Source organism: Terrabacter carboxydivorans, assembly GCF_039532035.1.
In the GTDB taxonomy this organism is placed as follows: Bacteria; Actinomycetota; Actinomycetes; order Actinomycetales; family Dermatophilaceae; genus Terrabacter; species Terrabacter carboxydivorans.
On the sequence record NZ_BAAARE010000014.1, the window covers coordinates 1 to 56,398 of the forward strand.

Consider the following 56,398-nt stretch of genomic DNA (forward strand, 5'->3'; position numbering starts at 1 on the left):
CCCCGTCCCGTCGTCGACACAACCCGATCACACGCTGCCGAGCACGACCTCGATTAGCTATGCAGGGACCGACGACGAGACACCGGCACCCGCCCAGCCCTTGACGCTAAACACCTCACGCTGATGAGAGGAAATATGCTTCCGCCCTCCACCTGCGCAGGGCGGGCGGCCCGGCTCGCCTGGCCCGTACTTCACGCGATGGCCCCGGCATCCCCGAGCCCGGATGCCCGCGATCGACGCGCCCACCCGCCATGGGAGAAGGCCCCTCCATCGCGGTCGCCCACCGCGTCAAGGTCGGGGTGCTCCAGGAGGCGACCTCCCAGCGGGGGTCGCGGCCTGAAAAGCACCGGGAGGGCACACGGCATCAACACTGAATGCCGAACAGCCGGTCGTGGAGCCGGGGGACGTGAGGTCAGGCGTGGACGACAGCGGTCATGACGACCGAGGCCGTGACGAGCCCGGTCGCCAGGGCGATCTCCAGGGCGGCACCGATGACGTCGCCCGTGATGCCTCCGAGTCGTCGCACGGCGTGGGCTCGGGTCACGACTGCAGCGACCACGCCGGCGAGGACCACGAGCAGCGGGCCCAGCGCCCCCGTCCACGAGGAGATCCCGGCCAGAGGCGCAAGGACGACTCCCGCCGCGGCCGCCACCGCACCCACCGCGACGACGACGCCCAGGAGGCCGACCTCGGCGACGGTCCCCGAGACCCCCCGGCCGAGGCCCTCCCCGCGCGCCGCCGGGATGCCTTCCCGCGCGCACACCGGGCAGGCGAGCCGGCTGGCCACGAGGGCCACGAGGGCCAAGGCGGTGCCGGCTGCCGAACCGAGCAGGACCGCGAGGCACGCCGCGTCGAGGAGCAGGACGAGGACGACGGCCGCGGCGCCCGCGGGCCCCGTGTCACCTCGACGCATCACCTCGAGAGACCGGACCGGGTCGTGGCCCGACGTCAGCCCGTCGGCCAGGTCGGCGAGGCCGTCGAGGTGCAGGGCCCGGGAGAGCAGCGCCGTGACGACGAGCGCGATCACGGCGACGACTCCGGCGGGAGCCCACCCCGAGGAGGCCGCGGCGCCGAGTCCGGCCCACACCAGGGCTGCGGGTGCTGTCGTCAGGGGAGCGAGGAGCATGGCCCGACCGAGCACCGCCCGGTCGGCCTGCACCGGCGGGGAGACCGGCAGCGCCGTGAACGTGCCCACCGCGAGCCGCCACGCGTCACGCATCGAGGGTCCTCGACCTCGGCTCCCAGGGCACGACCGGGGCGTCGCTGAGGTCCACGACGCGTCCGGCGACGACGAGGTGCACCCGCGCGGCGACGCGCGAGACGAGGGCGTTGAGACGACCGAGCTCGTCCTGGAAGAGCCGGCCCGAGGGCGTCGTGGCCACGAGCGACCAGCCCACCTCGTTGGTCACGATCACCACGGGAACCGTTGCGACGCAGAGAGACTCGACGAACCGGTCCACCTCGGACCTGACTGCGGCCGACGCGACGTCCAGGTCGTCCCACCCGGCGGCGTCGACGACGGCGGTGAGCCACGTGCCGAGGCAGTCGACGAGGAGCGGGCCGGTGGCACGCTCGACGGCGCCCGCCACGTCGGTGGTCTCGAGCGTCTCCCACGTCGAGCTTCGGCGCCCGATGTGGGCCCTGACACGACGGCTCCACTCGGGGTCGCCGGGGTCGGCCGGTCGGCCGGTCGCGACGTAGGTGACGTCCGCGTGGTCGCCGAGCAGGTCCTCGGCGTGACGGCTCTTGCCGCTGCGGATCGGACCGGTGACGAGCGTGGTCGTGCGGGCCCTGCGGGTGGCGGGGGCCGTCGAACATGTCGCAGACGTGCCGCTCACCGTGGCCGCTCGGCGTCGTGGAGGGTCGTCCCACCGGTCGCCTCCACCGGGGCGGGGTCGAACACGACCGGCACCCCGAACGCCGCCCGCCGGGCGCCGCGACGGAACACCCGCAGCAGCGCGGGACCGGCGACGAGCACCAGGACGGCGTTGAGCACACCACGAGGCAGGTCCCAGCCGAGCGAGGTGGCGAGGTAGAAGAGGCCGTAGTGCGCGAGGTTCTCGGAGAGCGGTGCGCCCGGGACGAAGCCCATGCCGCTCGGGGCGTTGGTGCCGAGGAACGGCCAGAACCAGAGGTTCATGAACAGTCCGAACGCCAGGCCCGTCACGAGGGCGTATGCCGCGAGCGCCCAGCGCTCGATTCGTCCTCCCGGTCGGGCCGGGAGCAGCCCGGCACCGAGGCCGATGCCGCCGGCGCAGATCATCTGGAAGGGCAGCCACGGTCCGACCCCGCCGGTCAGGAGGGCCCCGGTCGTGACGGCCAGTGCCCCGGAGACGAAGCCGACGCCCGGGCCGAGCACCCGACCAGCCACGATGACGACGAAGAACATCGGCTCGAGGCCCGCGGTACCGGCACTGAGCAGGCGCAGTCCTCCTCCGGCTGCCGCAGCCACCCCGAGGACCGCGATCGTCTTGGCGTCGAGCCGTCCGGCCGTCACCTCGGCGAGGCAGACGACGGCGAGCAGCCCGAGGAGCAGAGCGAAGAGCCAGGGTGCGTCGTTGCCGTGGTCACGGGCGACGTCGGCGGTCACGAACAACGGCCACGTGAAGGCGACGAGCCCGACCACGCCCACGACGGCGACGGCGACGACGGCCGGCCACCGCAGCGGGATGACGCGGCGGCCGGTCATGCGATCCTCGCCAGCGCCCCGGCGACCTCGGCGACGGTGAGCCAGGTCTGGGGGAGGAGCACCTTGGTCACCTGGGGTGCGAAGGCGGGCGACGAGGCGAGGACCTCGCGGGCGGGGCCGTCCGTCACGATCTCGCCGTCGGCCAGGATGACCACGCGGTCGGCGACCTCGGCGGCCAGCTCGACGTCGTGGGTGGCCAGCAGCACCGTCGTGCCCTGCGCGGCCAGGGCGGTGAGCAGCTCGCCCAGCCGCTTCTTCGCGCCGTAGTCCAGGCCGCGGGTCGGCTCGTCGAGGAGCAGCACCTCGGGCGACCCGGCGAGGATGACCGCGAGGGCGAGCTCCAGGCGCTGCCCCTCGGAGAGGTCTCTCGGGTGCACGGTCGGGTCGATGCCGTCGGAGATGCGTTCGAGGATGCCGCGGGCCGTGCCCGGCGCCGCCCCGAAGTCCCCGTCGGCGGCCGCGCACTCGGAGGCGACGGAGTCGGCGTAGAGGAGCAGCTCGGGCTGCTGCGGCACGAGCCCGACCGTGCGCACCCGCTCGCGGGCGGACCGCGCGTGCGGGTCGACCCCGGCCGTGCCGACGCGGACTCGGCCGCCGGAGAGCCGGAGCTGGGCCGCGACCGCGCCGAGGAGCGTGGACTTGCCGGCCCCGTTGCGTCCCATCAGGGTCGTCACGGAGCCGCGGGCCACCGAGAGGTCGACGCCGTCGAGCACGATGCGCCCGCCGCGCGAGACCTTCACTCCGGCGAGCTCGACCGCCGTGCCCGGCCCGATGACGCGCCGGTCCGCGACGGGACGGGCTGGGCTGCCGCCCAGGGTCTCGCGCAGGGCCGAGGCCTTGCGCCGGGCGTCGCGGATCGACAGGGGAGTCGGAGACCATCCGACCAGCCGTGAGAGCCCGACGACGGGTGGGTAGATGCGCGAGCGCAGCATCGCCTCGGCGGGGTCGAGCAGCTCGGAGACCCGCCCCTCGTCCACGAGGACGACACGATCCGCATGGTGGACGACCCGCTCGAGCCGGTGCTCGGCCAGGACGACCGTCACGCCGAGGTCGTGCACGATGCGGTGGAGAGAGGCCAAGACCTCTTCTGCTGCAACGGGATCCAGTGCGGAGGTCGGCTCGTCGAGCACGAGCACCCGCGGTCCGGCGGCGAAGAGGGCAGCGATCGCGACGCGCTGCTGCTGACCGCCGGACAGGGTGCGCAGTGACCTCGCGCGCAGCGGGGTCAGACCGAAGAGGTCGAGCGTCTCCTCCACCCGGCGACGGATCGTGGTCGGGTCCAGGCCCATCGTCTCCATGCCGTAGGCGACCTCGTCCTCCACGACGTCGGTGACGAAGGTCGACGACGGGTTCTGCTCGACGAGCCCCACCACGGTCGCGAGGTCGCGAGGTCGGTGCTCGGCGGTGTCGAGGCCGTCGACGGCCACGCGACCCGTCAGGGTGCCACCGCTGAAGTGGGGCACGAGTCCGTTGATGGTGCGCAGGAGCGTCGACTTGCCGCTCCCGGTGGGCCCGACGACGAGGACCAGCTCGCCCTCGGGGATCTCGAGCGTCACGTCGTGGAGGCTGGGAGCTGGAGCGTCGGCATACTGCACCGACACGTGCTCGAACGTGATCACGGGGCGACCTCCCGGGGGCGGGGCGTGAACCAGGCGGGTGTCGCGGCGACGAGCACGGCCAGGACCGCGAGCAGCGGCACGGCCGGAAGCTCGGCGCGCTGGCTCGGCACGACGCCGTCCCAGCCTCCGGCGGAGGCGACGACGAGGACCGCGGCGGGGACGGCGCCCGCGACCACGGTCGCGGTCTCGGTCCACGTCCACCGGTCGCGACGGTGCCCGGAGCGGGGGTCGCGGGAGGCGCCCACGACGAGGCTGGAGCCGGCGAGCAGGGCCCCCAGCACGAGGACCGGCAGCCCGAGCACGCCACCGGCCGAGGAGTCGAGCAGGCCGTAGAGGCCGGCGAGGACGCCGACGAGGCCCGCGAGCGCCAGCGCGGTGGCGGTCCGACGGGTCGTCGTCGTCGAGCGGACCGCACGGCCGTAGCCGCGGGACTCCATCGAGGCGGCGAGCCCCAGGGACCGCTCGAAAGCCGTCTCGAGCACCGGCACGGTCAGGCGCGCCATCTCGCGCAGGCCCCGCCCGTCGCGGCCCCGGAGGGTCCGGGCGGCCCGCACGTCGCGGGCGTCGGTGAGCAGCTGGGGCGCGAAGGTCAGGCCGACGACGACCGCCGTGCCGACGTCGTAGAGCGTGGCCGGCAGGTAGCGCAGGAGCCGCCGCGGGCTGGCCAGCGCGTTGGCGGCGCCGAGGCAGGCGAGGACGGCCGCGAGCCGCAGCGCGTCGTAGGCGGCATAGAGCAGCGACTCGAGGGTCACCGCACCGCCCAGGCGCACGGCGGCCGCCCAGTCCGGCAGTGGGACCCGGGGCAGCGTCACGACGACCGTCTCACCGACGATGCCGTTGCCGAGGAGGGCGGTCATGACCACCCGGAAGGCGACGACGACAGCGCCGATGACGAGGAAGGTCGGCAGCGGGTTGGGCGTGGCGGGGTCGTGCCGCTCCGCGACGACGAGGACGCAGACGCCGATGACGAGCAGCAGCAGGACCGGGTTCGTCGTGCGCGACGCGGCCGCGGCAAGCCCCAAACCCCACAGCCACCAGGCTGCGGGGTGCTGGAGCCGGGCCTTGAGCCGGAGCCGTGCCACGCGCGTCGGTTCGGCTCAGGCGTCCCGGCGGGCGCGCGAACGCGAGCGCACGAGCAGGTAGGCGAGCAGGGCCAGCAGGACGAGGGCTGCGATCACGTAGGCCGCCACCGACCCGCCCGATGTGCCGGAGGCCGGCGCCGCGGCGACGTCGGTGGCCGTGGCGGCCGGGGTCGCAGTGGCGGAGGGGCTGGCCGTCGGCGCGGAGATCGACACCGGCTGGTCGGCGGCCTTGGCCTCCGGGCTGACCTCCTTGACGGCGCCTCCGCAGTCGCTCGTCGGGTAGCCCGCGACGCCGCAGACGAGGCCCTTCTCGGTGCGCACGTCCCCGGCGACCGCCAGCACGGCGGCGCTGGTGGCGTCCGTGGCCACGACGGCGCACAGCGCCTTGGGCGCACGCGGCGTGCCGCCGTCGGCGGCGTCGGCAGGACGACCGAAGTCGACGACGAGGCCGACGCGCTTCTTGCCCGACTCGGCGGGCGTGGTGCCGCACACCTGGTCGAACGTCAGGACGGCGCGCGGGTAGCGCGTCGAGGCTTCGTCGGCGACGGCGAAGCGCCAGCCGTCGACGCTGCCGTCCTTGGGCACGGTCTGGTCCGGGCCCTTCTGGGCGAACGTCCAGGAGGTGCCCGAGAGCTGGTAGAAGCCCCAGTAGCGGTAGGCGGCGGCCTGGGCGGGCGCCACCGTCAGGGCGGACAGGAGCGCCGCGACGACGGCGGCGAGGACGACCCGGAGCGGGGCGCGACGGACAAGGGACACGGTTTCCTCCTCGCGGTCGGACACCATGTCGGGTCTGCTGGCTGAGGCCGGCCCGGCGGGGTGACTCCGGTCCGCATTCCACGACAGACTGACAAAAGGAGCCGGTGGGACGCGGGTTTTCCGACTGGTCACCCCGGGCCGGCGCGCGGCGGGGAGTGGCTTCACGGTTGCGGGTCAGCGCCGGAGTCGCACCGGCTTGCCCCATCGTCCTTCGGTTAGGCGAACCGTCGCACGACGGCCTGCCACCCGTCAAACGAGCCGCCAACTAGGGTGGCCGCATGAGTGCTGACTGGACCTGGCTGTTCCTCGACGCCCACGGAGAGCCGATGGAGGGAGAGGCCCTGACGACGACGGGCTTCCCGACCCAGAGCGACGCCGAGAGCTACCTCGGCGAGTCGTGGCGCGAGCTGCTCGACGCCGGTGTCGAGGCCGTCACGCTGCGCGAGCACGACGCCGTCGTCTACGGCCCGATGAGCCTCCGGGCGGCGGAGTGACTGAGGCGCCGAGCGACGGGGGCGTCCACCCCTCGTCTGCCACGTCGTCGACGAGCTCGGCCGCCAGCCTGTCGCCCGGTCTCGAGCGTGACCTGCTCGGCCGGGTCGTGACCGCGCAGCGCTCGTGGCAGGCACCCGGCGTCAGCGTCGGTGTCGTGCGGGACGGGCAGCTCGTCTGGTCGGCGCACGTCGGCTCGGCCCGCCTCGGGCCTGCCCCTGCGCCCGCGACCGACGACACCCAGTTCATGATCGGCTCGGTGACGAAGACGTTCACGGCGCTGGCCGTGATGTCGCTGCGTGACGAGGGCCGGCTGTCGCTCGACGACACGCTGGAGACCTACCTCCCGGGCACAAGGCATGCGCGGGTTCCGTTGCGCCAGTTGCTCGCCCACGCCTCGGGTCTGCAGCGTGAGCCTGTCGGCCACATCTGGGAGAGTCTCGAGGCACCCGAGCGCGAGGCGTTCATCGCCGGGGTCGAGGAGGCCGAGCAGGTCCTGCCGAGCCACCACGCCTTCCACTACTCCAACCTCGCCTACGGACTCCTCGGCGCGGTCGTCGAGCGCGTCACCGGGCAGGACTGGGAGCACGTCGTGCGCGAGCGCATCCTCGACCCCCTGGGCATGACGCGCACCGGCCTCACTCCCGCCGCCGACCGCGCTGTCGGCTACCAGGTCGACCCCTACGCGGGCACGGCCGGCGAGGAGCCCCTCTTCACCCTGAACGCGACCGCCCCGCTGGGCGGCCTGTGGTCGACTGTCGCCGACATCGGGCGCTACGCGGCCTACGTCGCCCGCCCCGACGACCGGGTCGTGCAGCCCGACACGGTCGAGGAGATGTGCCGGCCGATCATCATGACCGACGTCGACGGCTGGAGCGGCGCCTACGGCCTCGGCTTCGGCATGGGGCGCCGCGGTGACCGGGTCTACGTCGGCCACGGCGGTGCGATGCCCGGCTTCCTCACCGGCCTGCGGGTCCGGCGCAAGGACGGCGTGGGCGCCATCGTCTTCGCCAACGCGACGTCCGGTGCCCTCACGCTCGCCCTGGCGACCGACCTCGTCGAGGCCGTCGTCGACGCCGAGCCGACGCTCGACGCGCCCTGGGTGCCCGAGGCCGACCAGCCAGCCCTTGCCCAGCTGCTCGGCCTGTGGTGGTCCGAGGGGTCGCCGATCACCTTCTTCGTCCGCGACGGTGAGCTGTGGTCGCGTCTCGCGGAGGACGATCAGCTCTCGGAGACGCGGTATGCCGCGGAGGGAGCCGACCGCTACCGCGCGGTCGCCGGGCGGGAGCGCGGCGAGGTCCTCGAGGTCGTGCGTGCCGGCGACGGGTCGGTCGAGAAGCTCTACTTCGCCACGTATGCCGTCACCCGGGCGCCGCTCGCGTTCGCCGACCTGCAGGCCTGACGTCGGACCGGCCTGCCGGTTGCCGCCTCGGCGGCATCTCGGCCGGTCGTTCCCCGGTCAGCCCGGTGGTCTCCCGGTCAGGCCGGGTGCTCGCCGCGGGCGACCTGCGGCTTGGGCATGCGGGTGCGGCGCATCTGGAAGGCCCGCATGATGGCGTACCACGCGTCGCCCTTCTCTGCGCCGCCGAACTTGTCGTCGACCTTGCGGCGCGTCCGGCGCCACATGAGCAGGGCGTCGCCGATGGCGACGAGGATCAGGCCGTAGACGAGCACGAAGACGAGCAGCAGGGCCCAGTTGGTGCGCACGAAGCTGAGCAGCAGCACGATGAGCATGATCGGCAGCATGAACTCGCCGATGTTCCAGCGGGCGTCGACGGTGTCGCGGATGAAGCGACGGCGAGGGCCCTTGTCCCGCGCCGGGAGGTACTTCTCCTCGCCGGTCATCATCCCGGCACGCTGCTTGGCCATCGCCTCACGGCGGGCCGCCTTGTCCTGCGCGCCGGCCGCCTTGCGGTCGGTGACGATGAGGGGACGCTTGTTGAGGGCCTCCTGCTCGCGGCGCTTCGGCGTGGGCCGGTTCTTGGCGCCGGGGCGCGCGGGGTCGGTCGAGACCGGGGTCGCGAGCTCGTCGTTGAGGGTCTTCTTGCGTCCGAACACGGGGACACTCTAAGCCGAAGGGTGTCCCACGCCCGCATCGTGACCGGAGGGCCGGCCACGGACGTCCCTCAGGAAGGGGCGTCGGGGTGGGTGCGGAGCGGGACGAACCGGTAGTGCCCGTGGTGGGTGGTGACGAGCGAGCCGGTCTCGCGCACGACGAGAGTCATGGTGCCGTTGACCGGGAGGACGAGCCGCCCGGGGTCACGGGGCTCGTCACCGAGCTGGTCAGCCAGCTGCGCGAGCCCCTCGGGCAGGGCGCCCGCGTCCGCGGAGACGAGGATGCGGTCCCACGGAGCGTGCTCGGGGTCGCCCAGGACCCCGGGCACCGCCGTGCGGATGGTCGCCCACGGCATACCTTCTCCGGCGAGGTTGGCGGCGCCCCAGCGCGCGAGGTCCGGCTCGAGCTCGACACCGAGCACCTCGCCCGTCGGGCCCGTGAGGTGGGCGAGCAGGGCGGTGGTCCAGCCCGACCCGGAGCCCACGTCGAGCACCCGGTGCCCGGGGTGGACGTCGAGCAGGCGCAGCATGTCGGCCACGCTGCGCGGCTGGGAGCTCGTCTGCCCGTGCCCGATGAGGATGGGGACGTCCTGGGCCGCCCGGGACCGGGCGCCGCGGGGGAGGAAGTGTGCGCGCGGCACGTCGGCGAACGCCTGAGCCACCCGGTCGGGTCCGTCCATGCCCCGAGCCAAGCACGACCGGGCCGCGAGCGTCAGGTCCGTCGTGCGATGACGTGCACGAGGGTGCCCAGCGCGCGGTAGGGGTCGGTCGAGCCCAGCCGCTCCTCGACCTCGAGAAGCATGGCGAGGTCGTCGCCCTCGGGTGCCGGCTCGTCCACGGCGACGTCGTCGCTGGCGACCCTGATGCCGTACCAGGCGACGACCGCGAGGCCGGCCGCCTCGCAGTCGGCCGTGAGCGAGGCGAGCGTGTCGGCCCGTGCATCGACGCCGATCTCGTTGCGGTAGCGGGCATCCCGGCCCTCGACCGTGGCGCGTCGCTGCTCGTCGAGCATCGCGAGGGCCCCGGCCCAGTCGTGTCGGACGGCCGGGCGCCAGGCCATCGCGCCGCCGTTGCGCGCGACGATCGACACGACGCCCCCGGGCGCCGCGCGTCGGGCGAGGGCGGCCACGGCCTCGCTGCTCGTCGGGAGGTACATGAGCACGCCGTGGCACATGACGACGTCGTATGCCGTCGGCTGCGTCACGCTGGCCAGCCCGGCGAGGTCGGTCGCCACGAGGGTGACGTGCTCGCGCTGCTGCTGGGTGAGCCCGGCGGCGGCCTCCTCGAAGGCGGCGCGCATGCGTCCGTCGGGCTCGACCGCTGTCACGGAGTGGCCGCGCCGGGCCAGGCGCAGGGCCTGCGTGCCCTGGCCCGCCCCGACGTCGAGGACGCGGAGCGGCCCCCGGGGCAGGTGCGCCGCTAGCTGCCGGGTGACCATCTCCTGTCGCACGACGTTGCGCAGGTTGCCGAGGCGCTCGAGCCAGGGCTCCTGGCCTGCCACGAAGGTGTTGTCTGCCATCGGCCCGAACCTACCCAAGGGGGACGACAGCCCCGGCGGCAGGGATGTCCCGTGCCGGCGTCGGTAGGGTCGCCCTCGTGACTGACACCGCCCTCACCCCCGACCAGATCCAGCAGATCCGCGACCGCGTGGCCGAGCTCATGCCGCAGGTGCGGGCCGACCTCGAGGAGCTCGTGCGCATCCCGAGCGTCTCGGCGACCTCGTTCGACCAGGCCCAGGTGGCCAGGAGCGCCGAGGCCGTGGCCGAGCTGCTGCGCCGCGAGGGGCTCGAGGTCGACATCGTCGTCGAGGGCGGCCGCCCGGCCGTCATCGGCCACCTGGACGGGCCCGAGGGCGCCCCGACGGTGACGCTCTACGCCCACCACGACGTGCAGCCCCCCGGCGACGACGCCGACTGGGACACCCCGCCCTTCGAGCCCACCGAGCGTGACGGCCGTCTCTACGGGCGCGGCGCAGCCGACGACAAGGCCGGTGTCATGGCGCACGTCGCCGCCCTGCGCACACACGCCGGCAACCTCCCGGTCGGCGTCACGGTCTTCGTCGAGGGTGAGGAGGAGTTCGGCTCGGCCTCGCTGCCGACGATCCTCGAGAAGCACGGCCACCGCCTCGCGGCCGACGCCATCGTCATCGCCGACTCCGGCAACTGGGCGATCGGCGAGCCTGCCCTCACGACGACCCTGCGCGGCGGGGTCCGCGCGGTCGTCCGCGTCGAGACGCTCGACCACTCGGTGCACTCGGGCATGTTCGGCGGCGCCGCCCCGGACGCCGTCACCGCGATGATCCGCCTGCTCGCGTCGCTGCACGACGACGAGGGCAACGTCGCCGTCCAGGGCCTCGACGAGGGCACGGCCGCCGACCTCGACTACGACGAGGCGCGCTTCCGTGAGGAGTCCGGCCTCCTCGACGGCGTCGAGCTCATCGGCTCCGGGTCGATCCTGACGCGGCTGTGGAACAAGCCGTCGATCACGACGATCGGCCTGGACGTCACCTCCGTCGAGAAGGCCTCCAACACGCTGGCCGCGCGTGCCGCCGCCAAGGTGTCGATGCGCCTCGCCCCGACCCAGGACCCGCAGGCCGCCTTCGAGCTGCTGAGGACGCACCTGCTCGAGCACGCTCCCTGGGGCGCGAGGGTGACGGTCGACCTCGAGGAGCACGGCTCGGGCTTCGCCGCCGACGCCGACGGTCCCGTCTGCGACGAGGCGCGCGCGTCCTTCGCCGACGCGTGGGGCACCGAGCCGGTCGACATGGGAGTCGGGGGCTCGATCCCGTTCATCTCCGACTTCGTCGCGCGCTTCCCCGAGGCCTCGATCATCGTGACCGGCGTCGAGGACCCCGACACCCGGGCGCACGGGGCCAACGAGTCGCTGCACCTCGCGGAGTTCGAGAAGGTCTGCGTGGCCGAGGCCGTCTTCCTGGCCAGGCTGGGCGCACTCCCGCGCGGGTGACGCCCCGCGCCTCCATCCCGGACGCTGCGTCCGGGATGGAGGGCCCCGGTCCGGCGGCCGGTCAGGCCGGGCGGCCCGCGCCCCGGTAGACCTGGTCGCGCAGCTCGAGGGCGTAGGCGTCCACGTCGGGCATGCCGAGGTCGCGTGCGGCGTCGATCTCCGACTCGATGTCGTAGGGCACCCGGACGAAGTTGACCGAGAAGCTCTGCGGCACGAGCGAGTCGGTGACGCCCTCGAGGATGCAGTAGGGCGCGCTCGGCCCGTCGAGGTGGTTGCCGACCGCCCCCGCGTTGAAGAGCACGAGGCCCTCGTCGGCCTCGAGGTAGGCGCCGTGGATGTCGCCGTAGCCGACGACGTCGGGCGTGGTGCCGGCGGGCCAGGTGTCGTCCGGCCACGTGTCGTCCGGGTGCCCGGGCACGGCAGGCGCCCACGGGCCGGTGAAGTCGGTGTTGGTGAACATGCCGCGGAACTCGTCCATCGTGTGCGCCGCGCGCACGCGCACGAACTCGCTCGTCTGCGACGCGTGGAACAGCCGGATCCGCTTGCCGCTGAGGACGAGGTCGTATGCGTTGGGCAGGCCGAGGAGCCACGCGGCGTCCTCGTCGGTGATCTCGTCACGCGTCCACTGGCCCGCGTCGAAGCGCGGCACGTCACCGCGGTCGACGAAGCCCTCCCAGTCGCCGATGAGGGTGTCCCAGTTGCCGCGGACGGTCACCTCGCACGAGTCCCGGGTCCGCTTGATCGCCTCGGATCCCCGCGGCCCCTTGCCGACGACGTCGCCGAGGTTGAGGATGCGCGTGATGCCGCGCGCCTCGATGTCGGCGAGGACGGCCTCGAGGGCCGTGACGTTGCCGTGGACGTCGGAGATGACCGCGATCCGGTCGAGCGCCAGCGTCACCGGCTGTCAGTCCTTGTGGGTCTTGCCGGGTAGGGCAAGCATCCGGTCGAGGGCTGCGCGGGCCTCTGCGGCGACGGTGGGGTCGACGCGGATCGGGTTGACCACGCGACCCTCGACGAGCGACTCGAGCGCCCAGACGAGGTGGGGCAGGTCGATGCGGTTCATCGTCGAGCAGTAGCAGACGTTCTTCTCCAGGAAGGAGATTCGCTGATCGGGGAACTGCTGCGCGAGCCGGCGCACGAGGTTGAGCTCGGTCCCGACGACCCACGACGTGCCGGCGGGGGCAGCGGCGATGGTCTGGATGATCTTCTCGGTCGAGCCCACCTCGTCGGCCAGCTCGACGACCTCGTACTGGCACTCCGGGTGCACGATGACCTTGACGCCCGGGATCTCCCGGCGGGCGGTCTCGACGGCGTCGACCGAGAACCGTCCGTGCACCGAGCAGTGCCCGCGCCAGAGGATCATCCGGGCCTGCTCGAGGGCCTCGCGGGTCAGGCCGCCGTTGGGGCGGTGCGGGTCCCAGACGACGCAGTCCTCGAGGGAGAGCCCGAGCTCGCGCACCGCGGTGTTGCGCCCGAGGTGCTGGTCGGGCAGGAAGAGCACCTTGCCCGTGCCGTCCACGCCGCCGACCTGCTCGAACGCCCAGTCGAGCGCCGTGCGCGCGTTGGAGGAGGTGCAGATCGTGCCGCCGTGGCGGCCGGTGAAGGCCTTGATCGCGGCAGCGGAGTTCATGTAGGTCACGGGGACGGTCTGCCCGGCGACGCCGGCCGCCTCGAGCTGCTCCCAGCAGTCCTCGACCTGGGCGATGGCGGCCATGTCGGCCATGGAGCAGCCGGCTGCGAGGTCGGGCAGGATCACGGTCTGCTCGTCGCTCGTCAGGATGTCTGCGGACTCCGCCATGAAGTGGACGCCGCAGAAGACGATGTAGGGCGCGTCGGGCCGGGCGGCGGCGTCGCGGGCCAGCTTGAACGAGTCGCCCGTGACGTCCGCAAACTCGATGACCTCGTCGCGCTGGTAGTGGTGGCCGAGCACGAAGACGCGGTCCCCGAGGGCGGCCTTGGCGGCGCGGGCGCGCTCGACGAGGCCGGGGTCGGAGGCGGCGGGCAGGTCGCCCGGGCACTCGACGCCGCGCTCGGTGTGCAGGTCGGTGCCCTGGCCGAGGACCAGCAGGGGGAGCGGTGCGGGTGCCGTGGTCATGCGCAGATCGTATGCCGCGTGCCGCGTGCCGCGCTCCCAGCGCCACCGCCCGGCCCGGATGCACGACCGGCAGTGGCAGGATTCCGCACGTGCACGTGATCATCGCCCCCGACTGCTACACCGGCACCCTGACCGCCTCGCAGGCCGCCGCCGCCATGGCCGACGGCTGGGCCCGCAAGGCCCCGGCGGACCGGTTGACCCTCGTGCCCCTCTCCGACGGCGGTCCCGGCTTCGTCGACGTGCTGGCGGAGAACCTCCCCGGTGAGGTCCACGCGGTGGTCACGACCGACCCGCTCGGGCGGGAGGTCCCCGGCACCATCCTGCTGACGAGCGGCGCAGGCGGGCGCACGGCATACGTCGAGTCCGCCCAGGCGGCCGGTCTGCACCTGCTGGCCCCCGACGAGCGCGACCCCACCCGCACGACGACGACCGGGGTGGGCACGCTCGTGCTCGCGGCCCTGGACGCCGGTGCGCGGCGCGTCGTCATCGGGCTCGGCGGCTCGGGGACCAACGACGCCGGCGCCGGGCTGCTCGCGGCCCTCGGGGTCGGCCCGGAGGCACGCCTCGGCCGTGGGGGTCTCGCCCTCGGGGCCACCACGGCGGACGACGTCGCGGGGCTCGACGCCGCGCGGTACCGGCTGCGGGGGGTCGACCTCGTCATCGCGAGCGACGTCGACTCGCCCCTGCTGGGGCTCAAGGGGGCCAGTGCGGTCTTCGCGCCCCAGAAGGGCGCCTCGGAGGAGGACGCGCAACGCCTCGAGAACGCCCTCGGCCATTTCGCGAGCGTCGTGGCGCGGGTGCGCCCGCCGGCCACCGACCTGCTGTCGGGCACGCTGCTCAAGCCCGAGCGCGAGCCGGGGGCGGGTGCCGCGGGGGGCCTCGGCTACGCGCTGCACCTGCTCGGAGCCCGCCGGGTCTCCGGCGTCGAGGCCGTCCTCGACGCGGTCGGCTTCGTCGACCTCGTGGCCTCTGCCGACCTCGTCGTCACGGGGGAGGGGACCTTTGACTGGCAGTCGCTCAGGGGCAAGGTCGTCGTCGGCGTCGCCGAGGCCGCAGCCCGCGTGGGGGTCCCCGTCGTCGCCGTCCCGGGCCAGTCGCTCGTGGGACGCCGGGAGGCCATGACGGCCGGCCTGTCGGGGGTCTACCCCGTCGCGGAGCGCCCCGACCAGGTCGCCGCGGCCCTCGCCGAGCCCGCCGCTCGCCTCGCGGACCGCACGGCTCGCGTCGCGAGGACCTGGTCGCCCTCGGTCTCCTGAGGCACGCCCGGCAGCCCGAAGGCCGGCCCCGCCGGCGGCCCTGGCGCCGCACGACGAGCCCGATCCGGGGCGTGATGCGCAGTTCCCGCGGCGCCCGACGTATCCTTGGTAGCGCCGGGAACACATCCGGCGCGGCATGGGTTCTCACCTCTGACCCATGTTCCACGACGTGAAGGACCAACACATGAGTGTCGAGACGAACGCATCTGCCGCCGAGGTTCAGACCGAGGCTCCCGCCCACGGTGTCGTCCTGACGGACGTCGCGGCCACGAAGGTCAAGAGCCTGCTCGAGCAGGAGGGTCGTGACGACCTCCGCCTCCGTGTCGGTGTCCAGCCCGGTGGCTGCTCGGGCCTGATCTACCAGCTCTACTTCGACGAGCGCAGCCTCGACGGTGACCTCGTCCGCGACTTCGACGGTGTCGAGGTCGTCGTCGACCGCATGAGCTCCCCGTACCTCGAGGGCGCCACGATCGACTTCGCCGACACGATCGAGAAGCAGGGCTTCACCATCGACAACCCCAACGCGGGCAGCAGCTGCGCCTGCGGCGACTCCTTCAGCTGAGCCGCTGGGCGCACCGCGCCCGTCCGAAGGGCCCGACCGTCACGGTCGGGCCCTTCGTCGTACCCGGACTCCGTCGTCGGCCGCTGAGGACCCCGGCCCTGCGCCCACCGGCCACGCGGCCCGGACGTGCGACAGAGGTGCCTCGGAGGTGTGCGTCGGAGGTGTGCCGTCGACGGGTAGGTTCGTCCCGTGCAGATCGCCATCACCGGTTCCATCGCCACCGACCACCTCATGACCTTCGACGGTCTCTTCGCCGACTCGCTCGTCGTCGAGCAGCTCGACAAGATCTCCCTGTCGTTCCTCACCTCGGACCTGCAGGTCCGACGGGGCGGGGTGGCCGCGAACATCGCGTTCGGCATGGCCAACCTCGGTCAGCGCCCGCTGCTCGTGGGCGCGGTCGGCGAGGACTTCACCGACTACCGCAGCTGGCTCGAGCGCCACGGCGTCGACTGCGGCGGGGTGCACTACTCCGAGTCCCAGCACACGGCGCGCTTCATCTGCACGACCGACCGCGACATGGCCCAGATCGCCACCTTCTACGCCGGAGCCATGACCGAGGCCCGCGACATCGAGCTCGCGCCGGTCTCGCAGCGCGTCGGCGGCCTCGACCTCGTCGTCGTCGGCGCCAACGACCCCGAGGCCATGCTGCGCCACTCCGACGAGTGCCGGTCGCGGGGCATCCCGTTCGCGGCCGACCCCTCCCAGCAGCTCGCCTTCTGCGACGGCCCGACCATCGCGCGCCTCATCGACGGCGCCGAGTACCTCTTCACCAACGAGTACGAGAGCCACCTGGCCTGCCAGAAGACGGGCTGGACCGAGGACGAGCTCGCCGACCGTGTGCGGGTGCAGGTCAAGACCCGTGGCAAGGACGGCGTCACGGTCCGCGTGCGCGGCGAGGAGCCGGTCGAGGTCGGCATCGCCCGTGAGGTGCGCAAGGCCGACCCCACCGGTGTCGGCGACGCCTTCCGCGCCGGGTTCCTCACCGGCCTCGCCGTCGGCCTGCCCGTGCGCCGCTGCGCCGAGCTGGGATCGATGCTCGCGACGTACGTCATCGAGACGGTCGGCACCCAGGAGTACGTTCTGGGCAAGGAGCGCTTCCTCGAGCGTCTCACCGAGGCCTACGGGCCGGAGTCCGCTGCCGAGATCGGTCCCCACCTGACCTGCCCGCGGCCTTGACGCCGTCGTCCGCCGGTCGCTGACCGCCCGTCGCCCTCCGAGCCGGGAGCCCGTCCGTGCCCACGCCGCCGCCGCCCACCCCCTGGGACTTCGCGCTGGAGCGCGTGACGCCGGGTGAGGACCTCATCGGCATCGGCGCCGACCTCGACGTCGCGACCCTCTTCGAGGCGTACTCCGTCGGGGTGTTCCCCATGGGCATCGGCGAGCAGGGGGCCGAGCCGATGGGGTGGTGGTCCCCGGACCCGCGCGGCATCCTGCGGCCCCGTGAGCTCAAGGTGAGCCGCTCGCTGCGCAAGGCGGTGGCCCACTTCGAGGTGCGCGTCGACTCCGACTTCCGAGCCGTCGTCGAGGCGTGCGCCGCACCCGACCGGGACGGCCGCTGGATCACCCCCGAGATCGCCGACGCCTACGTCGCGCTGCACGACGCCGGCTGGGCCCACTCGATCGAGGCCTGGCAGGACGGCCGGCTGGTCGGTGGCCTCTACGGCGTCGCGATCGGTGGCCTCTTCGCCGGGGAGTCGATGTTCCACCACGTGCGCGACGCCTCGAAGGTCGCGCTCGTCGGGCTGCGCGACCTGCTCCTCGCCGACGGCGACCCGCGCCGGCTCGTCGACGTCCAGTGGCAGACCCCGCACCTCGCCACGCTGGGGGTGCGCGAAGTGGCGCGCGAGGACTACCTGGCGATGCTGCCGACGGTGCTCAGGGCTCCTCTGCCGGCCTGCTGGGCCTGACCACCTCGACGACGTATGCCGTGTGGCCGTCCTCCGCACGCGCCTCGACGAAGCGGTGGCCGCGCATCCGGCACCACGCCGGCACGTCGTGCGCGGCTGCGGGGTCCGTGGCGAGCACGGTGACGAGCCGGACGGCCGGTCGCTCGGCCACCGCTCGGGCCAGCCGGATCACGGGCAGCGGGCAGCGCTGGCCACGGGCGTCGACGACGGACTCCTCGCCGGCCACGGGTCCCTCACCACCTGCGGCCCCCTCGCCCGCGCTCACAGGTCACCGACGCCGAGCTGGTCGCGGACGGCGCGCACCGTCGGCCCGATCGCAGCGGTGAAGGCCGCGACGTCGTCGGGCAGTCCGGGCGACACCGCGGGCAGGGGAAGCGTGACCCGCACGTTGCCGTGGGTCAGCACGCCCATCGCGGCGAGCACGTGGCTGGGCTCGAGGGTGCTCGACGTGCAGGCCGACCCGCTCGCGACGGCGAAGCCCGCGGCGTCGAACGCGCCGACGAGCACCTCGCCGTCGACGTAGAGGCTGGAGAAGGTGACGACGTGGGGGAGCCGGTCGTCGCGATCGCCGACGACCTCCGTGTCGGGCACCGAGGCGGCGGCTATCCGGATGTCGTCCACGAGCCGCCGTGCGGTCCGGGCGTCGTCACCGTGCGTGGCTGCCGTCTGCTGCCACGCCTCTGCCGCGGCGAGGACCAGCGGCACCCAGGGGGGGACGTCCGTGCGACCGTGCTCGACGTCGGCCCGGGCGTCGGGCCACTGCCAGCGCACGCCCTCGCGGACCACCAGCACACCGAGCGGGGGGCCGCCCCACGACCGGGCGTCACCGACGAGGACGTCCCAGTCGGCCGGCCCCTCGTCGCGTCCCAGCGTCGCCATGGCGTCGACGACGAGGGGAACTCCGTGGGCTGCGGCAGCCTCCCGCGCCGGGGCCAGGGGCTGACGGGTGCCGACCTCGCCGTTGGCGCTCTGCAGCACCGCCGCGACGCCGCCCGGCACCGCGAGAGCAGCGCGCCAGGCGTCGAGGTCGACCCGCCCCGTGCTGTCGACGCCGACCTCGGCCAGCAGCGAAGGGTCCTCGGCCGCGGCGGCCCTGGCCCGGCCCGGGACGAGGACGGCGGAGTGCTCCACCGCGGACGCCACGGTGCGAGCGCCACGCCGGCGGCCGGCATACGCCAGCCCGTCGACGGCGCGGGCCAGCGCGGCGGGTCCGCTGGGCAGGAAGCTCACCTCGGAGGGCCGCACGCCGAGCCCGGCCGCGACCACCTCTCGCGAACGGTCGAGCAGGGCACGGGCGCGACGGCCCTCCGCGTGCAGGCGGGCGGGGTCGGCCCAGCCCACCTCGACCGCGGCCACGAGGGTCTCTCGGGCCACGGGGTGCAAGGGCCCCGCGGCTGCGTCGAGCAGCCGGCGCGCTCCCGCCCGGGGGAGCGGTCCCTCGTCGCCACGGGGCTCGCCGGACGCCCGCTGGGAGCCTCCTGGAGGGCCCTGCAGGGCGGGTCCAACGTTCGTGCCCGGATCGTGACTGACCACTCCGCAACGTTAGCCGCCCCCTGCGGACAGCGTGACAAGTGGGACGGTAGGGTTGTGCCGTGGGCCTTGCTGCCCAGACGGTTTGACGTGAACACGTTCGACGCGCGCCCTGTGCGCCGAGGTACGGAACGAAAGGTGCACCTGGTGCCTGAGCACGAAGACACCCCAGCGGCGTCGCCGGTGGTGACGACGGTGGGAGGCAGGACCGGGCGGCGACGCACGGGACTGCGCATCGCCGGGGTCGCAGGCCTCGCCGCACTGGCCCTCAGCGGTTGCCAGGGACAGGTGTCCAACGGATACCTGCCGCCCGTGGTTTCCGACAGCGGCCAGCGGGTGACCGACCTCTGGGTCGGCAGCTGGATCGCCGTCCTCGCCGTCGGTGTCATCACGTGGGGCCTGATGCTCTACGCGGCCATCCGCTTCCGCAAGCGCAAGGGCGACGAGACCCTGCCGGTCCAGCTGCGCTACAACGTGCCGATGGAGCTGCTCTACACCGTCATCCCGGTGTTCATGGTGGCCGTCTTCTTCTACTACACCGCGCGTGACGAGGCAGCCCTCGTCGACACGAGCACGAAGAAGGACCTCACGGTCAGCGTCGTCGCCAAGCAGTGGAGCTGGGACTTCAACTACGTCGACTCCAACGTCCACGAGACCGGTGTCCACACCGAGCTCGACGGCAGCACCGGCAAGCGCGCCCAGATGCCCGTGCTCTACCTGCCCGTCAACAAGCGCGTCGAGTTCGTCCTCAACGCCCGTGACGTCATCCACAGCTTCTGGGTGCCGGCGTTCATGATGAAGATGGACATGCTCCCGGGCAAGACCAACAAGTTCCAGCTGACCCCGACCCAGGTCGGCACCTTCCAGGGCAAGTGTGCCGAGCTCTGCGGCGCCTACCACTCGCAGATGCTCTTCATGGTCAAGGTCGTGCCGCAGGCCGAGTACGACCAGGAGATGGCACGCCTGAAGTCCATCGGCAACGAGGGCCTCATCCCCGTCGACGCCAGCCGCGAGCACATGGTCCCCGGCGACGCCCAGAAGATCCCCGCACCAGCTCGCACCGGGAGCAACTGATGACATCCGCAACGCTCAACCGTGAGGCGCAGGCGCCCGGCAGGACGGCCGCCCGGCCGCGCCTGGCCAAGGGCCAGACGTTCGTCAAGTGGGTGACGACGACCGACCACAAGGTCATCGGCAACCTCTACTTCATCACCTCGTTCGTGTTCTTCCTGTTCGGCGGCCTGATGGCGCTGCTGATCCGCGCCGAGCTCATGGCGCCGGGTCTGCAGATCGTCGACAACCCGGAGCAGTACAACCAGCTCTTCACGATGCACGGCACGATCATGCTGCTGCTCTTCGCGACGCCTCTGTTCGCCGGCTTCGCCAACGCCGTCATGCCGCTGCAGATCGGCGCGCCCGACGTCGCGTTCCCGCGCCTCAACATGTTCGCGTACTGGCTCTACCTCTTCGGTGGCCTCATCGCGTCCATCGGCTTCCTGACCCCGCAGGGTGCGGCCGCCTTCGGCTGGTTCGCCTACGCGCCGCTCTCCGACGTCAGCTACAGCCCCGGCGTGGGTGGGGACCTCTGGGTCTTCGGCCTCGCGCTCGGTGGTTTCGGCACGATCCTCGGTGCCGTCAACTTCATCACGACGATCATCTGCCTCCGCGCTCCCGGCATGACGATGTTCCGCATGCCGATCTTCACGTGGACCGTGCTGATCACCTCGCTGCTCGCGATCCTCGTCTTCCCGATCCTCGCGGCCGCGCTCTTCGCCCTCGGCGGTGACCGGCGCTTCGGGATGCACATCTTCGACCCGGAGAACAACGGGGCGATGCTCTGGCAACACCTGTTCTGGTTCTTCGGGCACCCAGAGGTCTACATCATCGCGCTGCCGTTCTTCGGCATCATCAGCGAGGTCCTGCCGGTCTTCTCGCGCAAGCCGATCTTCGGCTACAAGACCCTCGTCTTCGCCACGATCGCCATCGCGGCGCTCTCGGCCAGCGTCTGGGCGCACCATATGTACGTCACCGGGCAGGTGCTCCTACCGTTCTTCGCGGTGATGACGATGCTCATCGCCGTGCCGACCGGAGTGAAGTTCTTCAACTGGATCGGCACGATGTGGGGCGGCAAGGTCGTCATGGCCACCCCGATGCTGTGGGCGCTCGGCTTCCTGGTCACGTTCCTCTTCGGTGGCCTGACGGGCATCATCCTGTCCAGCCCGGCGCTCGACTTCCACCTCTCCGACAGCTACTTCGTCGTCGCTCACTTCCACTACACCGTATTCGGCACCGTGGTCTTCGCGATGTTCTCGGGCTACTACTTCTGGTGGCCCAAGCTGACGGGTCGGATGCTCGACGAGCGGCTCGGCAAGATCCACTTCTGGATGCTGTTCATCGGCTTCCACATGACGTTCCTCATCCAGCACTGGCTGGGCGTCGAGGGCATGGCCCGTCGCTACGCCGACTACCTGCCGGAAGAGGGCTTCCAGGCGGCCAACATCGTCTCGAGCCTCGGCTCGTTCCTGCTGGGCGCCTCGATGATCCCGTTCGTCTACAACGTGTGGAAGACCTGGCGCAAGGCTCCGCTCGTGGAGTCCGACGACCCGTGGGGCTACGGCGCCTCGCTCGAGTGGGCCACCTCGTGCCCGCCGCCGCGGCACAACTTCACGTCGCTGCCGCGCATCCGCTCGGAGCGCCCGGCCTTCGACCTGCACCACCCCGAGGCCGCGGCCGGTGCCTCACCGGTCGCCGACCAGGGCACGCTCGTCCAGGTCATGGGTCCGGCCGACGTCGCCGGGTCCGAGAGGGCCACCGCCACCACCGAGAAGCGTGAGGACTGACCCCGATGCGCGTCGAGACCAAGCTCTTCCTCTACCTGTTCGTCTTCTTCGTCCCCGTCACGTTGATCTACGGCTTCTGGTCCAAGTGGTCCGAGCCGATCGGCGTCACGGCGCTGATCCTCACGGCGCTGCTGTTCGCGCTCAGCGGCTTCTACCTCTACGCGACCGGCAAGAAGCTGCCGCTGCGTCCCGAGGACAACGCGTCCGGTGAGATCGAGGACGCCGAGGGCAACTACGGCTACTTCGTCGCGAGCTCGTGGACGCCCCTGTGGCTGGCCGGTTCCGCGGCCGTCATGTTCGCCGGCCTGGCGATCGGGTGGTGGCTCTTCATCATCGGAGCCGTCTTCGCCATCGTGGCCGTGTGCCTGTGGGTCTTCGAGTCCTTCTCGGGCGAGTACTCCATCTGACACCTCGTCCGCACGGACGTACGAAGGGCCCCGGTCGTCGACCGGGGCCCTTCGTCGTCTCCGTGGGGCGCGTGCGAGCGACGGAGCCCGCTGTTACGTGGACGGAAACGGTGGGTCAGGCGGGCCTACCCTGCCGCCAGCCGTGCTGCGGGTCGAAACCGATGAGTCGGCGGGCGCGGGCGTTCGACAGCAGGGTCTGGTGCCTGCCAAGGTCTCCACGGACCTCGACGTCCGGGAAGACCTCTGCCAACAGCTCGGCGCTCGGGCGCTCCATGATCGTGTCGTCGCCCGCGATGATGACGTTGACGGAGCCGCTCGTGTCGGCCTCGAGGGCGTTACGGCACGACGCAGCCGCGTCGCGCACGTCGATGTAGCCCCAGAGGTTCCACATGCGGGCAGTGGCGTCGTCCTGGAAGCTCTGCACCCGGCGGTAGTCCTCGTCGGTGAAGATGTTGGAGAAGCGCAGGCCCACGAACGGGATCCCGCTCCAGGTGCTGATGTGCTCGGCCATCGTCTCGGAGAGCACCTTGGACAGGGCGTAGGTCGACTCCGGGTGCGGGTAGTGGTCCTCGTCGACGGGCGCGTAGCGTGGTGGGGCGTCAGGGCTGAAGGCGAGCCCGAGCGTCGTCTCGCTCGAGGCCCACACGACCTTCCGCAGGCCGAGCGTCTGGGCCGCGAGGAACACGTGGGCGTTCATCGTCGTGTTCTCGGTCAGGGTCCGCGCGGCGGGACGCAGCCCGGGCGCGGGGATGTTGGCGAGGTGCACGACGGCGTCCGCGCCGGTCAGCACGTCCACGACCTGCCCGTGGTCGGTCAGGTCAGCCCTGAGGTATGCCTTGTCGAGGCCCTCCGGGGCCGGGGTGAGGTCGGTGGCCAGGACGTCGTAGCCGTGCTCCAGCAGGTGCGCGACGGCGGCCCTGCCGGCCTTGCCGGCCGCGCCGGTCACGACGATGGGTGCGGATGTGGTCATCCCAGCACCCTAGCGGCGTGTCGTCCGAGGCCGGACACCGCGAAGGGGAAGGCCCAAGGGCCTTCCCCTTCGATCCGTCGTGGGCCTTCACGGCCCGTGCGGCTCGCAGTGCGATCGTGTGGGAGAGAACATCGGGGCGCACCTCCATCCGATCGGTTGAACGGTATCTCGACGGTAGCTCCGGTCCGTGATGGCGTAAAGGGGCACTCCGACCGGACCCGACAAACCGTCCCGGATGCGAGACGCCGCGCCGGAGCCGGCTCAGGGGGAGCCCGGGGCCGAGGTCAGCCCCAGCCGAGCTCGTGCAGGTGGGCGTCGTCGATGCCGAAGTGGTGGGCCACCTCGTGCACGACCGTGATCGCGATCTCCCGACGCAGCTCCTCGTCGGTGGTGCACAGGCGCTCCAGGGGCCCCTGGAAGATCGTGATGCGGTCCGGGAGCGCACCGGCTCCCCACCAGCCGTCCCGCTCGGTCAGCGGGGTCCCGTCGTAGACCCCGAGCAGGTCCGGGTCGTCCGCCGGAGGCTCGGCCTCGACGAGCACGACGACGTTGTCCATGGCCTGCGCGAGCTCGGGCGGGATGGAGTCGAGCGCGTCGCCGACGGCGTCCTCGAACTCGGCCTCGGACAGGTGGTGCATGGTGCCGAGTGTGTCATGTCGCGTCCGCCCGACCGTGGTCGTCGCAGGGGAGTGGGGCTGTGGCTACGCGCGTCCACGCGGAGGGGGATGCCGAGAGGGACCCCCTGGTGTCACCCGTTCGGCAAATCCGGTGGGTTTGGGGGTCACAGCGGCCCTCCCGTAGCCTGATCTTCTCAAGGTCAGCTTCGGGAGGGCCGCTTCTCGTTCCGGTTCAGGGAGGTCGCCGTGGCTGCTCCGGCGCGGCCCGAGGCTGCCGGGAACATTCCGGTCTGCCAGGTCGAGGGCCATGCCGCGCACCGGGTCCGGAAGAAGGGCCGCCGAGCGACGCCGGCGGGGGAGACGCAGCGGTACGAGTGCGTGGCAGCTGACGGCGCCCGGCACACGTTCTCGGTGCTGGTCGACGCGAAGCCGGAGCGACCGAAGCCACGGAAGCTCCCCTGCCCCGACCCGGCGCACGCCGACTCCCGGGTCCGCGCCCGTGGGCTGCGCACGACCAAGGCCGGCACCTGGCGTCGCTACCGGTGCGAGCGCCCCGACGGGTCGAAGCACGACTTCCAGGTCCTCGAGAGCGAGAGCGGAAGCGCCCTGACATCGCTCACACGGCCGCCTGCGTGTGCGGAGCACCCCGGGTCGGCGGTGACGCGCCACGGCCCCTCGAGCACGCTCACCCCACGGCAGCGGTACCGCTGCGTTCCGGTGGACGGCACCCCGCACACGTTCACCCCGGCGCTGCCCCGGGAGAAGGTCCACGTCGGCACCGACGCGTGCGCGACCTGCGACGAGCTGCTCTCCCCGCACCGCGGGACGCAGACCGCCGCGCGAGCCGCCAGCTGGTCGCTGCCGGCGATCGTGCGCGCCCTGAACGAGCTGGCCCTCGGCGCCAGCTACGCCGGCACGTCGCTGCTGATGCGGGAGCAGCGGGACCTGACGCGGAAGCACCTGCTCGAGGACCACGGCATCGGCGGGATGCTGGCCGCCGAGATGACCGAGCCCGGCGGCACCTACGCGGGCGGCGAGGGCAAGAAGGCGTGGCACCTGGCGGCCGACCTGGTCGAGCAGTACGCGCCGTTGGTCTGGGGCGTGGTCGAGCCGGCGATGCGCGAGCGCGCCGCGGCGTACCGCGCCGCGAACGACGAGATCTTGGCCGGCCACCCCGCCGCCGCGCTCCGGATGCCGCTGACCTGGGTCCTGGACGAGGTGCCCATCTACGTCAAGCGGAGGAACCCCACCACGAGGCGCCGCGAGCTGACGATCTGGACCGTCCACGTGGTCGTCGAGATCGAGTGGCTGAGCTCGGGCGACCCGAAGGTGCTGCCCACCCGGCGCAACCGGCTGCGGCTGGTGCGCGCCTACCCGCGCGGGAACGCCGACACCTGGCGGCTGGTCTTCGACGAGCTCGGCATCCGGCCCGACGTCATCGTGGCCGACTGCGGCGAAGCCATCGCCGGAGGCACCAAGGCCACCTACGGCGAGGGCAACGTGGCCTTCGTCCCGAGCCTGTACCACCTGCGCAAGAACCTCGACCTGGTCCTTCGGAAGCAACCGAAGACGACGGTCAAGGTCGAAGGCAGGCACCGGCTCATCGACGTCTTCGCCAAGCCGTTGGACCTGCTGAACAAGGACGACGTGCGGAACATGGCCGAGGAGGACATCCGCGAGTGGTGGGACCTCTACCTGCGCCTCCTCGCCGATCGCGACATCCCCACCGGCAGCATCGTCCAGCAGCGGCGTATCTACGAGGAGCGGATGGTCCAGGCGGTCCCGCTACTGCGGTCACACCCACATCTCCCGGCCTCGAACGCCGCGGTCGAGAACCGCATCCCGCGTCGCCCTCGACCCGTTCCTGGCCAACCGCAAGCAGATGTACCGGAACCTGGCCCGGACGAACTTCCTGTTCGACCTTGCCGTCGCCCGCGACCAGGGAGCGTTCGTCGATCTGGACCGGCTGATGCGGCTCATCCGGGACGACAACGTTGCTGCGGGCGGCTGGGCACGGCAGCCCCGCACGCTGGACGACCCGCAGCCTGATCCGAACGCTCCGGGCTACCGCGGCCGGTACGCCTCGCTCCTGAACCCCGTGATGGTCCCCGCGCTCCTGGAACACCGCCAGATCAAGTCCTGGGCGGAGGCCGGCTCGTGAGTCTCAGCGACGCCCAGTACGAGCTGTTCGAGCACCTCACCGAGCGCCCCTTCCTCGTGCTCGACCTTGAGTACTGCCGTCACGAGCAGACCGACCGGATCGTGTCAGCGGCCATCACCCCGGTCGTCCGCGGCAAGCGCGCCACCGAGGGCGAGGTCTACGTCGAGATGAATCCCGGCGTCCCCATCGACGCCGCGACCGCCGCCATCCACGGCTTCACCGACGAGAAGGTCAAGGGCAAGCGCCGGTTCCCCTTCTACGCCCCCAGGCTCCTGGCCGCGCTCAACGTGCCCGACGCAATCCTGGTCACGCACACGTCCGTCGACGCGCGTGTGCTCGGCGAGGAGCTCAGGCGTGCCGAGGAGGCGGCCGGCAGCGCCATCAAGTTCGGCGACCTGCCAGACCTGCCCCTCCTGGACACCAGCACGCTTCCTCGACTGGTCCAGCACCCCGTCGCCGCCGGCCGCTCCGTGGTGAGCCTCAAGGCCCTCTGCGAGGGGCTCAACATCCCGCTGACCGACCACCACAACGCCCGCGCCGACACCCGAGCCACGGCCGATGCGCTGGTCAAGCTCCTGCGCCACACCGCGACGGCGGCGACGTTCGGCTCGATCGACGCCATCCTGACTGCCGGGAGAGCCGGATCGGCGCAGGCACCGGCTGGCGCGCTGTACGTCCGGCACAGCCGCCGAGCGCCGGCGCTGCCCGCTCAGCACCTCCAAGAGCACGCCGTGGAGCCGCTGACCCACGCCGGGTCCGCGGAGGAGCGGGCGGGCTGGATGAGCCGGGCCCGAGAGTGCGTCCGGCTGCGATGCGACCTGCTCCGCGAAGAGGCCGAGCTGGCCGCGTCGAACAACGGCGCCGAGCTCCTCGAGCCGCTGAGCCAGCTGATCGACGACGCGACCGAGCACGGGCAGGCCGGCGTCCTCGCCGGCGCCCTCCGAGCGCTCATCCGCGGCTCAGGACCGCTCGCGACCCAGCAGGTCACCTCACACGCCCTCGAACGGGGACGGGTCACCTTCTGGTGGAGAGCCTTCCGCACCAAGCTCCACGCCGCCCCACGCTGTTCGGTCAGCCGGGGCCAGGCGTGCCCCGACTGCTGGGACCTTGTCGGGTGCCCCCGCGACCTGCTGTACCAGACCACGACCGAAGAGGTCGTCTTCTCCGACGGCCCCGGCACCCTCACGGCGGAGGTCGTCCGGAACCGGTTCCTGAAGACCGGCAAGCTCGTCCCGGACTGGTCAGTGCCCCATCCGCTGGAGGCCAGCTACGTCGTCGAGCTCATCTGCCGCTGGGCCGAAGCACGCGGGACCGGCACGGCGCCGTACATCGACCTCGCCCGATCGCGGGGCGTCGAGCTGCGCGAGCCCCGGCTCGCGCTGCGGGTCCTCAACGAGGAGCTTCCGGTGCGCGGGTTCGAGCGCACGGCACGGCTGGCCGAGAAGGCACTCGAGCATCGCAACACCGACCCCGCCTACCTCGAGATCGAAGCCTGGCTCGCGATGAACGGAGCCGCGGCCGAGGCCGACCGCCGGGCGAGCGTCCCACGCGAGATCGTGCGGCCGAGGCTTGCGCGCCCCGAAGGTCGTGTCCCCGTCAACCCCTACAAGCCCTTCTGAGCTCGGCAGCTGGCGTTGGTTCCATGGGGACTTCTGGCAACCCCATCCCGGTACATCGGCACCACCCCGGCGAGCCGAAGCGGCGCCGGGGCCGGCGGTCCACGGTCAACGAGGCGAGTGGCTGCGCGTGCTCCCGTGAGGCAGAGTCAGCTTGACGACGGTGCGGACGGCGGCAGCGTCTTGGCCATGAACAGCTCATCCCGGCCGTCGCGCACGTGCTCCCGCTCCCCGGTGTAGTGGTAGCCGAGGCGGACGTAGGCGCGTCGGCCGCGGGGGTTGTCCTCCATCACTCCGAGCGCGAGCGTGGCTGCGCCCGCCGCCTGAGCCGTCGACTCGCAGGCGTGGACGAGTGCCTCGACGACGCCCGTGCCGCGGGCGGCCGGAGCCAGCCACATGCCCATGACGAACCACTCCCCGTCGAACTCGTACACGCCAGCCATGCCGACATCGACACCGTCGCGGGAAGCGAGGAACGTGGCGGGCCGGGCGGCCCGTCGGCGCCACTCCGCCTCGTCGAACGCCTGCTCCTTCGCCAGGTTCGAGCCGAACATCTCGGGTGACTCGGCCAACGCCGCCAGGCGCACCGCACGGAGACGCTGCCAGTCGTCGGGCTCGACACGGGTCAGGAGAACCACATCGCGCTGGTCCTCGGCCGGGGCGGCGGGAGGCTTCATGCCCTGCAGTGTGCCGGAGCACGACGTCCTCGCAGCCCTCTGACACGCTGGCCCCGACGCAGCGCCCAGGCGCGCCGCGGCGGGGTCGTTCACCGTTCCGTTGGGGTCCCGAACCTCGCGACGTGGTGCCAGACCTTCTTCAGGTCCTGGGGGTCCTCCTCGCCGGTGCGCGCTGCCCGGCCGATGGTGGCGGCGTCGAGCACGCCGTTTCGGGCGGCGCGGCGACCGACCTCGACGATGTGTGGACCACGGAACTGCGGGTGAGCGGCGAGGGTCTCCACCCGGAGCAGTCGACCCTCGTGCCACTCCAGCGGCACTCCGAGCGACCCGGCCTGGTCCTCGGTGGGCGTGCCGCGAAAACAGGGGTCGAGAACCACAGCCTCGACGTCAACGGCCAAGTCGACCGTGCCGTGCACGTGCGCCTCGATGTAGTCGTCCAGGAGCCCGCCCTCGGCCGCCTCGAGGGCGTCGGAAAGCTCTCGGGCATCGAACCGCTCGACGAGGGGAAACAAGTCGAAGCGGGCGGCGGTCGCCATCGCGGTGGGCTGGAATACCGAGTCGGGGAAGCAAAAGGTGCTCCGGTCGAGCACGGCTTCGGTGAGTCGGAGATGCGCTGACCCGAACCTGGGCGCAGCGCCGATCCGCCGGCGGCGATGGTTGAGCGCCCCGTACTTCGGCCGCTCGGCGGCCGGGGCGTCGTCGTTAGGCGTGTCCGAAGATGCGCTGTTCCCACCGCCCCCGTGCACCGCCGGGATGTGCAGTGAGCCCGCCGTTGCTGGTGCCGGTCTCGAACTGCGAGCGGTAGACGCCGTCGCGGGCGAGCCGCTCCAGCACCGTCGCACTGGCGCCCACCCGGTCCGGGTGGAAGTTGAGCGTCACGCGCAGTGAGCGATCCAGCGGTTGGCCAGACGCGGCACGGGTCAGGTACTCGACCGCGCGTGCCGCCCAGGAGCTCGTCTCGCTCATCACGCCCCAGATGGTGCCAAGCCGCGCTCGTCTCGCACTCCACCGAGACGCGACACGCCGAACCCGGAGCTCTTGGACCCCTGCCCTCGCGACCGCCGCGTCGGTGACAACGACAACGACAACGACGGCGCGCCCCGGCACCGAAGAGCCAGGGGGCATCGCCGGGCCGTCAGCGGCGGTGCGTCGCCGGCAACGGGCCCGACGCGCCGAGGAGGCCCAGGTCCGGCCCGAACGGGCGCATTGGCGCCACCCTTGTGTCCAGGCCCGGCGAAGACAAGCGTGCCCCCGACCTGAAGGTCGGAGGCACGCTCGATGTCACTGAAGGTCCCGTGAACCCACCGGATTTGCCGAACAGGTGGTGTCAGGGGGTCCCTCTCGGTCGTGCTGTGCGGCCTCGGGCCGGCTCGTCAGTCGAGCTGCTTGTCCGCCTTGATCGTCTCGCGCTCACGGCCCGCGCCGGCCTGCTCGATGGCCTCGTGGCCGCCGTCGGGCGCACCACCGTGGTCGTGCTCGTGGTGAGCCGCCTCGAGCTCCGAGGGGGTCGGGGGAGCCACGCGGTCACGGAAGTAGAAGTTCGAGAACTTCGCGCGCAGCCGCTCCTTGCGGGCGATCGGGCTGTCGACGCCGTTGGCGTCCTTGGCCGCCGTGAGCTGCAGGGGCTCGCGCGACTCGTGCTGGACCAGGACCCAGCGCTCCTCGGGCGTCAGCGGCGCGTGCACCTCTTCGAAGCGGCCGTCGGCGTAGCGCCAGATGGTGCCGGTCTCGCGTCCGTGCAGGACCTTCTGGCGGTCGGCGCGCTGCAGGCTGAGGCAGATGCGCTTGGTGATCCAGAAGGCGACTGGGGGAGCGACGAAGAAGAGCACCCGCAGGGTCTGTGTGATGTCGTTGATCGACAGGTGCAGCTTGATCGCCATGAGGTCGTTGCCGGCCGCGAGGAAGAGCACGACGTACATCGAGATGCCGGCGATGCCGATCGCCGTGCGGGTCGGGGCGTTGCGCGGGCGGTCGAGGAGGTGGTGCTCGCGCTTGTCGCCGGTCACCCACGACTCGACGAACGGGTAGGCACCGATGATCGTCCACATGACGGGGAGCAGCACGAGCGAGCCCGGGAAGATGTTCATGCTCCACGTGAAGTTGCCCCACGAGACGAACTCGAGGAAACCGGGCAGCAGGCGCAGCGCACCGTCGGCGAAGCCCATGTACCAGTCAGGCTGGGAGCCCGCGGTGATGGGGGAGGGGTCGTAGGGACCGTAGGCCCAGATCGGGTTGATCGTCACGACCGCCGAGATGAGGGCGATGACGCCGAACACGATGAAGAAGAAGCCACCGGCCTTGGCGATGTAGACCGGCAGGAGCGGGTAGCCCACGACGTTCTTGTTGGTGCGGCCCGGACCGGGGAACTGCGTGTGCTTGTGCAGGAACACGAGCAGGATGTGGGCGGTGAAGAGCCCGACGAGGATGGCCGGGATGAGCAGCACGTGCGCGGAGTAGAGGCGCGGGATGATCGCCTCGCCCGGGAACGCACCGCCGAAGATGAAGTACGACATGTACGAGCCGATCACCGGGGCGGACTGCATGAAGCCGTTCATGGCGCGGATGCCGGTGCCGGAGAGCAGGTCGTCGGGCAGGGAGTAGCCGGCGAAGCCCTCGACACAGGCCAGCAGCGACAGGATCGTGCCGAAGACCCAGTTGATCTCGCGGGGCTTGCGGAAGGCACCCGTGAAGAAGACGCGGGCCATGTGGACGAAGACCGAGACCACGAAGATCAGGGCTGCCCAGTGGTGGATCTGCCGGATGAGCAGACCGCCACGGATGTCGAAGGAGATCGCCAGCGTCGAGCGGTACGCGTCGGACATCGTGACGCCCTGGAGCGGCACGTACGAGCCGTCGTAGACGACCTGGGTGGCACTGGGGACGAACCAGAACGTGAGGAACGCGCCGGTCAGCAGGCAGACGATCATGGAGTACATGGCGATCTCGCCGAGCATGAACGACCAGTGGTCGGGGAAGACCTTCTTGGCCAGGAAGGACACGCCCTTGGCGCCGCCGAGGCGGTCGTCCATCCAGCCCGCGATGCCACCGAGCGGCTTGGTCGACGAGGCGCGCTCGTCGGCCTGACGGTCGCCGGCGCGGAGCGCGTCGGCGGGGCGAGTCTCGTTGATGGTGCTCATCGCGCACGCTCCCAGAAGCTCGGTCCCACGGGCTCGGCGAAGCCCTCGGGGGCGACGAGGTAGCCCGCGTCGTCGACGGTGATCTTGAGTTGCGGCAGCGGCCGCTTGGCCGGGCCGAAGATGACGGCGCAGTCCTCGGTGAGGTCGAAGGTCGACTGGTGGCACGGGCAGAGCAGGTGGTGCGTCTGCTGCTCGTACAGGCCGACCGCGCAGCCGACGTGGGTGCAGATCTTGGAGTAGGCGACGACGCCGTCGACGCCCCAGTCCTTGGCCTTCTGCACCTTGATGAGGTCCGGGTCGAGGCGGATCATGATGACGGCCGCCTTCGCCTTGGCCTCGAGGACGTGCTTGCCCTCGTCGATGTACTTCTGGAGGGTCTCGGGCATCACGTGGAAGACCGAGCCGTTGGTGACCTCGTCGAAGCGGATCGGCGTCATCTCCGGGTCACGCATGAGCCGGATCGGCTTGCCGCCATTGTCCTTCGGGTCCCAGATCGTGTGCTTGAGTTCCTCGACGTTGACCGGGCCGAGAGAACCGGCGACCTGGAGTCCGAGGGGGAGGGCGAAGAGGCCCAGGGCCCCGCCGAGGGAGTACTTGATGAGGGGGCGCCGGGGCAGCTGCGTCGAGGCGACACCCTCGTTGACGACGGCGACGGCCTTGGCCCGCTCCTCGGGCGTGGAGGCCTGCTCGTGGCGCTCCTCGACGATCTCCTCGTCGGACATGAGGGTCTTGGCCCAGTGCACGGCGCCGATGCCGATGAAGAAGATGGCGAAGCCGAGCGACAGGCCGAGGACGACGTTCTGCGTCTTGGCGATGCCGATGCCGGGGAAGAAGAAGGTCGCCTCGTCCGGCACCGCGAAGTAGCTGACGAGGAAGATGAGGGTGCCGAGCATCGACAGGCCGAACATCGTCGCGACCTGGCGCTCGGCGCGCTTCGCAGCGGCCGGGTCGTCGTCGGCGGCACGGTGCACGTGCGGAGGAAGACCCGGGTTCTCGAACTGGTCGACGCCGGTGATCAGCGACGCCGGCAGCAGGTCGTGTCCGTCGCCGGACGCAGGGACCAGCGACGTGTTCGTGCCCTGGTCCGTGGTCTCGTGGTCGTTCATCGGGTCGTGGTCCTGTCGTCGTTCGTGAGCGAGGCGGTGCGGCGCGTGGTCATGCGGCCTTCTTGCCGAGCCACACCGCACAGCCGATGAGGATGCCGAGCGCGAACACCCAGGCAAAGAGGCCCTCGGAGACCGGGCCCAGGTTGCCCAGGGTGAGTCCACCGACGTTGGTCTCGTTCTCCTGGGCCTTGAGGTAGGAGATGACCTTCTGCTTCGCCTCGGGCGTGAGGTTCATGTCGTTGAAGACGGGCATCGACTGCGGGCCGGAGACCATGGCCTCGTAGATGTGCTTGGGCGAGGTGCCCTCGAGGGCCGGGGCGAACTTGCCGCGGGTCAGCGCGCCGCCGGCGCCGGCGAAGTTGTGGCACATGGCGCAGTTGACGCGGAAGATCTGGCCACCCTCGGCGATCGCCTTGTTGTTCTCGGGTGTGCCGGGCTGGATGACCGTCGTGTACTTCTCCTCGGGGACGGCCGGGCCGGGGCCGAGGGAGGCGACGTAGGCGGCGAGCGCGGCGATCTGCGTGTCGTCGAACTTCACCTTGTTCGCCGGGGCCTGCACGTTGGGCCCGGCGAGCGGCATACGGCCGGTGCCGACCTGGAAGTCCACCGAGGCGGCGCCGACGCCGACGAGCGAGGGACCGGACTTGGTGCCCTGTGCCGCGACACCGTGGCAGGAGGCGCAGTTGGCGATGAAGAGGTCCTTGCCCTTGGCGACGTCGTCGGCCGCGACGGTCGTCGCTGCGGCGTTGGCGTCCTTGGGGGCGAGGAACGAGTAGGCGCCACCGGTCACGAGGAGGCCGAGCAGCAGCAGCACCGCGATCGCGGCGGGGTGTCGGCGTCGGGCGGCCAAGGCGTTCACTGTGGGTTCCTGTCGTCCATGGAGGTGGGGTTCGGGTTCGGGCGCGCGCTCATGCCGGAGGTCAGCGCAGGATGTAGATGGTCGCGAACAGCGCGATCCACACGACGTCGACGAAGTGCCAGTAGTACGACGTCACCACGGCGCCCGTGGCGTTCGCGTGGGTGTAGCGCCGCGTCGTGAAGGTGCGGGCGATGATGAGCAGGAAGGCGATCAGGCCACCGGTCACGTGCAGACCGTGGAAGCCGGTCGCCATGTAGAAGACCGAGCCGTAGGCGTCGGAGCTCAGCGTGATGTTCTCGTGGACGAGCTCGGAGTACTCCATGACCTGGCCGGCGATGAAGAAGGCGCCGAAGAGGTAGGTCAGGACGTACCACTCGCGCATGCCCCAGCCCTTGAGGTCGAGCAGCTTGCCGGTGCGCGCCTTCTGGCCGCGCTCGGCCTTCCAGACGCCGAGCTGGCACCACACGGAGGAGATGACGAGCACGAGGCAGTTGACGCTCGCGAACGGGAGGTTGAGCTTCTCGGTCTGCATCGCCCACAGGTCCCCGCGGACCGAGCGGAGCTGGAAGTAGACCGCGAAGAGACCCGCGAAGAACATGAGCTCGCTGGAGAGCCACACGATGGTGCCGACGGCAACCATGTTGGGGCGGGTCGCCGGGCCGTGATGGGCCGGGCTCGCCACGGTGCTTGAAGGAACTGCCGATGCTGTCGCCACGTTGGACATTATTCCCACATTCCTGTCCGGCTGTGCGAGTGACCCCCGCCTCGGGGCCCTTTCTCGCGCGGGTGTAGAGGATTCGTGACCATTCCGACACGAACCCTGAACAGCCGTGCCGCGGGCCGTCCGGGAACACCTTCCCACGTGGCTCGCGGCGCCCGTCCCGCGGGTCGGAGGTCGGTGCGCTGGCGCGTGCTCCGCCCCGGTAGCATCGGGCGCATGACCGCCTCGAACGACAGCGCAGCGCAGGCCCCGTCCACCGCCATCTCGACGACGTCCGGGTCGCAGCGGCCGGTCGTGCGGGTCAGCGTGCTGCTCTACAGCGACGACATCACGACCCGTGACGCGGTGCGCGCGGCCGTCGGTCGTCGTCCCGCCAAGGACGTCGAGGTGGTGCGCTGGCACGAGTGCGCCACGGCGGACGCCGTCATCAGCTCCGTCGAGTCCGAGCGCTTCGACATCCTCGTCGTCGACGGCGAGGCGGCCAAGGTCGGAGGCCTCGGCCTGGCCCGTCAGCTCAAGAACGAGATCTTCGAGTGCCCCCCGATCGTCGTGCTCACCGGTCGTCCGCAGGACAGCTGGCTCGCCGCGTGGTCCCAGGCCGACCTGGCCGTCCCGCACCCGCTCGACCCGATCGCGCTGACGTCGGCCATCGCCACGCTCGCGCGTTCGGGCGTGCCGACGGCCTGACGCATGGCGTCGGACACGACGACTTGGCCCTCGGTCCTCAGCGACCTCATCGCCGGTCACGACCTCGACCGGTCGAGGGCCGAGTGGTGCATGGGCCAGATCATGAGCGGCGAGGCCACGCCCTCACAGGTCGCCGGCTTCCTCATCGGGCTGCGCGCCAAGGGCGAGAGCATCGAGGAGATGCGCGGCCTCGCCGAGCAGATGCTCGCGCACGCTCGGCGCATCGAGGTGCCCGGCCCAAGCCTCGACATCGTCGGCACGGGTGGTGACCGGGCGCACACCGTCAACATCTCGACGATGTCCTCGATGGTCGCCGCGGCCGCGGGGGTTCGGCTCGTCAAGCACGGCAACCGTGCGGCGTCGTCGTCCTCGGGTTCGGCCGACGTGCTCGAGGCGCTCGGCATCGACCTGTCCCTGCCGCCCGAGCGCGTCGTCGAGGTGGCGTCCGAGGCCGGCATCACCTTCTGCTTCGCGCAGACCTTCCACCCCTCGTTCCGGCACACCTCAGTCCCGCGCCGTGACCTCGGCATCGGGACGGCGTTCAACTTCCTCGGCCCGCTGACCAACCCCGCCCAGCCGACGTATGCCGCGGTGGGCTGCGCCGACGCCCGCATGGCGCCGCTGCTCGCCGGGGTCTTCGCCGACCGCGGGAAGGACGCCGCGGTCTTCCGGGGCGACGACGGCCTCGACGAGGTCACCGTCTCGACGACGACGCACGTCTGGTGGGTGCGCGGCGGGGTCGTCTCCGAGCGCTCGCTCGACCCCACGCGGCTCGGGCTCGAGCTGCATCCCATCGAGGAGCTGCGGGGCGGCGACGCGGCGCACAACGCCGGGGTGGTCGTCGACGTCTTCGCGGGAGCCCGCGGAGCGGTGCGCGACGCGGTGCTGCTCAACGCCGGCATCGCCCTGGCGCTCACGCAGCCGGACTCGGGTCCGTCCGAGGCCGACTTCGACGCGGACCTGCGCGCGGGGATGGACCGGGCGGCTGCCGCGATCGACAGCGGCGCGGCCACGGCCCTCGTCGAGCGCTGGGTGTCCGCCACCCGCAACTAGACGCCGCGCACCGCAGCCACGTCCCGCGTCGAGCGCGGGGTGACCGTCAGCTGCGCCTGGACGCAGCGCGTCGCGGCCACGGCCTCGTCCCGCGTCGAGCGCTGGGTGTGCGTCACCCGCGGCCGAGGGGGTGCAGCGGCGGCGCCGACAGACGTTGGTGTGTCGGCGCGCCGCTGACAGCCGCGCGGCGACGCGACCGGCGTCAGTCGCCGTCGAGGCCCAGGCTGAAGGCTGCTTCGAGGTCGTGGGAGGAGTAGGTCCGGAAGGCGATGTGCGTGGACGTGCCGACGATGCCCTCGACCTTGTTGAGCCGGTCGGCGATGACGTCGGCGAACTCCTCGTGCGCCTTGACCCGGACCATGGCGATGAGGTCGGCGTCACCGGTCACCGAGTAGACCTCGGACACGGCCGGGATGTCGGCGATGGCCTCGGCGACCTCGGGGATCCGGTCGACCTCGCAGCTGATCATGACGATGGCGGTGATCACGAGGACACCCTAGCCGGGACTAGCCCGCGTGCCGCAGGCCGCCGCCCCGGCGGGCGGAGCCCGAACGCTCGGCCCGTCGCCTCCCACCGGCCCCTGCGCCGGCGCCTCCGGGGGCGGCCGGTCCGGGCACGTCGTGGTCGAAGCCGACGACGTCGTGCGCGGCCGCGACGGCGGGCTCGAGCTCGCTGCGGACCGAGCCGGCGCCGCCGACCGGACAGGTCCAGGACCCGTCGAGCTCGACGATGCGCACACCCGGCGCCTCGAGCCACCGGAGCAGGATCTCGGTCTCCTCGGTGAGGGCCGACGGGCGCTCCGGGGTGGGGGAGGCCACGACCTCGGCCGTGGCCTGCATGGACTGCACGTAGGGCATGGGGTCGGCTCCGCGAGGGCTCACGACGGTGCCCGCGAGGCGTCCGTGGCGGATGGTGACGAGCTCCCAGCCGCCCAGGTCGCTGCGTCGGGCGGCGACGATCTCGGGGGAGCGGACGAGAGGGGCGAGCCGTTGGGCGCGTGCCGCCCCCCGGACGAGCTGGAGGAAGCGGTCACGGACGCGGGCGGCGTCCTCGAAGCGCTGCTGCGAGGCGAGCTCCTCCAGCCGGGCGCGGAGCAGCTCGGCACCGGGGCGGGCGTCCCCGGTGAAGATCGCCCGGCACTCCGCGACGACCACGGCGTAGTCACCCTCGGACTGTGCGCCGGTGCACGGGGCCCCGCACCGCCCCATGTCGGCGAGGGCGCAGGCGGTGCCGCGACCGGTCAGGCGGCCGGTGCACTGACGCAGGGGCACGACCTCGTGCACCGCGTCGATCGCCGACTGGGCCGTGACCCGCGACCGGAAAGGGCCGATGTAGTGGGCGCCGTCGTCCTTGACCTGTCGGACGATCGACAGGCGCGGGAAGCGCTCCTGGGTGAGCTTGACCCAGACGAGGGTGCGGGCGTGCTTGGAACGGCGGTTGAAACGGGGCTTGTGCTCGTCGATGAGCCTCAGCTCGCGCACCTGGGCCTCGAGCGAGGTCTGGCACACCACCGGGTGGACGACGTGGGCGAGCCGCACCATCTCGGCCATCCGGCTGCGCTGCTCGGAGGCGGTGAAGTAGCTGCGGACGCGGGTGCGGATGTCGCGGCTCGTGCCGACGTAGAGGACGCGGTCGCTGCCGTCCTTGAAGAGGTAGACGCCGGGAGCGCTCGGCAGCGGGTCGGCGAGGAACCGCTTGCGGCGCTGCGAGGGCGTGACGCGTGAGCTGTAGCTGGACAGCTCCTCGAGCGTGTGGACCCCGAGGCTGCCCACGCGTCCGATCAGGCCGTGGAGCACGTCGACCGTGGCCCGGGCGTCGTGCAGGGCGCGGTGGTCCGGGGTCGTGGGTGAGCCGAACACCCGCGCGAGGGAGGACAGGCGGTGGTTGGGGGACTCGTCCCGCACGACGAGCTGCCGGGCCAGTTGGAGGGTGTCGAGGACCGGGAACCCCGGCCACCGGGCGCCGGTGCGCGCGGCGGCCGCCTTGAGGAAGCCGATGTCGAAGCCGGCGTTGTGCGCCACCAGCACGCTGCCGGCCGCGAACTCGAGGAAGGCCGGCAGGGCGCTGTCGATACGAGGGGCGTCGCGCACCATCGAGTCGGTGATCCCCGTCAGCACCGAGATGAAGGCCGGGATGGGCTCGGCGGGGTTGACGAGGGTCTGGAACTCCCCGAGGACCTCACCGCCGCGCACCTTGACGGCGCCGATCTCGGTGATGCCGCACTGCGCCGGCGTGCCCCCGGTCGTCTCGAGGTCCACGACGACGAACGTGACACCGGCAAGGGGGGTGCCGAGGTCGTCGAACGTGGACTGGATGGCTTGCATGTGCCTGACGGTATGCCGGGCCGCCGACAACGCCGCGGAGGCGCGCGACGGCCCTCATCTCAGGCGTGGGGCCCGCAAGCCCCTCTCGCGCAAGGCTGCCCGCAGCGCCGCCCCGGAATGCTCCCGGGTGCGGCGTCACCGCCGGCGGTCGTCCCACGGTCCTGACGGCGGTGCTGCCGGCCAACCCGGCCGGTCGCTTCCGAGGAGGCCGGCCGGGTAGGCGCGAGGGCACCACCAGGGGGCTGGGGGCGGCGCCGGGGGAGCGCTGTCGGTGGGGGCGCTTAGCGTCTTTCACGACAGATCGCAACGAGAGACGAAGGGTTGGACCGAGATGATGCTCGTCGACTGCCAGACCTGCCCGGTGCGGGACGTCCACTGCGCAGACTGCATGGTGACCGCCCTGACCAGCGCGACCACGATCCCGCTCCGGCCGGTCACGCACCAGCCCGACGGCCGAACGGTTGAGGGGGCGACGGCTCCCCTCGACCGCGCCGAGCGGCGTGCCGTCTCGGCCTTCCTGGCCGCCGGGCTCGTCACGACGGCCACCGCCAATGCCGCCCGGGCCGACCTCGACCGCGTCGGGGTCGGCGCACCGCACCGGGACCGCAGGGCCGTCTGACCCGAGGTGTCGGCCCGGTCCCACGGCGCGTGGCACGATGACGCGGTGTCCCGCCGCAGCCGTCGCACCTCTGGTCGGCCGACCGCCTCGCTTGCGCTCGTGACGTCCGTGGCGGTCGTCCTCGGTGCATGCACCGCGCCCGAGGCTCCCGCCTCCTCGACCGGTGCGCGCGCCACCGCCACCGCCGAGGGCGGCCCCGGAGCAGGGGTGACGTCCGACCTACCTCCGCAGGCGTGGGCGGCCGCGCGCACCGACGCCGTGACGCGGCTGCTCCGGGCCCGGGCCGCCGCGGCGGACGCGGGGGACGAGCCCGGCTGGCTGACCCCTCTCGGGGGCACCTCGGCCGCGTCCCTGCGCGCCGAGCAGGCCGCGGTCCTCGCACGCATGAGGGCGATGCAGGCGAGCGACATGGAGCTCACCAGGGTCCGCGAGGTGACCGCGCCCGTGCCGGCTCCACGGGGCACCGAGGTCGAGTGGGACGTGAGGGCGAGCTTCACGTACAGACTCCGTGACTTCGACACGGCGCCCAGGACCTTCGACCTCGACCTCACGTTCAAGGCAGATCCGGCCCGTCCCGCCGCCCTCGTCATCACCTCCTGCGCCCCGTCGGACCGCCCCCAGCCGTGGGACCTGGCCGGACTCGTCGTCCGCCGGTCTCCGACCGCCCTCGTGCTCGCCGTCGGCTCTCCCGCGCGGGTCGACGAGGTGGTCGCTCGCGCGCGGACCGCAGCGTCCCGCGTCGCCGCCGTGTGGGGCGAGGTGCGGCCCTCCGTGTGGGTCTCGCCCGCCACCGATGCCGACGCAGCGCGCCTGCTCGGGCGTTCGGCCGGCGACCTCGTGGGGGTCGCTGCGGCGACGGACGGCCCCTTGACCCCGGGCGAGCGGGCCGGGGCCGACCGCATCGTCCTCGTGCCGGGTGCCTGGACGTCGCTGCGACCCGACGGGCGCGACGTCGTCATGACCCACGAGCTGACCCACGTCACGGTGCGGGCCTCGACCACCCGTGCCGTGCCCGTCTGGCTGTCCGAGGGCTTCGCCGAGCTCGTCGCCTACGAGCCCATCAACCTGCCGGAGGCAACCGTCGTCGCTCCTGCTCTCGCGCGTGCCAGGACCTCGGGGCTGCCGGGCGCGCTGCCCGCCGACGCGGACTTCGAGCCCGGCACGCAGACCCTCGCCTCGGCATACGGCCTGGCCCTGCTGGCCCTGCGCACGCTCGCCGACCGCTACGGCACCCAGGCCGTCGTCCGGCTCTACCGCGCGGCCGCGGGAGGACTCGCGTCGCCGACCGACCGTCTCGACGACCGCGAGGCAGCCGTCGACGACGCGTTGCGCTCGGTCATGGGGTCATCGCGCACGGCCCTCGTGCAGCAGTGGCAGGCGCGTCTGCGCCACCTGCTCGGCTGACGCCTCAGGCGTAGAGCTTCTCCACCTCGTCGCCGAAGTCCTTCATGACGACGTTGCGCTTGAGCTTCAGCGACGGCGTGAGGTAGCCGTTCGCCTCGGTGAAGTCTCCGGGCAGCACCGAGAACTTCCGGATCGACTCGGCCTTTGACACGGCGTCGTTGGCCCGGTCGACGGCCTCCTGGAGAGCCTCGAGCACCTTCGGGTGCGTGCGGGCCTGCTCGAGCGAGACGCCCTCGACACCGTGGCTCTTGGCCCAGAGGGGCCACATCTCCTCGTCGAGCGTCAGGAGCACGCCGACGAAGGGCTTCTGGTCGCCGACGACGATGCACTGCGAGACGAGGGGGTGCGAGCGCAGGCGGTCCTCGAGCACGGCCGGGGCGACGTTCTTGCCGCCCGCGGTCACGAGGATCTCCTTCTTGCGACCCGTGATCCGCAGGTAGCCGTCGTCGTCGAGCTCGCCGATGTCACCGGTGTGGAACCAGCCGTCGACGATGGCGTCGGAGGTCGCCGTCGGGTTGTCGTGGTAGCGGGTGAAGACGCCGACGCCCTTGAGCAGGATCTCGCCGTCGTCGGCGATCCGGATGCCGGTGCCCGGCAGGGGCGGCCCGACGGTGCCGATCTTGATCCGGTCGGGGGTGTTGACCGCGACCGGGGCCGTCGTCTCGGTGAGGCCGTAGCCCTCGAGGATGACCACGCCGATGCCGCGGTAGAAGTGCCCGAGGCGGGTGCCGAGGGGAGCGCCGCCGGAGACGGCGTAGCGCACCTGGCCGCCCATGGCGGCGCGGAGCTTGCCGTAGACGAGGCGGTCGAACACGGCGTGCTGGACACGCAGCCCCAGGCCCGGCCCCCCGGCGTCGAGGGCTTCGCTGTAGGCGATCGCGACGGTCGCCGCGCGCAGGAAGATCTTGCCCTTGCCCTCGGCCGACGCCTTGGCCTCGGCGGAGTTGAAGATCTTCTCGAAGACGCGCGGGACGGCGAGCACGAACGTCGGCTGGAAGCCCGCGAAGTCGTCGAGGAGGTTCTTGATGTCGGCCGAGTGACCCATGCGGGCACGTCCGGCCACGCAGAGCACCTCGATGAAGCGGGCGAAGACGTGCGCGAGCGGGAGGAAGAGCAGCGTCGAGGCGTTGTCGGTCAGCACGAGCGCGCCCAGCTTCTCGATGGCGTTCTCCGCGAGGTCGAGGAAGTTGCCGTGGGTCAGCTCGCAGCCCTTGGGGCGACCCGTCGTGCCCGAGGTGTAGATGATGGTCGCGACCGAGCGGCGGTCGAGCCCGGCGCGGCGGCGGTCGAGGTCGGCGTCGGCCACCGCATGGCCCTTCTCGCGCAGCGCGTCCAGCCCGCCGCCGTCGATGGTGACGATCTCGCGCAGCGAGGGCACCTCGTCCCGGACCTGCTCGACGGTGGCGCGGTGGGCGTCGGTCTCGACGACTACCAGGTGCGTGTCCGAGTCGGAGAGGATCCATTGCACCTGCTCGGCGGAGGAGGTCTCGTAGATCGGCACGACGACGGCGCCGGCGGTCCAGGCGGCGAAGTCGACGAGGGTCCACTCGTAGCGGGTGCGCGACATGAGGGCGACCCGGTCCCCGGGCTCGACACCGGCGGCGACGAGGCCTCGGGCCACGGCAGCGACGTCGTCGGCGAACTGGGTCCAGGTGATGTGGGTCCAGCCCCCCGACGGGGTCTTGCGGGAGAACGCCGTCTCGGAGGCGTTCTCCCTGGCGTTGCGCACGGGGAGGTCCGCGAGGCTTCCCTCCGTCGTGACGGGGGCAAGTGGTGCGACGACGTTGTCCTTCACTGTCACTCCTGATCGCGGGGGGCGGAACCGTGCAGCACCTTACCGATCGGTAACCGCGGCGACCACGTCACCATGATCACAGGGCGTGGTCAACGGTCCGGGCGCGCCGCCCTCGGCGCAGGGCTGCCGTCGTCACCATCTTGGCACGCAGCCGACGCGCGCCGGCGTGGGCCGCACGAAGCAGCGTCGGGCCGTGGTCGACGCGATAGCCTTCGGCGCATGGCCGATCGCACCGAGTCCTCCATCGTCATCGACGCCCCTCCCGGCGAGGTGCTCGACGTCATCGCGGACTTCGAGGCCTACCCCGAGTGGGCGGGTGAGGTGAAGGACGTCGCCGTGCTCGCCGAGGAGGGCGACGGCTGGGCCGACCAGGTGCAGTTCACCCTCGACGCCGGCGCCATCAAGGACACCTACGTGCTCGACTACGAGTGGGACGTCGTCGAGGACGGCACCGGAGTCGTCTCGTGGTCCCTCGTCTCGGCGCAGGTCCTCAAGGCGATGAACGGCTCCTACACGCTGACGTCAGACGGTGCCGGGACCAAGGTGACCTACCGCCTCGCGGTCGACGTCAAGATCCCCATGATCGGGCTGCTCAAGCGCAAGGCGGAGAAGGTCATCGTCGACACCGCGCTCAAGGAGCTGAAGAAGCGCGTCGAGGCCTGACCGACCGTGACCCCGACCGACGGTCCTGCCGCGCAGTCCGAGCAGCCCGAGCGATCCGTGCGGCCCGAGCCGACCAGCGCTGCCCACTCCGAACGACCTGAGGCGGCCTCGCCCCCCGGGAGCGTGGCCGAGGAGGCCGCCCTCCTCGTCGACCTGCTCTCCCGACGCAGCTGGGCAGGCTCTTCCGGTATGCCGCCGGCCGCCTCCCACAAGGAGGACGGCTCCGCTGCGCCTCTCGGCCACGACAGCCGGCACGAAAGCGAGCACGACGGGTCGCGCTCCTCGCAGCAGCGGTCCGGCACGAGCACGGGGGAGTGCACCTGCGGAGGGAGCACCCCCGCGGCGTGCCGGGTGTGTCCGGTGTGCCAGCTCGTCGCCTTCGTCCAGCAGGTCAACCCCGACACCATCGAGAAGGTCGCGGACTTCGTCGGCTTCGCCGCCACGGCGCTGCGTGACCTGGCCGCGACGCAGCGCGAGCGGCGGGCCGAGCCCCACCCGGACGCCGCCCGCGACGCCGCCCGCGACGCCGCCTCGGAGTCCGAGCCCGGGCCTGTCTCCGAACCAGCACCCGAGACGACCGCGTCGACGACACCCGCCTCCGCCACCGCATCCACCTCGGACAGGACCCGACCGGGAGAACGCTCATGAGCAGACGACTCGCCATCGGCATCGACATCGGAGGCACGAAGGTCGCCGGCGGTGTCGTGGACGAGTCGGGGGCGATCACCCACCGCACCCGCCGCGACACCCCGCACCGCTCGACCTCGCCCCGCGTCGTCGAGGACACCATCGTCGAGTCGGTCGAGGAGCTGCTGGGACAGGTCGATGCCGCCGACGTCGTCGCCGTGGGCATCGGCGCGGCGGGCTTCGTCGCCGAGGACCGGGCCACCGTGGTCTTCGCCCCCCACCTGTCGTGGCGCAACGAGCCGCTGCGTGACGCCCTGGCGCAACGCATCGAGCTGCCGATCACCGTCGACAACGACGCCAACGCCGCGGCCTGGGCCGAGGCGTGCTTCGGCGCCGCGCGGGGCGAGTCGCACGTCGTCGTCATCACCCTGGGGACGGGCATCGGCGGTGCACTCATCGTCGAAGGCCACGTCGAGCGCGGCCGCCACGGCATCGCCGGCGAGTTCGGCCACATGCAGATCATGCCGGGCGGCATCCGCTGCGAGTGCGGCAACCGCGGCTGCTGGGAGCAGTACGCGAGCGGCAACGCGCTCGTGCGCGAGGCCCGGGCCATGATCGAGGCCGGGTCGCCCGTCGTGGCCGACCTGCTCGCCCGTCTCGGCGGGGATGCCTCGGCCCTGACGGGTCCGTTCATCACCGAGGCCGCGCGCGAGGGGGACCCGACCGCGCGCGAGCTGCTCGCCGACATCGGTGAGTGGCTCGGGATCGGGCTGGCCAACCTCGCCTCCGCCTTCGACCCGGGCCTGTTCGTCATCGGGGGCGGTGTCAGCGCCGCGGACGAGATGCTCATCGGCCCGGCGCGCGAGGCCTTCCGCCGCCAGCTGCCCGGCCGCGGCTACCGGCCCGAGGCGCGGATCGTGCGCGCCGTTCTCGGCAGCGACGCCGGCCTCATCGGGGCGGCCGAGCTGGCGCGCGCCGGTCGCTGAGCCGTGCGAGGGGCGCGGCCGCAGCACGTGCTGCGCGTCATGAGCTACAACGTCCACGACCTCCTCGACGACCGCGCCGCAGCCGCCAGGGTCGTCCGAGCCGTCGCCCCGGACGTGCTGTGCCTGCAGGAGGTGCCGCGCCGGCTGACGACCGAGCTGCGGCTGCCGCCGTTCGCGCGGGACTGCCGCCTGCTCTGGTCGGGTGGCCGTCGCGGCACCGGTGGCACGGCCGTCCTCACGGCACCGAGGGTGGTCGTCCACGGCGTGTCCCGGGGTCGCCTCCGGGTGCGCTTCCCCGACCGGACGCGGGGGTATGCCGCCGCCACCGTCTCGCTCCCCGGCGCGGGTCCGCGGGCGCGTCCCGTCACGGTCGTCAGCGTGCACCTCGGCCTGCGACCGCAGCAGCGACGGGAGCACGCCCGGACCGTGCTCGACCGGGTGGGCGACCGGGCGGGTGACCGGACGGTCGTCGCAGGGGACCTCAACGAGGGACACGGCGGTGCGGCATACGACCTCATCGCGGCCCGTCACCCGCTTGCCTCCCCGAGCCTGCCCACCTATCCCGCCGACCGGCCCACCGTGGCGCTCGACGCGATCTTCGCCGGACGCGACCTCGAGGTCGTCGGCACGCCCGACGTCGGGGTGGACGCGCTCGATCTCGCAGCGGCATCGGACCATCGGCCCGTCTGGGTCGACCTCGACCTGCGCGAGGGGTGCTAGAGGCGGGTGCCGTCGTCGAACGGGTCGCGCTGGCTGCCACCGCGCAGGACCAGCAGCACGAAGCCGACGACGACCATGGTCAGGGCGGTCACCACCCACCAGTCGCTGCCGTCGCGGTCGAAGAAGAGCACGTAGAGCAGCAGGAGGGGGCCGCCCACGAGGCCGCCGACGATGGCCCAGAACATCGGGTCGGTCTCGGCCGACGGCAGGTCGATGTCGGAGGGTGGGACGAAGTGGTCGTCGTCGTCGACCCTCTCGCCGGCGTCGTCGCGGGGCCGGGTGCTGCCCCGCCAGACGTGCGCGGTCGTCGGCGCGATCGGCAGCTCCAGCAGGCCCGACGAGCTCGGCGGGCTCGAGGGGCCGGCCGGGTTCGGCGGCCCGGCCGGGCGCCCGGGCTTCGGAGCGTTCGTCGTGGCCGGCGGGTTCGTCGGCTTCGACGGCGTCGGTGCCGCGGTCGCCGGCCCGCCCTGGCCCGTCGCGCCGTCGGGATGGGACGCGTCGGGAGAGCCAGGACCGTCGGCCGGACCGTCGGCGTCCACCCCGTTGGACCCGGCCGTGTCGGGATCGGTGACGAGGTCGGCGGCAGCGGCGCGTGGCAGCGGGTCGGGCGCCTCGGCGTCCCACCCGGCGACGATGCGCGCGAACTCCGCGTCGAGGTCGGGGTCGCTCACGACGCGGTGCTCCGGGTCCGTCGCGCGGGCAGCCGGCAGACGGCTGCGGCGTCGGAAGGGACCGTCACGATGGGACTCCTCGGGGGAGGCGACTGAACCCACTGATCCTCGCATGCCCCGCTGGGCGGGCGCGAGTGTCGTAGAGTTCGAGCCGTCACGGACGGAAGGCGGACACGGTTGTTCTACTGGTTCCTCAAGACGATCGTCATCGGGCCGATCGTCAGGCTCGTCTTCCGCCCCTGGGTGGAGGGCGAGGAGCACATCCCCGAAGAGGGTGCCGCGATCTTCGCGAGCAACCACCTGTCCTTCTCCGACTCGATCTTCCTGCCGCTCGTCGTCTCCCGGCGCGTCACCTTCCTCGCGAAGAGCGACTACTTCACGGGCCGCGGCATCAAGGGCCGCCTGACGGCCGCCTTCTTCCGGGGCGTCGGGCAGCTTCCCGTCGACCGGTCCGGCGGCAAGGCGAGCAACGCCGCGCTCAACTCCGGCCTGAAGGTCCTGCGCCGCGGCGAGCTGCTCGGCATCTACCCCGAGGGCACCCGCTCGCCCGACGGCCGCCTCTACCGCGGTCGCACCGGTGTCGCGCGGATGGCCCTCGAGGGCAAGGTCACCGTTATCCCCGTCGCCATGATCGGCACGGACAAGGCGCAGCCCACCGGCAAGGTCATCCCGCGGATCATGCGGGTCGGGGTCCGGGTCGGCAAGCCGCTCGACTTCTCCCGCTACGAGGGCATGGAGGACGACCGCTTCGTCCTGCGCTCGATCACCGACGAGATCATGTACGAGCTGATGCTGCTGTCGGGCCAGGAGTACGTCGACATGTACGCCACGTCGATGAAGGACCGCCTCGTCTCCGCGGCCCGGGCCAAGGCACGTGAGCTGCAGGACGCCGCCAAGCCGGGCAGCGCAGCGCCCGAGCTCGAGGAGGCCCTCGACGCCGCCGAGGGCAAGCCTCGGCCGTCGAAGGGCGCCGTCACGGGCGAGCAGGGCTCGGGTCCCGACACGTCGGCCGAGGGGTCCGTCGACACGACGAGGCTCGACCACGGCGACGGTCGCAACACCGGCGACGACGGCGACGCACCCGTCGTGGCGGCCTCCTGACGTCATGGCCGACGACGCAGCCACGCCCGTCGTCGCCGCGTCGACGAGCGCGGTCCTCGACGACGAGCACGCCATCGTCCGAGGGCTCTGGCGCGGCATCGACGTCTTCCGCTGGCTGGCCCTGGCGTATGCCGTGTGGTCGACGTGGGAGCGCCACGAGCAGATAGCCCACCTCGCCCTCGGCGTCGCGGTCCTCGGGGTGCTCGCCGGATGGACCGTCGCCGTGACCCTGCAGCCGGTCCGCACCGTGCGCGCCTACGCGATCGAGCTCGCCATCGGCTGCTCCGCGATCCTCGCCACGCGCCTCGTGGACGACCCGCAGGTGATCACCGCGGGGGCCAAGACCATCCCGTCGATCTGGCCCACGGCCGCCGTCGTCGGGTTCGCGGTGCTGCGTGGCTGGCGCGGTGGACTCGCGGCCGCGTCGTTCGTCGCGGCCTGCTCCTTCGTGGAGGTCGTCGAGCCCACCCCCAACACCGTCACAAACTCGATCTTCGGTCTGCTCCTCGGCGGCTGCATCGGCTACTGCGTCGACCTCGCACGCTCGAGCCACGAAGCCCTCGCGGAGGCGATGCGGCTCGACGCGGCCCGTGCCGAGCGTGACCGTCTGGCCCGCACCGTCCACGACGGCGTGCTCCAGACCCTGGCCTTCATCAACCGTCGCGCCACCGACCTCGGGGGCGAGGCGGCTCGTCTCGGCGCCATGGCGGGCGAGCAGGAACGCATCCTGCGCACCCTCGTCAGCCAGACCGACCTCGCCGAGGTGGGCCGTGCCGTCAGCGGCGACGCCGACCTGCGCGGGTTGCTGCGCCACGTCGAGCGCGACGGTGTGCAGCTCGTGTCCCCTGCGGACGCGGTGCTCCTGCCCCGGCGGGTGGCCGACGAGGTGGTCGCAGCCGTCGAGGCGGCGCTCGACAACGTGCGCCAGCACGCCGGCGAGGACGCCCAGGCGTGGGTGCTGCTCGACGATGCCGGCGACGAGGTGGCGGTGACGATCCGCGACTCGGGGCGTGGCGTGCCCTCCGGGCGTCTGGAGCAGGCCGTCGCGCAAGGACGCCTCGGTGTCTCCTCGAGCATCCTCGGACGACTGTCCGACCTCGGCGGCACCGCGACGGTCTCGTCGGGTCCGGCCGGAGGCACGACGGTGGAGATGCGGATCCCGAATCGCCGGACGGCGCGGCCCTCCCACCGACACCATGGTCACCAGCCGGACCGCATCGCCGACAGGCAGGCGGGCACCCGGACACAGGGACGAGGAGCATCGTGACGGAGCAGCAGGACGCCATGCCGCAGGGGAGCAGCGAGCGGCCCGAGCACATCCGAGTCGTGGTCGCGGACGACCACCCGATGTGGCGCGACGCCGTCGCCCGCGACCTCGCCGACGCCGGCTTCGAGGTGCTCGCGACTGCCGACGACGGGCGCTCGGCCGTGGCCCGCACGCGGGCGACCGTGCCCGACGTCCTCGTCCTCGACCTCAACCTGCCCGGCCTCACCGGCGCCGAGGTCTGCGCCGCCCTGGCCGCGGCCCGGGTGCCGACCAGGATCCTGATCCTGTCGGCCAGCGGCGACCACCAGGACGTCCTCGACGCCGTCAAGGCCGGAGCGCTCGGCTACCTCGTGAAGTCGGCCGGGCGCGAGGAGTTCCTCGCGGCGGTCCGCGCCACGGCCGCGGGCGAGCCCGTCTTCACCGCAGGGCTGGCGGGGCTCGTGCTCGGGGAGTTCCGGCGCGTCAAGGCCGAGGGCGGCGGCAGCGCGGAGCGGCCCATCCCGGAGCTCACCGACCGCGAGACGGAGATCCTCAAGTACGTCGCGACCGGCATGGGCTACAAGGAGATCGCCGCGACCCTCTTCCTCTCGCACCGCACCGTGCAGAACCACGTGCAGAACATCTTCGGCAAGCTCCAGATGCACAACCGGGTCGAGCTCGTCCGCTTCGCCATGGAGCGCGGCCTCGACCTGGCCGACCCGACCTGAGGCCGGCCCTCAGGGCGGGCCTGAGGCTGGGCCAGAGGCTGGGCCTGACGCCTGATGTCGTCACGGACGAGCTGCCCGGCCCGGCTACCCGCAACGGCGCCGTCGCGCGGGACGGGACGACACGGCATACGACCTCGGTGACACCTCACGTCGCGGAGGTTTCGGGATGCGGACCCGTGCCGGAGCACCCTGCGGCGACGTCTACGCTGACGGGGTGAACACGAGGACCGTCACCGCCGATGCCGGACTCGACCCCGAGAACGGGGCCGAGGCCCTGGCCGCCCTCACGGCTGCCGCCGCCGAGCTCGAGGCCCAGCAGCAGCCTGCCTGGCCCGACACGGCCGCGCTGGCCGAGGTGATCGAGACCCTCGCCTCGTATCCTCCGCTCGTCTTCGCCGGGGAGTGCGACATCCTCACCGACCGGATGGCCAAGGCCGCCGTCGGCGAGGCCTTCGTGCTCCAGGGCGGCGACTGCGCCGAGACCTTCGCGTCCGCGACCGCCGACAACATCCGCGACCGCATCAAGACGATCCTGCAGATGGCTGCGGTGCTGACCTACGGCGCGTCCGTCCCGATCATCAAGATCGGCCGCATGGCCGGGCAGTACGCCAAGCCGCGCAGCTCGACCGTCGAGACCCGTGAGGGCGTGACCCTGCCCGCCTTCCGCGGCGACATGGTCAACGACTTCGCCTTCCACGAGACCGCCCGCATCCCCGACCCGCAGCGCCTCGTCCGCGCGTACCACGCGAGCTCGGCGACCCTCAACCTCGTGCGCGCTTTCACGACAGGCGGATTCGCCGACCTGCGACACGTGCACGACTGGAACCGCGGCTTCGTCGCCAACTCGGCCAACCAGCGCTACGAGAAGATCGCCAAGGACATCGACAAGGCCATGAAGTTCATGGCTGCGTGCGGCGCCGACTTCGACGCCATGCGCACCGTCGAGTTCTACGCGGCCCACGAGGCCCTCCTGCTCGACTACGAGCGCCCGCTCACGCGCATCGACTCGCGCTCGGGGCGCCTCTACGACACCTCGGGCCACTTCGTGTGGGTCGGTGAGCGCACCCGCCAGCTCGACGGCGCCCACGTCGACTTCGTCTCGCGCATCAGCAACCCGATCGGCGTCAAGCTCGGCCCGAAGGCCGACATCGACGAGGTCCTGCGCCTCATCGACAAGGTCGACCCCAACCGCACCCCGGGCCGCCTGACCTTCATCACGCGGATGGGTGCCGGCACGATCCGGGACGCCCTCCCCGCCCTTGTCGACAAGGTGACGGCGTCCGGCGCGACCGTGACGTGGATCTGCGACCCCATGCACGGCAACACGTTCGAGAGCCCGTCCGGCTACAAGACGCGCGACTTCGAGGACATCGTCGAGGAGGTCCGCGGCTTCTTCGAGGTGCACCAGTCCCTCGGGACGATCCCCGGCGGCATTCACGTGGAGCTCACCGGCAACGACGTCACGGAGTGCCTGGGCGGAGCGGAGAAGATCATCGACTCCGACCTCGAGAAGCGCTACGAGTCGGTGTGCGACCCGCGCCTGAACCACCAGCAGTCGCTCGAGCTCGCGTTCCTCGTGGCCGAGATGCTCGGCCAGGCCTGAGCCGGTGGCGGCGACGAGTCCCTTCCGGGCGGACCTGCTCAGCGACACCCTGACCCGGCCCTCCGAGGCGATGCGCCAGGCCATGGCTCGGGCCGAGGTCGGCGACGACGTCTTCGGCGAGGACCCGACGCTGCGGGCTCTCGAGGAACGTGTGGCGGGACTGCTGGGCCACGAGGCCGCGCTCTTCACGCCCTCGGGCTCGATGGCCAACCAGCTGGGCGTGCGGCTGCACGTCAAGCCGGGGGAGGAGCTCGTCGGGGACTCCCTCGCGCACGTGGTGCGGGCCGAGCTGGGCGCTGCGGCCGTGCTCTCGGGCATCTCGTCGCGCACCTGGGTCTCCGAGCGCGGCCGGTTCCGCGCCGACGACGCCGCCTCGCTCATGATCACCGGGGTCGGGCCCTACCAGGTCTGCACCTCGCTCGTGGTCGTCGAGAACACCCACAACTTCGGCGGCGGCACCGTGCAGTCGCTGAGCGAGATCCATCGGGCCCGCGAGCTGACGCAGGCGCGCGGTGTCGCCATGCACCTCGACGGGGCGCGCCTCTTCAACGCCCACGTCGCCTCCGGCGTGCCGGTCGGTGTCTACGGCGCCGAGTTCGACACCGTGTCCATCTGTCTCAGCAAGGGCCTCGGGGCACCCGTCGGGAGCGTCCTCGTCGGCTCGGCCGACGCGATGGCCGAGTCGCGCATCTGGCGCAAGCGCTTCGGGGGAGGCATGCGTCAGGCCGGGATCCTCGCTGCTGCAGGGCTCTTCGCGCTCGACCACAACGTCGAGCGGCTGGCCGACGACCACGCGCGGGCACGACGTGCCGCTGAGGCGATGGCCGAGGCGGCACCCGGCTCCGTCGACCTCGCGACGGTCGAGACCAACATCGTCATCGTCGACGTGGCCGCTGTGGGGTGGACGTCGGCGGACTTCGTCGCAGCCGCGCTCACCGAGGGTGTCAGGACGTATGCCGTGGGGCCCGGTGCCGTGCGCCTCGTCTGGCACCTGGACGTCGACGACGCAGGCACCGACGCCGCGATCGACGTCCTCACGGCACTGCTGCGCTCGGCCCCTGACGCCTGAGACCCGTCCCGGTTCCGCCACCGAACGCTGCGTTCGCCGCCGAACTCACTGGTAGAACACCGTTTTCGCCACCGAACGCTGCGTTCGGTGCGTGCGAGCGGCGCGTCAGACCTCGTGGTGGAGTACCTCGGCAGGCAGCTCGCCCGGGCGTCGACGGGCGAGGATCTCGACGGCATACATCGCCGTGAGCACGAGGGCGCCGCCGAGCACCATCCGGAGCGTCGCGGCCTCGTCGCCGAGGGTCACGGCGAAGAACGCGGCAAAGACCGGCTCGAGCGTCATGACGATCGCGGCCCGGGTGGCCGGGAGGTGCGCCTGCGCCCACGTCTGCACCCACAGCGCCAGGATGCTCGCGAAGACCACCATGTAGATGACGGTGCCCCACTGGCGCGTCGTGCTCGGCAGCACGATGCCCCCGGGAAGGGCCCCGACGACGCAGATGACGGCGATGACGATCATCTGCACGACCGACAGGCCCGTCGCGATCTCGGAGGCGCTGTGGCGCCCGAGCCCCACGATGTGCAGCGCGTAGAGGGCTGCAGCGAGCAGCGTGATCGCCTCGCCGGCCCCGACCGAGAGTCCGTTGAGGGACAGCAACGCGAGGCCACCGGTCGCGAGCCCGACTGCGGCCCAGGTCGATCCGGGCACTCGCTCGCGCAGGATCACGGCGGTGAAGACGGGGGTCAGCACGACGTAGGTGCCCGTGACGAAGCCGGACACCGAGGCCGGCGTCGTCGCGAGTCCCACGGTCTGGAAGATCTGGGCCAGCCCGTAGAGCACGCCGAGACCCGCCCCGACGAGGACCTGCCGGCGGCTGAGGGCACGGACAGGCCGCCAGAAGACGACGAGCATGACGACGGCCGAGATGGTGAAGCGCACCGCGAGGAAGTCCATCGCGGGCAGCGACTGCACGAGGTCGCGGATGAGGAAGAAGGTCGAGCCCCAGACGGCGGTCAGCGAGACGAGCAGGATCGTTGCGAGGCGCGAGCGCGCCGAACCGGTCACCGAGCCTCAGACGACGGTCAGGACGATCGTGCTGCCCTTCGGCGCCGAGTCCCCACCGTTGACGCTCTGGTGCTGCACGAGGTCGAGGACGGGCCCGAAGAGGCCGGCCTCCTTCTTGACGGTGAAGCCGAGGTCGGTCAGCGCCTTCTCGGCGTCCGCGGACGAGCGGCCGACGACGTTGGGCACCGGCACCATGACGGGACCCTTGGAGACGACGAGCTTGACCGGGTCGCCCTGGTGGAGCGTGCCCTTGTCGGGGGACTGCGAGACGACCTGGCCGGCCGGGACGGTGTCGCTGTTGACGTCGTCGCCCCGCTGGACCGTGAGCCCGGCCTTGGTGAGGGTGGCCGAGGCGGCGTCGAAGGCTGCGCCCGTGACGGTGGGGACCTCGATGGGGCGACGGCCCTTGGAGACGACGACGGAGACGGCGGTGTTGCGCTTGACCGACGCCCCGGGTGCCGGGTCCTGGGAGATGACCACACCCTCGGGCACCGTCTCGCTCCAGGCCTTCGACGTGTCCCCGAGCCGGAGGGTCAGGGGGGACAGGGCGGTGCCCGTGTCGCCGACCTTGACCCCGACGAGCGTCGGGACGGCATACCGCTCCTTGCCCTTGGAGACGACGACGCGCACCGTCGAGTCCTTGCCGAGGTGGCTGCCCACGCCCGGCTCGACGCGCAGCACGACGCCCTGCGCCTTGGCCTCGGAGAACTCCTCGACGGTGTCCATCGACAGGGACGCCTGCTGCAGCTGGCCCTCGGCCTGGGAGAGCTGCTCGCCGACGACGGCCGGCACGATGGTCGAGCCGCCCGGACCGGCCGTGAACCACCACCCGCCGAACGCGCCGCCACCCACGACGAGCAGGGCCGCGAGCCAGAGCAGCCAGCGTCGCCGTCCCTTCTCGCCTCTCGCCCGGTCGATGGGCATGGCTGCCGTGTGCTCCAGCTCCGGGCCGTCGTCGTGGACGGGCAGGCCGGCGAGGGCAGGACGTCCGACGTCGGTCGGACGCGTGCGCTGGCGCTCCGGCGCGGCGGCAGCCGTGGAGCGCGGGGACGGGTCGACGGGGACGAGCCGAGTCGTCGAGGAGACGGGGGCGAGGACTGCCGTGCCGCTGGGGCCGGGGCCCGCACCGCGTCGGTCCAGCTCGCCCGCGGACAGGCCGCGACGCACCTCGCGCAGCGCGGTGACGAAGGCCGTGGCGGAATCGAAGCGGTCGTCCGGCTCGACGGCGGTCGCGCGGGCGACCAGGTCGTCGAGCACGCCCGGGACGGTGGGCACGAGCGAGGAGGGTGCGACGATCGAGCCGTGGACGTGGTTGTACGCGATCTGGATCGGTGTCGTGCCCGTGACGGCCTTGCTCCCGGTGAGCATCTCGAAGAGCAGCAGGCCCGCGGCATACACGTCGCTGCGGGTGTCGGCGACGCCGCGCTCGACCTGCTCCGGGGAGAGGTAGGAGACGGTGCCGAGCAGCACCCCGGTCTGGCTCGTCGTCGCCTGGTTGGTGATGGCGCGGGCGAGGCCGAAGTCCGCGACCTTGACCTCGCCGTCGCGGCGCACGATGACGTTCTCCGGCTTGACGTCCCGGTGGATCATGCCGGCCGCGTGCGCCGCGCGCAGCGCCAGCAGGATGGGTTCGAGGATCGCGAGCGACTCGCGTGCCGTGAGCGGCGCCTCCTCGTGGATGACGTCGCGCAGGGTCTTGCCGGCGATGAGCTCCATCGCGAGGAAGACCTCTCCGTCGTCCTCACCCTGGTCGTAGACGGCCACGACGTTGGGGTGGCTGAGGCGTGCGGCCGACCGGGCCTCGGCGCGGAAGCGCTCGACGAAGACGTCGTCGGTGGCGAGCCCCGGGCGCATGATCTTCAGCGCCACCTCCCGGTCGAGGCGTCCGTCCAGCGCGACGTAGACGGAGGCCATGCCTCCGTCTGCGAGGTGGGAGAGGATGCGGTACCTGCCGTCGATCACCCGACCGACGAGGGCGTCCGCCACGCTGGACGTCACGGAGCGAAGTTTACGGGCTGATCCCCGGCAACCCGTGCAGGCCAGCCGGGGCGGCCCGCCGCCCGCGCACGGTGGCGCCGGCGGCCGGGCGGTGGCCCTGCGGACCGCTCAGAGGCGGTCGTACTCGGCGAGCACGATGGCGACGTACTTCTTCGTGTCGTCGTACATGCCCTTGGTCCGCACCGAGTAGAGGCCCTGGTAGTAGCCGGCGATGGCCTGCTCGCGGGAGTCGGCGGTGGCCAGGAGCGACCGGATGATGAGCACGCCGCCCGTGACGTTGTCCTGGGTGTCGAAGCGGTCCAGCGTGCGACCGGCGAGCTGCGAGGCCCACGTCTCGGAGACGGGCATGAGCTGCATGACGCCCACGGCGTTCGTGTAGGACACGGCTCGCTGGTACCACCCGGACTCGACCCAGGCGATGGCGAGCGCCAGCTTGGGGTCCACGCCGTTGCGGGTCGCCGTCGCGCGGATCATCGCCATGGTGTCGGTGCGGCTGGGCACGCTCATGGCGGCGAGCTTCGCCTTGCTCTCGGCGACGGCCTGAGCGGTCTTGCTGGGGTACTGGTAGCCGGGCGGGGGAGTCGGGGCCGGGGACGGCGTGCTCGGCGTGGCCGAGGAGCTCGCCGCCGGCACGGTGATCCGCTGCCCGACGAAGATGACCGTCGAGCTGCTCATCTTGTTGGCCGCGAGCAGCTTGGTCAGCGACACCCCGTAGCGCTGGGCGATGGCGCCCATCGTGTCGCCGGAGCGCACGACGTAGACCGCGTCCTTGGGGGAGGACTTCGTCGGCGTGACCGGACCGGGCCTGGGAGCCGTCTTCACCGCGGTGAGGCGGACCGGGACGAGCAGCTTCTGCCCGGGCATGATCAGCGCCCCGCCGCTGCTCAGGCGGTTCTTCTCGACGATCGCCGCGATGGTCGATCGGTGCGCGATGGCGAGGTCCCACAGCGTGTCGCCGGGACGGACCGTGACGGTCTTCCACGGCGTGGTGGCCACGGGGGCGACGGCGGTGTGGGCAGGCAGCGCGAGGGCGGTGACGTCGGCGAAGGGCATGGGGTGAGGAGTCCTTTCCTGGGGCCCGGGCTGAGATCGAGGAGCGTGGAGGGGCGTTCGGAAGGGGTGGCGTGCTGTCGAGAGCGGATCCCGGTCCCGCGGGAGCGTGCGGGGCCGGAGGTGGACAGGTGCGAGGGGTCTGGAGGTGCCTCGTCGTGCTGGGACGTCGCTCTGGGACGCTTGTGAACGAAGTGGCGCCTGTGACGATAGCGCACAATTGAGCACTAAAGTAAAAATACATGCGTGTAATTCACGCTCTCACCCCTGACCGGAGCGCGCCACCCGAGCCATGGCTCCGAGCAGCGGACCCGAACGGAGCCGAGCGGGGGAGTCCGGGGGGGTCCCGGACGGCGGACCCCAGGCGACCCCAGGGGGACGGACCTGCCCGCCGGCGGTGGCAGACTCTTGCTCCGTGAGCGAGACCCCTGCACCGCAGCCCACCCCTTCCACCCAGTCCACCGAGTCGGGCGAGCCCGGCGACGGGACGGCCCCCGACCTCGAGTCGCTCGTCGGCGAGTGGCTGACCGTGCCCGACGCCGCCGAGCGGCTCGGCCTGCAGCTCTCGCAGGTGCGTCAGCTCGTCACCGACCGCGAGGTCCTCGCGGCCCGCATCGGCGAGCGGCGCGTCGTCGCCATCCCCGCGAAGTTCTTCGACGAGGCCGGCCCACGGCCCGAGCTGCGCGGCACCTTCACCGTCCTCGCCGACGGCGGCATGAACGACGACGAGATCATCGAGTGGCTGCACACCCCCGACGCCACCCTGCCTGTCGAGGGCGCGCCCATCGACGCCATGATCGCCGGCCACAAGACCGAGATCCGGCGCCGCGCGCAGGAGCTCGCCTTCTGAGCCGTCGGCGCACGGGCATGGCCTCCTGAGCGAGGGGCGGTCTCACCCGAGCACACCCCAGCCCACCCGTGCCAGCCCGTG

The 56,398-nt window shown here is 72.1% G+C and carries 55 protein-coding genes and 1 riboswitch; of the genes, 26 read left to right on the plus strand and 29 right to left on the minus strand.

Going from position 1 to position 56,398, the window contains the following annotated elements:
* Nucleotides 1-412: 412 nt before the first annotated feature.
* From ABD297_RS15645 to ABD297_RS15670, 6 genes are read right to left on the minus strand one after another with little or no spacing between them, the layout of a single operon-like run.
* Entirely contained in the window at nt 413-1,219 is an 807-nt protein-coding gene (locus ABD297_RS15645; protein WP_344255967.1) for an adenosylcobinamide-GDP ribazoletransferase, read from the minus strand.
* Nucleotides 1,212-1,838 (minus strand): bifunctional adenosylcobinamide kinase/adenosylcobinamide-phosphate guanylyltransferase, encoded by a 627-nt coding sequence (locus ABD297_RS15650; protein WP_344255968.1) that lies wholly within the window; start codon nt 1,836-1,838, stop codon nt 1,212-1,214. The genes ABD297_RS15645 and ABD297_RS15650 overlap by 8 nt, the downstream gene beginning before the upstream one ends.
* Nucleotides 1,835-2,689, minus strand: coding sequence for an ECF transporter S component (locus tag ABD297_RS15655; RefSeq protein ID WP_344255969.1), 855 nt, complete (start codon nt 2,687-2,689; stop codon nt 1,835-1,837). The genes ABD297_RS15650 and ABD297_RS15655 overlap by 4 nt, the downstream gene beginning before the upstream one ends.
* Nucleotides 2,686-4,308: an ABC transporter ATP-binding protein gene (locus ABD297_RS15660; RefSeq protein WP_344255970.1), complete on the minus strand. Its 1,623-nt coding sequence runs from the start codon at nt 4,306-4,308 to the stop codon at nt 2,686-2,688. Before ABD297_RS15660 ends, ABD297_RS15655 begins: the two co-directional genes overlap by 4 nt.
* Nucleotides 4,305-5,390 carry an energy-coupling factor transporter transmembrane component T gene (locus ABD297_RS15665; protein ID WP_344255971.1) on the minus strand — a complete coding sequence of 362 codons (1,086 nt, stop codon included), beginning with the start codon at nt 5,388-5,390 and terminating at the stop codon, nt 4,305-4,307. The genes ABD297_RS15660 and ABD297_RS15665 overlap by 4 nt, the downstream gene beginning before the upstream one ends.
* Nucleotides 5,391-5,405: 15 nt before the next feature.
* Nucleotides 5,406-6,146 (minus strand): SCO2322 family protein, encoded by a 741-nt coding sequence (locus tag ABD297_RS15670; RefSeq protein WP_344255972.1) that lies wholly within the window; start codon nt 6,144-6,146, stop codon nt 5,406-5,408.
* A gap of 93 nt (nt 6,147-6,239) precedes the next feature.
* Nucleotides 6,240-6,401, minus strand: a riboswitch (cobalamin riboswitch).
* Between the two features lie 23 nt (nt 6,402-6,424).
* Between ABD297_RS15670 and ABD297_RS15675 the strand changes: the two genes are divergently transcribed.
* Nucleotides 6,425-6,640 carry a hypothetical protein gene (locus ABD297_RS15675; protein ID WP_344255973.1) on the plus strand — a complete coding sequence of 72 codons (216 nt, stop codon included), beginning with the start codon at nt 6,425-6,427 and terminating at the stop codon, nt 6,638-6,640.
* Nucleotides 6,637-8,040, plus strand: coding sequence for a serine hydrolase domain-containing protein (locus ABD297_RS15680; RefSeq protein WP_344255974.1), 1,404 nt, complete (start codon nt 6,637-6,639; stop codon nt 8,038-8,040). The genes ABD297_RS15675 and ABD297_RS15680 overlap by 4 nt, the downstream gene beginning before the upstream one ends.
* A 77-nt stretch (nt 8,041-8,117) precedes the next feature.
* On the opposite strand, the gene ABD297_RS15685 is transcribed toward ABD297_RS15680, so the two are convergent.
* The 3 genes from ABD297_RS15685 to ABD297_RS15695 form a co-directional block, all read right to left on the minus strand.
* Complete coding sequence (locus tag ABD297_RS15685; RefSeq protein ID WP_344255975.1) at nt 8,118-8,696, minus strand: DUF3043 domain-containing protein; 579 nt, start codon at nt 8,694-8,696, stop codon at nt 8,118-8,120.
* A 68-nt stretch (nt 8,697-8,764) separates the two neighbouring features.
* Nucleotides 8,765-9,373 (minus strand): protein-L-isoaspartate O-methyltransferase family protein, encoded by a 609-nt coding sequence (locus ABD297_RS15690; RefSeq protein WP_344255976.1) that lies wholly within the window; start codon nt 9,371-9,373, stop codon nt 8,765-8,767.
* Nucleotides 9,374-9,405: 32 nt separating this feature from the next.
* Nucleotides 9,406-10,212 carry a methyltransferase gene (locus ABD297_RS15695; RefSeq protein WP_344255977.1) on the minus strand — a complete coding sequence of 269 codons (807 nt, stop codon included), beginning with the start codon at nt 10,210-10,212 and terminating at the stop codon, nt 9,406-9,408.
* Nucleotides 10,213-10,289: 77 nt separating this feature from the next.
* Here ABD297_RS15695 and ABD297_RS15700 point away from each other — a divergent pair, with 77 nt between their 5' ends.
* Complete coding sequence (locus ABD297_RS15700) at nt 10,290-11,657, plus strand: dipeptidase (protein WP_344255978.1); 1,368 nt, start codon at nt 10,290-10,292, stop codon at nt 11,655-11,657.
* 61 nt (nt 11,658-11,718) lie between these two features.
* On the opposite strand, the gene ABD297_RS15705 is transcribed toward ABD297_RS15700, so the two are convergent.
* Entirely contained in the window at nt 11,719-12,555 is an 837-nt protein-coding gene (locus tag ABD297_RS15705) for a metallophosphoesterase family protein (RefSeq protein ID WP_344255979.1), read from the minus strand.
* Nucleotides 12,556-12,561: 6 nt separating this feature from the next.
* Complete coding sequence (gene nadA / locus ABD297_RS15710; protein WP_344255980.1) at nt 12,562-13,752, minus strand: quinolinate synthase NadA; 1,191 nt, start codon at nt 13,750-13,752, stop codon at nt 12,562-12,564.
* Between the two features lie 89 nt (nt 13,753-13,841).
* Between nadA and ABD297_RS15715 the strand changes: the two genes are divergently transcribed.
* From ABD297_RS15715 to aat, 4 genes are all read left to right on the plus strand, one after another.
* Nucleotides 13,842-15,008, plus strand: a complete 1,167-nt coding sequence (locus tag ABD297_RS15715; protein WP_344255981.1) for a glycerate kinase family protein — start codon at nt 13,842-13,844, stop codon at nt 15,006-15,008.
* 184 nt (nt 15,009-15,192) lie between these two features.
* Nucleotides 15,193-15,570, plus strand: coding sequence for an iron-sulfur cluster insertion protein ErpA (erpA, locus tag ABD297_RS15720; RefSeq protein WP_030146316.1), 378 nt, complete (start codon nt 15,193-15,195; stop codon nt 15,568-15,570).
* 189 nt (nt 15,571-15,759) lie between these two features.
* Entirely contained in the window at nt 15,760-16,746 is a 987-nt protein-coding gene (locus ABD297_RS15725; RefSeq protein WP_344255982.1) for a carbohydrate kinase family protein, read from the plus strand.
* A gap of 56 nt (nt 16,747-16,802) precedes the next feature.
* The gene (gene aat / locus ABD297_RS15730) at nt 16,803-17,477 is read left to right on the plus strand and encodes a leucyl/phenylalanyl-tRNA--protein transferase (protein ID WP_344255983.1); all 675 of its coding nucleotides are present in this window, start codon (nt 16,803-16,805) and stop codon (nt 17,475-17,477) included.
* On the opposite strand, the gene ABD297_RS15735 is transcribed toward aat, so the two are convergent.
* Both ABD297_RS15735 and ABD297_RS15740 read right to left on the minus strand, forming a co-directional pair.
* The gene (locus ABD297_RS15735) at nt 17,446-17,742 is read right to left on the minus strand and encodes a sulfurtransferase TusA family protein (protein WP_344255984.1); all 297 of its coding nucleotides are present in this window, start codon (nt 17,740-17,742) and stop codon (nt 17,446-17,448) included. The genes aat and ABD297_RS15735 overlap by 32 nt on opposite strands.
* Nucleotides 17,739-18,851 (minus strand): cysteine desulfurase family protein, encoded by a 1,113-nt coding sequence (locus tag ABD297_RS15740; protein ID WP_344255985.1) that lies wholly within the window; start codon nt 18,849-18,851, stop codon nt 17,739-17,741. Before ABD297_RS15740 ends, ABD297_RS15735 begins: the two co-directional genes overlap by 4 nt.
* 303 nt (nt 18,852-19,154) lie before the next feature.
* Between ABD297_RS15740 and ctaC the strand changes: the two genes are divergently transcribed.
* From ctaC to ABD297_RS15755, 3 genes are read left to right on the plus strand one after another with little or no spacing between them, the layout of a single operon-like run.
* Nucleotides 19,155-20,081, plus strand: coding sequence for an aa3-type cytochrome oxidase subunit II (gene ctaC, locus ABD297_RS15745; RefSeq protein ID WP_344255986.1), 927 nt, complete (start codon nt 19,155-19,157; stop codon nt 20,079-20,081).
* A complete protein-coding gene (gene ctaD, locus ABD297_RS15750; protein WP_344255987.1) occupies nt 20,081-21,847 on the plus strand; it encodes an aa3-type cytochrome oxidase subunit I in 1,767 nt (588 codons plus the stop codon). The genes ctaC and ctaD overlap by 1 nt, the downstream gene beginning before the upstream one ends.
* Nucleotides 21,848-21,852: 5 nt before the next feature.
* A complete protein-coding gene (locus ABD297_RS15755; protein WP_344255988.1) occupies nt 21,853-22,254 on the plus strand; it encodes a cytochrome c oxidase subunit 4 in 402 nt (133 codons plus the stop codon).
* Between the two features lie 115 nt (nt 22,255-22,369).
* Here the strand turns inward: ABD297_RS15755 and ABD297_RS15760 are convergent, their stop codons facing one another.
* Complete coding sequence (locus ABD297_RS15760; RefSeq protein WP_344255989.1) at nt 22,370-23,224, minus strand: NAD-dependent epimerase/dehydratase family protein; 855 nt, start codon at nt 23,222-23,224, stop codon at nt 22,370-22,372.
* Between the two features lie 284 nt (nt 23,225-23,508).
* Complete coding sequence (locus ABD297_RS15765) at nt 23,509-23,862, minus strand: metallopeptidase family protein (protein WP_344255990.1); 354 nt, start codon at nt 23,860-23,862, stop codon at nt 23,509-23,511.
* A 225-nt stretch (nt 23,863-24,087) separates the two neighbouring features.
* On the opposite strand from ABD297_RS15765, the gene ABD297_RS15770 reads away from it, so the two are divergent.
* Complete coding sequence (locus ABD297_RS15770; RefSeq protein ID WP_344255991.1) at nt 24,088-25,890, plus strand: hypothetical protein; 1,803 nt, start codon at nt 24,088-24,090, stop codon at nt 25,888-25,890.
* Nucleotides 25,891-25,998: 108 nt separating this feature from the next.
* Nucleotides 25,999-27,621: a 3'-5' exonuclease gene (locus ABD297_RS15775; RefSeq protein ID WP_344255992.1), complete on the plus strand. Its 1,623-nt coding sequence runs from the start codon at nt 25,999-26,001 to the stop codon at nt 27,619-27,621.
* Between the two features lie 146 nt (nt 27,622-27,767).
* Here the strand turns inward: ABD297_RS15775 and ABD297_RS15780 are convergent, their stop codons facing one another.
* The 7 genes from ABD297_RS15780 to ctaE form a co-directional block, all read right to left on the minus strand.
* Nucleotides 27,768-28,295 carry a GNAT family N-acetyltransferase gene (locus ABD297_RS15780; protein ID WP_344255993.1) on the minus strand — a complete coding sequence of 176 codons (528 nt, stop codon included), beginning with the start codon at nt 28,293-28,295 and terminating at the stop codon, nt 27,768-27,770.
* A gap of 89 nt (nt 28,296-28,384) precedes the next feature.
* Entirely contained in the window at nt 28,385-29,041 is a 657-nt protein-coding gene (locus tag ABD297_RS15785; RefSeq protein ID WP_344255994.1) for a DUF3626 domain-containing protein, read from the minus strand.
* On the minus strand, nt 28,998-29,261 hold the full coding sequence (locus ABD297_RS15790; RefSeq protein WP_344256105.1) for a DUF3626 domain-containing protein: 264 nt from the start codon (nt 29,259-29,261) through the stop codon (nt 28,998-29,000). The genes ABD297_RS15785 and ABD297_RS15790 overlap by 44 nt, the downstream gene beginning before the upstream one ends.
* A 407-nt stretch (nt 29,262-29,668) precedes the next feature.
* Entirely contained in the window at nt 29,669-31,432 is a 1,764-nt protein-coding gene (gene qcrB / locus ABD297_RS15795) for a cytochrome bc1 complex cytochrome b subunit (protein WP_344255995.1), read from the minus strand.
* Complete coding sequence (qcrA, locus tag ABD297_RS15800) at nt 31,429-32,538, minus strand: cytochrome bc1 complex Rieske iron-sulfur subunit (RefSeq protein ID WP_344255996.1); 1,110 nt, start codon at nt 32,536-32,538, stop codon at nt 31,429-31,431. Before qcrA ends, qcrB begins: the two co-directional genes overlap by 4 nt.
* 49 nt (nt 32,539-32,587) lie before the next feature.
* Complete coding sequence (qcrC, locus tag ABD297_RS15805; RefSeq protein WP_344255997.1) at nt 32,588-33,397, minus strand: cytochrome bc1 complex diheme cytochrome c subunit; 810 nt, start codon at nt 33,395-33,397, stop codon at nt 32,588-32,590.
* 61 nt (nt 33,398-33,458) lie between these two features.
* Nucleotides 33,459-34,121 (minus strand): aa3-type cytochrome oxidase subunit III, encoded by a 663-nt coding sequence (gene ctaE / locus ABD297_RS15810; RefSeq protein WP_344255998.1) that lies wholly within the window; start codon nt 34,119-34,121, stop codon nt 33,459-33,461.
* A 213-nt stretch (nt 34,122-34,334) separates the two neighbouring features.
* Here ctaE and ABD297_RS15815 point away from each other — a divergent pair, with 213 nt between their 5' ends.
* Together ABD297_RS15815 and trpD are read left to right on the plus strand one after the other, a co-directional pair.
* Nucleotides 34,335-34,805 carry a PleD family two-component system response regulator gene (locus ABD297_RS15815; RefSeq protein ID WP_344255999.1) on the plus strand — a complete coding sequence of 157 codons (471 nt, stop codon included), beginning with the start codon at nt 34,335-34,337 and terminating at the stop codon, nt 34,803-34,805.
* 3 nt (nt 34,806-34,808) lie between these two features.
* Nucleotides 34,809-35,858, plus strand: a complete 1,050-nt coding sequence (gene trpD, locus ABD297_RS15820; RefSeq protein ID WP_344256000.1) for an anthranilate phosphoribosyltransferase — start codon at nt 34,809-34,811, stop codon at nt 35,856-35,858.
* Between the two features lie 202 nt (nt 35,859-36,060).
* Here the strand turns inward: trpD and ABD297_RS15825 are convergent, their stop codons facing one another.
* Together ABD297_RS15825 and ABD297_RS15830 are read right to left on the minus strand one after the other, a co-directional pair.
* The gene (locus tag ABD297_RS15825) at nt 36,061-36,345 is read right to left on the minus strand and encodes an Lrp/AsnC family transcriptional regulator (RefSeq protein ID WP_344256001.1); all 285 of its coding nucleotides are present in this window, start codon (nt 36,343-36,345) and stop codon (nt 36,061-36,063) included.
* Between the two features lie 19 nt (nt 36,346-36,364).
* Nucleotides 36,365-38,182: a DEDD exonuclease domain-containing protein gene (locus tag ABD297_RS15830; protein ID WP_344256002.1), complete on the minus strand. Its 1,818-nt coding sequence runs from the start codon at nt 38,180-38,182 to the stop codon at nt 36,365-36,367.
* A gap of 331 nt (nt 38,183-38,513) precedes the next feature.
* On the opposite strand from ABD297_RS15830, the gene ABD297_RS15835 reads away from it, so the two are divergent.
* Both ABD297_RS15835 and ABD297_RS15840 read left to right on the plus strand, forming a co-directional pair.
* Complete coding sequence (locus ABD297_RS15835; protein WP_344256004.1) at nt 38,514-38,801, plus strand: hypothetical protein; 288 nt, start codon at nt 38,514-38,516, stop codon at nt 38,799-38,801.
* A 99-nt stretch (nt 38,802-38,900) separates the two neighbouring features.
* Nucleotides 38,901-40,205 carry a hypothetical protein gene (locus ABD297_RS15840; RefSeq protein ID WP_344256005.1) on the plus strand — a complete coding sequence of 435 codons (1,305 nt, stop codon included), beginning with the start codon at nt 38,901-38,903 and terminating at the stop codon, nt 40,203-40,205.
* Between the two features lie 4 nt (nt 40,206-40,209).
* Here ABD297_RS15840 and ABD297_RS15845 read toward each other — a convergent pair whose 3' ends face one another.
* Nucleotides 40,210-42,000, minus strand: a complete 1,791-nt coding sequence (locus ABD297_RS15845; protein ID WP_344256006.1) for an AMP-dependent synthetase/ligase — start codon at nt 41,998-42,000, stop codon at nt 40,210-40,212.
* A gap of 219 nt (nt 42,001-42,219) precedes the next feature.
* On the opposite strand from ABD297_RS15845, the gene ABD297_RS15850 reads away from it, so the two are divergent.
* From ABD297_RS15850 to ABD297_RS15865, 4 genes are read left to right on the plus strand one after another with little or no spacing between them, the layout of a single operon-like run.
* Nucleotides 42,220-42,663 (plus strand): SRPBCC family protein, encoded by a 444-nt coding sequence (locus ABD297_RS15850; RefSeq protein ID WP_344256007.1) that lies wholly within the window; start codon nt 42,220-42,222, stop codon nt 42,661-42,663.
* A gap of 6 nt (nt 42,664-42,669) precedes the next feature.
* A complete protein-coding gene (locus tag ABD297_RS15855; protein ID WP_344256008.1) occupies nt 42,670-43,311 on the plus strand; it encodes a hypothetical protein in 642 nt (213 codons plus the stop codon).
* Nucleotides 43,308-44,276, plus strand: a complete 969-nt coding sequence (locus ABD297_RS15860) for an ROK family glucokinase (protein WP_344256009.1) — start codon at nt 43,308-43,310, stop codon at nt 44,274-44,276. Before ABD297_RS15855 ends, ABD297_RS15860 begins: the two co-directional genes overlap by 4 nt.
* Before the next feature lie 39 nt (nt 44,277-44,315).
* Complete coding sequence (locus ABD297_RS15865) at nt 44,316-44,996, plus strand: endonuclease/exonuclease/phosphatase family protein (protein ID WP_344256010.1); 681 nt, start codon at nt 44,316-44,318, stop codon at nt 44,994-44,996.
* Here ABD297_RS15865 and ABD297_RS15870 read toward each other — a convergent pair.
* On the minus strand, nt 44,993-45,667 hold the full coding sequence (locus tag ABD297_RS15870) for a hypothetical protein (protein ID WP_344256011.1): 675 nt from the start codon (nt 45,665-45,667) through the stop codon (nt 44,993-44,995). The two genes, ABD297_RS15865 and ABD297_RS15870, sit on opposite strands and share 4 nt — an antisense overlap.
* Nucleotides 45,668-45,844: 177 nt before the next feature.
* On the opposite strand from ABD297_RS15870, the gene ABD297_RS15875 reads away from it, so the two are divergent.
* From ABD297_RS15875 to ABD297_RS15895, 5 genes are all read left to right on the plus strand, one after another.
* A complete protein-coding gene (locus tag ABD297_RS15875; protein WP_344256012.1) occupies nt 45,845-46,768 on the plus strand; it encodes a lysophospholipid acyltransferase family protein in 924 nt (307 codons plus the stop codon).
* Between the two features lie 4 nt (nt 46,769-46,772).
* Nucleotides 46,773-48,035 carry a MacS family sensor histidine kinase gene (gene macS, locus ABD297_RS15880; RefSeq protein ID WP_344256013.1) on the plus strand — a complete coding sequence of 421 codons (1,263 nt, stop codon included), beginning with the start codon at nt 46,773-46,775 and terminating at the stop codon, nt 48,033-48,035.
* Nucleotides 48,032-48,742, plus strand: a complete 711-nt coding sequence (locus ABD297_RS15885; RefSeq protein WP_425581179.1) for a response regulator — start codon at nt 48,032-48,034, stop codon at nt 48,740-48,742. Before macS ends, ABD297_RS15885 begins: the two co-directional genes overlap by 4 nt.
* A 166-nt stretch (nt 48,743-48,908) precedes the next feature.
* The gene (locus ABD297_RS15890; protein WP_344256014.1) at nt 48,909-50,345 is read left to right on the plus strand and encodes a class II 3-deoxy-7-phosphoheptulonate synthase; all 1,437 of its coding nucleotides are present in this window, start codon (nt 48,909-48,911) and stop codon (nt 50,343-50,345) included.
* A gap of 4 nt (nt 50,346-50,349) precedes the next feature.
* A complete protein-coding gene (locus ABD297_RS15895) occupies nt 50,350-51,414 on the plus strand; it encodes a threonine aldolase family protein (protein WP_344256015.1) in 1,065 nt (354 codons plus the stop codon).
* Nucleotides 51,415-51,519: 105 nt separating this feature from the next.
* Here ABD297_RS15895 and ABD297_RS15900 read toward each other — a convergent pair whose 3' ends face one another.
* The 3 genes from ABD297_RS15900 to ABD297_RS15910 form a co-directional block, all read right to left on the minus strand.
* Nucleotides 51,520-52,419, minus strand: coding sequence for a DMT family transporter (locus ABD297_RS15900; protein WP_344256016.1), 900 nt, complete (start codon nt 52,417-52,419; stop codon nt 51,520-51,522).
* A gap of 6 nt (nt 52,420-52,425) precedes the next feature.
* Complete coding sequence (gene pknB, locus ABD297_RS15905) at nt 52,426-54,417, minus strand: Stk1 family PASTA domain-containing Ser/Thr kinase (RefSeq protein WP_344256017.1); 1,992 nt, start codon at nt 54,415-54,417, stop codon at nt 52,426-52,428.
* Nucleotides 54,418-54,525: 108 nt separating this feature from the next.
* The gene (locus tag ABD297_RS15910) at nt 54,526-55,470 is read right to left on the minus strand and encodes a lytic transglycosylase domain-containing protein (protein ID WP_344256018.1); all 945 of its coding nucleotides are present in this window, start codon (nt 55,468-55,470) and stop codon (nt 54,526-54,528) included.
* Between the two features lie 520 nt (nt 55,471-55,990).
* On the opposite strand from ABD297_RS15910, the gene ABD297_RS15915 reads away from it, so the two are divergent.
* The gene (locus ABD297_RS15915) at nt 55,991-56,317 is read left to right on the plus strand and encodes an Rv2175c family DNA-binding protein (protein WP_344256107.1); all 327 of its coding nucleotides are present in this window, start codon (nt 55,991-55,993) and stop codon (nt 56,315-56,317) included.
* The last annotated feature ends 81 nt before the right edge of the window (nt 56,318-56,398 follow it).

Bases quoted from the DNA above. Each gene is read 5' to 3' on its own strand.
- ABD297_RS15645 (WP_344255967.1), bottom strand. From the start codon at position 1,219: ATGCGTGACGCGTGGCGGCTCGCGGTGGGCACGTTCACGGCGCTGCCG.
- ABD297_RS15655 (WP_344255969.1), bottom strand. From the start codon at position 2,689: ATGACCGGCCGCCGCGTCATCCCGCTGCGGTGGCCGGCCGTCGTCGCC.
- ABD297_RS15675 (WP_344255973.1), top strand. From the start codon at position 6,425: ATGAGTGCTGACTGGACCTGGCTGTTCCTCGACGCCCACGGAGAGCCG.
- ABD297_RS15690 (WP_344255976.1), bottom strand. From the start codon at position 9,373: ATGGACGGACCCGACCGGGTGGCTCAGGCGTTCGCCGACGTGCCGCGC.
- ABD297_RS15695 (WP_344255977.1), bottom strand. From the start codon at position 10,212: ATGGCAGACAACACCTTCGTGGCAGGCCAGGAGCCCTGGCTCGAGCGC.
- nadA (WP_344255980.1), bottom strand. From the start codon at position 13,752: ATGACCACGGCACCCGCACCGCTCCCCCTGCTGGTCCTCGGCCAGGGC.
- erpA (WP_030146316.1), top strand. From the start codon at position 15,193: ATGAGTGTCGAGACGAACGCATCTGCCGCCGAGGTTCAGACCGAGGCT.
- ctaD (WP_344255987.1), top strand. From the start codon at position 20,081: ATGACATCCGCAACGCTCAACCGTGAGGCGCAGGCGCCCGGCAGGACG.
- ABD297_RS15755 (WP_344255988.1), top strand. From the start codon at position 21,853: ATGCGCGTCGAGACCAAGCTCTTCCTCTACCTGTTCGTCTTCTTCGTC.
- ABD297_RS15760 (WP_344255989.1), bottom strand. From the start codon at position 23,224: ATGACCACATCCGCACCCATCGTCGTGACCGGCGCGGCCGGCAAGGCC.
- ABD297_RS15765 (WP_344255990.1), bottom strand. From the start codon at position 23,862: ATGCACCACCTGTCCGAGGCCGAGTTCGAGGACGCCGTCGGCGACGCG.
- ABD297_RS15780 (WP_344255993.1), bottom strand. From the start codon at position 28,295: ATGAAGCCTCCCGCCGCCCCGGCCGAGGACCAGCGCGATGTGGTTCTC.
- ABD297_RS15790 (WP_344256105.1), bottom strand. From the start codon at position 29,261: ATGAGCGAGACGAGCTCCTGGGCGGCACGCGCGGTCGAGTACCTGACC.
- qcrB (WP_344255995.1), bottom strand. From the start codon at position 31,432: ATGAGCACCATCAACGAGACTCGCCCCGCCGACGCGCTCCGCGCCGGC.
- qcrA (WP_344255996.1), bottom strand. From the start codon at position 32,538: ATGAACGACCACGAGACCACGGACCAGGGCACGAACACGTCGCTGGTC.
- ctaE (WP_344255998.1), bottom strand. From the start codon at position 34,121: ATGTCCAACGTGGCGACAGCATCGGCAGTTCCTTCAAGCACCGTGGCG.
- ABD297_RS15815 (WP_344255999.1), top strand. From the start codon at position 34,335: ATGACCGCCTCGAACGACAGCGCAGCGCAGGCCCCGTCCACCGCCATC.
- trpD (WP_344256000.1), top strand. From the start codon at position 34,809: ATGGCGTCGGACACGACGACTTGGCCCTCGGTCCTCAGCGACCTCATC.
- ABD297_RS15830 (WP_344256002.1), bottom strand. From the start codon at position 38,182: ATGCAAGCCATCCAGTCCACGTTCGACGACCTCGGCACCCCCCTTGCC.
- ABD297_RS15835 (WP_344256004.1), top strand. From the start codon at position 38,514: ATGATGCTCGTCGACTGCCAGACCTGCCCGGTGCGGGACGTCCACTGC.
- ABD297_RS15850 (WP_344256007.1), top strand. From the start codon at position 42,220: ATGGCCGATCGCACCGAGTCCTCCATCGTCATCGACGCCCCTCCCGGC.
- ABD297_RS15860 (WP_344256009.1), top strand. From the start codon at position 43,308: ATGAGCAGACGACTCGCCATCGGCATCGACATCGGAGGCACGAAGGTC.
- ABD297_RS15865 (WP_344256010.1), top strand. From the start codon at position 44,316: ATGAGCTACAACGTCCACGACCTCCTCGACGACCGCGCCGCAGCCGCC.
- macS (WP_344256013.1), top strand. From the start codon at position 46,773: ATGGCCGACGACGCAGCCACGCCCGTCGTCGCCGCGTCGACGAGCGCG.
- ABD297_RS15890 (WP_344256014.1), top strand. From the start codon at position 48,909: ATGCGGACCCGTGCCGGAGCACCCTGCGGCGACGTCTACGCTGACGGG.
- ABD297_RS15910 (WP_344256018.1), bottom strand. From the start codon at position 55,470: ATGCCCTTCGCCGACGTCACCGCCCTCGCGCTGCCTGCCCACACCGCC.